The organism is Nocardia goodfellowii (assembly GCF_017875645.1).
Taxonomy (GTDB): Bacteria; Actinomycetota; Actinomycetes; order Mycobacteriales; family Mycobacteriaceae; genus Nocardia; species Nocardia goodfellowii.
Genome location: NZ_JAGGMR010000001.1, coordinates 629,249 through 685,798 on the forward strand (window position 1 = coordinate 629,249; position 56,550 = coordinate 685,798).

General features: G+C 67.6%; 54 protein-coding genes, 4 tRNA genes and 1 pseudogene (2 of these 59 only partly in view). 30 read left to right on the forward strand and 29 right to left on the reverse strand.

Annotated elements, in window-relative coordinates; all coding sequences use genetic code 11:
- The 3 genes from BJ987_RS02335 to BJ987_RS02345 all read left to right on the forward strand — a co-directional run.
- Window positions 1-600, forward strand: partial view of an MFS transporter gene (locus tag BJ987_RS02335; protein ID WP_209884231.1) — the final stretch only. Its footprint begins 684 nt before the window's first position; the window shows 600 of its 1,284 coding nt (coding positions 685-1,284); its start codon lies off the left edge, out of view; the stop codon is at window positions 598-600.
- 156 nt (window positions 601-756) lie between these two features.
- Complete coding sequence (locus tag BJ987_RS02340) at window positions 757-2,061, forward strand: citrate synthase (RefSeq protein WP_209884233.1); 1,305 nt, start codon at window positions 757-759, stop codon at window positions 2,059-2,061.
- 34 nt (window positions 2,062-2,095) lie between these two features.
- Complete coding sequence (locus BJ987_RS02345) at window positions 2,096-2,455, forward strand: FKBP-type peptidyl-prolyl cis-trans isomerase (RefSeq protein WP_209884236.1); 360 nt, start codon at window positions 2,096-2,098, stop codon at window positions 2,453-2,455.
- Between the two features lie 75 nt (window positions 2,456-2,530).
- Here the strand turns inward: BJ987_RS02345 and BJ987_RS02350 are convergent, their stop codons facing one another.
- From BJ987_RS02350 to BJ987_RS02360, 3 genes are all read right to left on the reverse strand, one after another.
- Entirely contained in the window at window positions 2,531-3,112 is a 582-nt protein-coding gene (locus BJ987_RS02350; RefSeq protein WP_209884238.1) for a Uma2 family endonuclease, read from the reverse strand.
- Window positions 3,113-3,203: 91 nt separating this feature from the next.
- Window positions 3,204-4,379, reverse strand: coding sequence for a YhgE/Pip domain-containing protein (locus tag BJ987_RS02355; protein ID WP_209884240.1), 1,176 nt, complete (start codon window positions 4,377-4,379; stop codon window positions 3,204-3,206).
- Window positions 4,380-4,450: 71 nt separating this feature from the next.
- Entirely contained in the window at window positions 4,451-5,104 is a 654-nt protein-coding gene (locus tag BJ987_RS02360; protein WP_209884241.1) for a hypothetical protein, read from the reverse strand.
- Window positions 5,105-5,208: 104 nt separating this feature from the next.
- On the opposite strand from BJ987_RS02360, the gene serC reads away from it, so the two are divergent.
- From serC to BJ987_RS02375, 3 genes are all read left to right on the forward strand, one after another.
- Window positions 5,209-6,330 (forward strand): phosphoserine transaminase, encoded by a 1,122-nt coding sequence (serC, locus tag BJ987_RS02365; protein WP_209884243.1) that lies wholly within the window; start codon window positions 5,209-5,211, stop codon window positions 6,328-6,330.
- A 300-nt stretch (window positions 6,331-6,630) separates the two neighbouring features.
- Window positions 6,631-7,788, forward strand: coding sequence for a septation protein SepH (sepH, locus tag BJ987_RS02370; RefSeq protein ID WP_209884245.1), 1,158 nt, complete (start codon window positions 6,631-6,633; stop codon window positions 7,786-7,788).
- A gap of 352 nt (window positions 7,789-8,140) precedes the next feature.
- Complete coding sequence (locus tag BJ987_RS02375; protein WP_209884246.1) at window positions 8,141-8,887, forward strand: DUF6928 family protein; 747 nt, start codon at window positions 8,141-8,143, stop codon at window positions 8,885-8,887.
- Window positions 8,888-8,889: 2 nt separating this feature from the next.
- Here BJ987_RS02375 and BJ987_RS02380 read toward each other — a convergent pair whose 3' ends face one another.
- Window positions 8,890-9,174 carry a DUF2537 domain-containing protein gene (locus BJ987_RS02380; protein ID WP_209884248.1) on the reverse strand — a complete coding sequence of 95 codons (285 nt, stop codon included), beginning with the start codon at window positions 9,172-9,174 and terminating at the stop codon, window positions 8,890-8,892.
- Window positions 9,171-9,974 (reverse strand): TrmH family RNA methyltransferase, encoded by an 804-nt coding sequence (locus tag BJ987_RS02385; RefSeq protein ID WP_209884250.1) that lies wholly within the window; start codon window positions 9,972-9,974, stop codon window positions 9,171-9,173. The genes BJ987_RS02380 and BJ987_RS02385 overlap by 4 nt, the downstream gene beginning before the upstream one ends.
- A 96-nt stretch (window positions 9,975-10,070) precedes the next feature.
- On the opposite strand from BJ987_RS02385, the gene BJ987_RS02390 reads away from it, so the two are divergent.
- Window positions 10,071-11,279: a GNAT family N-acetyltransferase gene (locus BJ987_RS02390; protein WP_209884252.1), complete on the forward strand. Its 1,209-nt coding sequence runs from the start codon at window positions 10,071-10,073 to the stop codon at window positions 11,277-11,279.
- 47 nt (window positions 11,280-11,326) lie between these two features.
- On the forward strand, window positions 11,327-11,740 hold the full coding sequence (locus BJ987_RS02395) for a YccF domain-containing protein (RefSeq protein ID WP_209884254.1): 414 nt from the start codon (window positions 11,327-11,329) through the stop codon (window positions 11,738-11,740).
- A gap of 6 nt (window positions 11,741-11,746) precedes the next feature.
- On the opposite strand, the gene BJ987_RS02400 is transcribed toward BJ987_RS02395, so the two are convergent.
- Complete coding sequence (locus BJ987_RS02400; RefSeq protein ID WP_209884256.1) at window positions 11,747-12,184, reverse strand: MarR family winged helix-turn-helix transcriptional regulator; 438 nt, start codon at window positions 12,182-12,184, stop codon at window positions 11,747-11,749.
- A 62-nt stretch (window positions 12,185-12,246) separates the two neighbouring features.
- Between BJ987_RS02400 and BJ987_RS02405 the strand changes: the two genes are divergently transcribed.
- Window positions 12,247-12,486, forward strand: coding sequence for a DUF2530 domain-containing protein (locus BJ987_RS02405; protein WP_209884258.1), 240 nt, complete (start codon window positions 12,247-12,249; stop codon window positions 12,484-12,486).
- Here BJ987_RS02405 and BJ987_RS02410 read toward each other — a convergent pair.
- Window positions 12,483-14,531, reverse strand: a complete 2,049-nt coding sequence (locus tag BJ987_RS02410; protein ID WP_209884260.1) for a neutral/alkaline ceramidase — start codon at window positions 14,529-14,531, stop codon at window positions 12,483-12,485. The genes BJ987_RS02405 and BJ987_RS02410 overlap by 4 nt on opposite strands.
- 127 nt (window positions 14,532-14,658) lie before the next feature.
- Between BJ987_RS02410 and BJ987_RS02415 the strand changes: the two genes are divergently transcribed.
- Entirely contained in the window at window positions 14,659-15,285 is a 627-nt protein-coding gene (locus BJ987_RS02415; RefSeq protein ID WP_245365777.1) for a TetR/AcrR family transcriptional regulator, read from the forward strand.
- A 3-nt stretch (window positions 15,286-15,288) separates the two neighbouring features.
- Here the strand turns inward: BJ987_RS02415 and BJ987_RS37115 are convergent, their stop codons facing one another.
- Entirely contained in the window at window positions 15,289-18,816 is a 3,528-nt protein-coding gene (locus tag BJ987_RS37115) for a sacsin N-terminal ATP-binding-like domain-containing protein (protein WP_245365778.1), read from the reverse strand.
- A gap of 808 nt (window positions 18,817-19,624) precedes the next feature.
- Window positions 19,625-20,366, reverse strand: a pseudogene (locus tag BJ987_RS38180) (DUF3027 domain-containing protein); the annotation flags it as partial.
- 44 nt (window positions 20,367-20,410) lie between these two features.
- Between BJ987_RS38180 and BJ987_RS02440 the strand changes: the two are divergent.
- The 3 genes from BJ987_RS02440 to BJ987_RS02450 are packed head-to-tail and all read left to right on the forward strand — an operon-like array spanning window position 20,411 to window position 23,655.
- Complete coding sequence (locus BJ987_RS02440; RefSeq protein WP_209884263.1) at window positions 20,411-21,184, forward strand: glutaminyl-peptide cyclotransferase; 774 nt, start codon at window positions 20,411-20,413, stop codon at window positions 21,182-21,184.
- 58 nt (window positions 21,185-21,242) lie between these two features.
- A complete protein-coding gene (locus tag BJ987_RS02445) occupies window positions 21,243-23,066 on the forward strand; it encodes an MFS transporter (RefSeq protein ID WP_209884264.1) in 1,824 nt (607 codons plus the stop codon).
- A complete protein-coding gene (locus tag BJ987_RS02450) occupies window positions 23,059-23,655 on the forward strand; it encodes a DUF2771 domain-containing protein (RefSeq protein WP_307869428.1) in 597 nt (198 codons plus the stop codon). Before BJ987_RS02445 ends, BJ987_RS02450 begins: the two co-directional genes overlap by 8 nt.
- A gap of 45 nt (window positions 23,656-23,700) precedes the next feature.
- Here the strand turns inward: BJ987_RS02450 and BJ987_RS02455 are convergent, their stop codons facing one another.
- The gene (locus tag BJ987_RS02455; RefSeq protein WP_209897748.1) at window positions 23,701-24,126 is read right to left on the reverse strand and encodes a cold-shock protein; all 426 of its coding nucleotides are present in this window, start codon (window positions 24,124-24,126) and stop codon (window positions 23,701-23,703) included.
- 156 nt (window positions 24,127-24,282) lie between these two features.
- Between BJ987_RS02455 and BJ987_RS02460 the strand changes: the two genes are divergently transcribed.
- Complete coding sequence (locus BJ987_RS02460) at window positions 24,283-24,513, forward strand: hypothetical protein (protein WP_209884266.1); 231 nt, start codon at window positions 24,283-24,285, stop codon at window positions 24,511-24,513.
- A 368-nt stretch (window positions 24,514-24,881) separates the two neighbouring features.
- Window positions 24,882-25,502, forward strand: a complete 621-nt coding sequence (locus tag BJ987_RS02465; RefSeq protein ID WP_209884267.1) for a resuscitation-promoting factor Rpf1 domain-containing protein — start codon at window positions 24,882-24,884, stop codon at window positions 25,500-25,502.
- Between the two features lie 82 nt (window positions 25,503-25,584).
- Here BJ987_RS02465 and BJ987_RS02470 read toward each other — a convergent pair whose 3' ends face one another.
- Window positions 25,585-25,773, reverse strand: coding sequence for a hypothetical protein (locus BJ987_RS02470; RefSeq protein WP_209884268.1), 189 nt, complete (start codon window positions 25,771-25,773; stop codon window positions 25,585-25,587).
- A gap of 97 nt (window positions 25,774-25,870) precedes the next feature.
- On the opposite strand from BJ987_RS02470, the gene BJ987_RS02475 reads away from it, so the two are divergent.
- Window positions 25,871-28,159 (forward strand): helicase-associated domain-containing protein, encoded by a 2,289-nt coding sequence (locus tag BJ987_RS02475; RefSeq protein WP_209884270.1) that lies wholly within the window; start codon window positions 25,871-25,873, stop codon window positions 28,157-28,159.
- On the opposite strand, the gene BJ987_RS02480 is transcribed toward BJ987_RS02475, so the two are convergent.
- Window positions 28,156-28,656 (reverse strand): LppU/SCO3897 family protein, encoded by a 501-nt coding sequence (locus tag BJ987_RS02480; RefSeq protein WP_209884272.1) that lies wholly within the window; start codon window positions 28,654-28,656, stop codon window positions 28,156-28,158. The genes BJ987_RS02475 and BJ987_RS02480 overlap by 4 nt on opposite strands.
- A gap of 284 nt (window positions 28,657-28,940) precedes the next feature.
- On the opposite strand from BJ987_RS02480, the gene BJ987_RS02485 reads away from it, so the two are divergent.
- Window positions 28,941-29,768 (forward strand): hypothetical protein, encoded by an 828-nt coding sequence (locus BJ987_RS02485; RefSeq protein ID WP_209884274.1) that lies wholly within the window; start codon window positions 28,941-28,943, stop codon window positions 29,766-29,768.
- Here BJ987_RS02485 and BJ987_RS02490 read toward each other — a convergent pair.
- The 5 genes from BJ987_RS02490 to BJ987_RS02510 form a co-directional block, all read right to left on the reverse strand.
- Window positions 29,765-31,159: a M1 family metallopeptidase gene (locus tag BJ987_RS02490; protein WP_209884275.1), complete on the reverse strand. Its 1,395-nt coding sequence runs from the start codon at window positions 31,157-31,159 to the stop codon at window positions 29,765-29,767. The two genes, BJ987_RS02485 and BJ987_RS02490, sit on opposite strands and share 4 nt — an antisense overlap.
- A 78-nt stretch (window positions 31,160-31,237) precedes the next feature.
- Window positions 31,238-31,876: a LysE family translocator gene (locus BJ987_RS02495; RefSeq protein ID WP_209884277.1), complete on the reverse strand. Its 639-nt coding sequence runs from the start codon at window positions 31,874-31,876 to the stop codon at window positions 31,238-31,240.
- 43 nt (window positions 31,877-31,919) lie between these two features.
- Entirely contained in the window at window positions 31,920-32,588 is a 669-nt protein-coding gene (locus tag BJ987_RS02500; RefSeq protein ID WP_209884279.1) for a DUF3239 domain-containing protein, read from the reverse strand.
- A 40-nt stretch (window positions 32,589-32,628) separates the two neighbouring features.
- The gene (locus tag BJ987_RS02505) at window positions 32,629-34,287 is read right to left on the reverse strand and encodes a DNA repair helicase XPB (RefSeq protein ID WP_209884281.1); all 1,659 of its coding nucleotides are present in this window, start codon (window positions 34,285-34,287) and stop codon (window positions 32,629-32,631) included.
- A gap of 198 nt (window positions 34,288-34,485) precedes the next feature.
- Window positions 34,486-35,577 carry a 3-deoxy-7-phosphoheptulonate synthase gene (locus BJ987_RS02510; protein WP_209884283.1) on the reverse strand — a complete coding sequence of 364 codons (1,092 nt, stop codon included), beginning with the start codon at window positions 35,575-35,577 and terminating at the stop codon, window positions 34,486-34,488.
- A 339-nt stretch (window positions 35,578-35,916) separates the two neighbouring features.
- On the opposite strand from BJ987_RS02510, the gene BJ987_RS02515 reads away from it, so the two are divergent.
- Together BJ987_RS02515 and BJ987_RS02520 are read left to right on the forward strand one after the other, a co-directional pair.
- Window positions 35,917-36,081: a DUF5993 family protein gene (locus BJ987_RS02515; RefSeq protein ID WP_209884285.1), complete on the forward strand. Its 165-nt coding sequence runs from the start codon at window positions 35,917-35,919 to the stop codon at window positions 36,079-36,081.
- A gap of 4 nt (window positions 36,082-36,085) precedes the next feature.
- Window positions 36,086-36,763: a disulfide bond formation protein B gene (locus BJ987_RS02520; protein ID WP_209884287.1), complete on the forward strand. Its 678-nt coding sequence runs from the start codon at window positions 36,086-36,088 to the stop codon at window positions 36,761-36,763.
- Here the strand turns inward: BJ987_RS02520 and BJ987_RS02525 are convergent.
- From BJ987_RS02525 to BJ987_RS02535, 3 genes are all read right to left on the reverse strand, one after another.
- Window positions 36,742-37,623 carry an oxidoreductase gene (locus BJ987_RS02525; protein WP_209884289.1) on the reverse strand — a complete coding sequence of 294 codons (882 nt, stop codon included), beginning with the start codon at window positions 37,621-37,623 and terminating at the stop codon, window positions 36,742-36,744. The two genes, BJ987_RS02520 and BJ987_RS02525, sit on opposite strands and share 22 nt — an antisense overlap.
- Before the next feature lie 121 nt (window positions 37,624-37,744).
- Entirely contained in the window at window positions 37,745-38,299 is a 555-nt protein-coding gene (locus tag BJ987_RS02530; protein ID WP_245365780.1) for a class I SAM-dependent methyltransferase, read from the reverse strand.
- Complete coding sequence (locus BJ987_RS02535) at window positions 38,287-38,850, reverse strand: GNAT family N-acetyltransferase (protein ID WP_307869429.1); 564 nt, start codon at window positions 38,848-38,850, stop codon at window positions 38,287-38,289. Before BJ987_RS02535 ends, BJ987_RS02530 begins: the two co-directional genes overlap by 13 nt.
- A gap of 66 nt (window positions 38,851-38,916) precedes the next feature.
- Between BJ987_RS02535 and sigJ the strand changes: the two genes are divergently transcribed.
- Both sigJ and BJ987_RS02545 read left to right on the forward strand, forming a co-directional pair.
- Window positions 38,917-39,813 carry an RNA polymerase sigma factor SigJ gene (gene sigJ / locus BJ987_RS02540; RefSeq protein ID WP_209884293.1) on the forward strand — a complete coding sequence of 299 codons (897 nt, stop codon included), beginning with the start codon at window positions 38,917-38,919 and terminating at the stop codon, window positions 39,811-39,813.
- A gap of 88 nt (window positions 39,814-39,901) precedes the next feature.
- Window positions 39,902-41,071, forward strand: coding sequence for a pyridoxal phosphate-dependent aminotransferase (locus tag BJ987_RS02545; protein WP_209897752.1), 1,170 nt, complete (start codon window positions 39,902-39,904; stop codon window positions 41,069-41,071).
- On the opposite strand, the gene BJ987_RS02550 is transcribed toward BJ987_RS02545, so the two are convergent.
- Together BJ987_RS02550 and BJ987_RS02555 are read right to left on the reverse strand one after the other, a co-directional pair.
- Window positions 41,068-41,736 (reverse strand): trimeric intracellular cation channel family protein, encoded by a 669-nt coding sequence (locus BJ987_RS02550; RefSeq protein WP_209884295.1) that lies wholly within the window; start codon window positions 41,734-41,736, stop codon window positions 41,068-41,070. The two genes, BJ987_RS02545 and BJ987_RS02550, sit on opposite strands and share 4 nt — an antisense overlap.
- Before the next feature lie 82 nt (window positions 41,737-41,818).
- Window positions 41,819-42,463, reverse strand: coding sequence for a LysE family translocator (locus BJ987_RS02555; RefSeq protein ID WP_209884297.1), 645 nt, complete (start codon window positions 42,461-42,463; stop codon window positions 41,819-41,821).
- Between the two features lie 154 nt (window positions 42,464-42,617).
- On the opposite strand from BJ987_RS02555, the gene BJ987_RS02560 reads away from it, so the two are divergent.
- The 5 genes from BJ987_RS02560 to BJ987_RS02580 all read left to right on the forward strand — a co-directional run bounded on the left by BJ987_RS02560 (window position 42,618) and on the right by BJ987_RS02580 (window position 47,960).
- Window positions 42,618-43,031, forward strand: a complete 414-nt coding sequence (locus BJ987_RS02560) for an SRPBCC family protein (protein WP_209884298.1) — start codon at window positions 42,618-42,620, stop codon at window positions 43,029-43,031.
- Window positions 43,032-43,078: 47 nt separating this feature from the next.
- Window positions 43,079-43,417: a DUF5713 family protein gene (locus tag BJ987_RS02565; RefSeq protein ID WP_209884300.1), complete on the forward strand. Its 339-nt coding sequence runs from the start codon at window positions 43,079-43,081 to the stop codon at window positions 43,415-43,417.
- A 91-nt stretch (window positions 43,418-43,508) separates the two neighbouring features.
- Window positions 43,509-45,962: a glycerol-3-phosphate 1-O-acyltransferase gene (locus BJ987_RS02570; RefSeq protein WP_209884302.1), complete on the forward strand. Its 2,454-nt coding sequence runs from the start codon at window positions 43,509-43,511 to the stop codon at window positions 45,960-45,962.
- Complete coding sequence (locus tag BJ987_RS02575; protein WP_209884304.1) at window positions 45,959-47,404, forward strand: HAD-IB family hydrolase; 1,446 nt, start codon at window positions 45,959-45,961, stop codon at window positions 47,402-47,404. Before BJ987_RS02570 ends, BJ987_RS02575 begins: the two co-directional genes overlap by 4 nt.
- Before the next feature lie 112 nt (window positions 47,405-47,516).
- Window positions 47,517-47,960: a DUF6069 family protein gene (locus tag BJ987_RS02580; RefSeq protein WP_209897754.1), complete on the forward strand. Its 444-nt coding sequence runs from the start codon at window positions 47,517-47,519 to the stop codon at window positions 47,958-47,960.
- 56 nt (window positions 47,961-48,016) lie between these two features.
- Here BJ987_RS02580 and BJ987_RS02585 read toward each other — a convergent pair whose 3' ends face one another.
- The 6 genes from BJ987_RS02585 to BJ987_RS02610 form a co-directional block, all read right to left on the reverse strand.
- Window positions 48,017-48,736 (reverse strand): polyprenol monophosphomannose synthase, encoded by a 720-nt coding sequence (locus tag BJ987_RS02585; protein WP_245365783.1) that lies wholly within the window; start codon window positions 48,734-48,736, stop codon window positions 48,017-48,019.
- A gap of 117 nt (window positions 48,737-48,853) precedes the next feature.
- On the reverse strand, window positions 48,854-49,030 hold the full coding sequence (locus BJ987_RS02590; protein WP_209884306.1) for a hypothetical protein: 177 nt from the start codon (window positions 49,028-49,030) through the stop codon (window positions 48,854-48,856).
- 65 nt (window positions 49,031-49,095) lie between these two features.
- Window positions 49,096-49,169: transfer RNA gene (locus tag BJ987_RS02595), tRNA-Phe, on the reverse strand.
- A gap of 67 nt (window positions 49,170-49,236) precedes the next feature.
- Window positions 49,237-49,310, reverse strand: a tRNA-Asp gene (locus BJ987_RS02600).
- Window positions 49,311-49,339: 29 nt separating this feature from the next.
- A tRNA-Glu gene (locus tag BJ987_RS02605) sits at window positions 49,340-49,412 on the reverse strand.
- 117 nt (window positions 49,413-49,529) lie between these two features.
- The gene (locus tag BJ987_RS02610; RefSeq protein WP_209884308.1) at window positions 49,530-50,195 is read right to left on the reverse strand and encodes a TetR family transcriptional regulator; all 666 of its coding nucleotides are present in this window, start codon (window positions 50,193-50,195) and stop codon (window positions 49,530-49,532) included.
- Window positions 50,196-51,047: 852 nt separating this feature from the next.
- Between BJ987_RS02610 and BJ987_RS02615 the strand changes: the two genes are divergently transcribed.
- A tRNA-Lys gene (locus tag BJ987_RS02615) sits at window positions 51,048-51,120 on the forward strand.
- Window positions 51,121-51,486: 366 nt separating this feature from the next.
- Entirely contained in the window at window positions 51,487-52,452 is a 966-nt protein-coding gene (locus BJ987_RS02620) for an acyl-ACP desaturase (protein WP_209884310.1), read from the forward strand.
- A 115-nt stretch (window positions 52,453-52,567) separates the two neighbouring features.
- Here the strand turns inward: BJ987_RS02620 and BJ987_RS02625 are convergent, their stop codons facing one another.
- Window positions 52,568-53,209, reverse strand: a complete 642-nt coding sequence (locus BJ987_RS02625; protein ID WP_245365784.1) for a hypothetical protein — start codon at window positions 53,207-53,209, stop codon at window positions 52,568-52,570.
- Between the two features lie 167 nt (window positions 53,210-53,376).
- Here BJ987_RS02625 and dusB point away from each other — a divergent pair, with 167 nt between their 5' ends.
- Window positions 53,377-54,498: a tRNA dihydrouridine synthase DusB gene (gene dusB, locus BJ987_RS02630; RefSeq protein ID WP_209897760.1), complete on the forward strand. Its 1,122-nt coding sequence runs from the start codon at window positions 53,377-53,379 to the stop codon at window positions 54,496-54,498.
- Window positions 54,499-54,811: 313 nt separating this feature from the next.
- A protein-coding gene (locus BJ987_RS02635; protein WP_209884312.1) for an LCP family glycopolymer transferase crosses the window boundary here: on the forward strand, window positions 54,812-56,550 show its 5' portion. The gene runs 526 nt beyond the window's last position; 1,739 of the gene's 2,265 nt are visible here — the first part of the coding sequence; its start codon is at window positions 54,812-54,814; the stop codon falls past the right edge of the window.

The window sequence follows — 56,550 nt, forward strand, 5'->3', positions numbered from 1 at the left end:
GACGTGATCGCGATGGTGTTCGGTATGTCCCGGGCGCTGTACCCGGAGATCGCGCACAAGACCTTCGGCGACCCGGCCAGCGGCGGCGTGGCGCTCGGCCTGCTGTTCGCGTCGATGTCGGTGGGCGCGGTGCTCGGCGGCGTGTTCTCCGGCTGGATCGTCCATGTGCGCCGCCAAGGCCTGACGGTGCTGGTCTGCATCGCGCTGTGGGGACTGTCCATGGTCGGCTTCGGACTCGCCGTGGGATTCACCGGGCACGGCCTCGGGCCGAGCCTGGGACTGTGGATCGCGCTGGCCTGCTCCGCCTTCGGCGGCGCGGTGGACATGGTGTCGGCGGCACTGCGCATCGCCATGCTGCAAACCGTCACCACCGACGAGATGCGCGGCCGGCTACAGGGCGTCTTCATCGTCATCGTCGCTGGTGGACCCCGGATCGGTGATGTTGCACACGGTTTCGCGGCAGCGAGCCTGGGTACCGCTGTGGCCGCGGCGGGCGGCGGTGTCCTCGTGGTGGTCGGCGTGGTGGTCGCGGCCCTGGCATTTCCGGCGTTCGTCCGATATCGAGTGGCCAGGACACACCCGGTGCAGGTGTCGTCGTAGCGGGCAAACCTCACGCCCTCACGCGAGGTTTGTGAGGTTCTCCGGTGGGCACCCTCGTGGTCGGGCCGCGTGGACAGCGACTAGCGTCTAGGTAATCGCACCGCCGTGCCGACCGCACTTCGATGCCGACGGTCCTAGCCTGAGAGGGATCCTTCCGTGCCCGAGAACGACCACATCAACGACGCCAAGCCGGTGCTGAGCTACCCCGGTGGCGAGTACCCCATGACGATCGCCGAAGCCGAAGAAGGCAACGACGGTATCGATCTGGGCAAAATGCTGGCCAGTACCGGCTACGTGACTTACGACCCCGGCTTCATGAACACCGCGTCGACCAAGTCGGCGATCACCTACATCGACGGTGAACAGGGCATTCTGCGCTACCGCGGTTACCCGATCGAGCAGCTGGCCGACTCCTCGACCTTCATCGAGGTCAGCTACCTGCTCATCTACGGTGAGCTGCCGACGCAGGCCCAGCTGGAAGATTTCACCGACCGCATCCGCCGGCACACCCTGCTGCACGAGGATCTGAAGCGATTCTTCGACGGCTTCCCGCGCAACGCGCACCCCATGCCGGTGCTCTCCTCCGCGGTCAACGCCCTGTCGGCCTACTACCAGGATTCGCTGGATCCGCGCGATCCCGAGCAGGTCGAGCTATCCACCATCCGACTACTCGCGAAGCTGCCGACCATCGCGGCCTACTCGTACAAGAAGTCGGTCGGACAGCCCTTCCTCTACCCGGACAACTCGCTGTCGCTGGTGGAGAACTTCCTGCGCATGACCTTCGGCTTCCCGGCCGAACCGTACGAGGTCGACCCCGAGGTCGCCGCCGCGCTCGACATGCTGCTGATCCTGCACGCCGACCACGAGCAGAACTGCTCCACCTCCACCGTGCGCCTGGTCGGGTCCTCCGACGCCAACCTGTTCACCTCGGTGTCCGGCGGCATCAACGCGCTGTGGGGCCCGCTGCACGGCGGCGCCAACCAGGCCGTGCTGGAAATGCTGGACGACATCAAGGCCGCCGGCGGTGACGTCAAGGAATTCATCCGCAAGGTCAAGAACAAGGAAGACGGCGTGAAGCTCATGGGCTTCGGGCACCGCGTCTACCGCAACTACGATCCGCGCGCCGCGATCGCCAAGAAGCACGCCGACGCCATTCTGCAGAAGCTCGGCGGCGACGACGAGCTCTTCGACATCGCCAAGGCGCTCGAAGAAGCGGCGCTGACCGACGAGTACTTCATCTCGCGGAAGCTGTACCCGAACGTCGATTTCTACACCGGCGTCATCTACCGGGCCATGGGCTTCCCGACTCGCATGTTCACCGTGCTGTTCGCGATGGGCCGGCTCCCCGGCTGGATCGCGCACTGGCGCGAAATGCATTCCGAGCCGTTGAAGATCGGCCGCCCGCGCCAGATCTACACCGGCTACGGTGAGCGCGACTACCAAGCCATCAACAACCGCTGAGTAATCAATCACCTATCGAAGGGGATCAGTCCGAATGTCGAAGCCGGAGATCGAATTCCAGGCGGGGCCCGCGCCCACCGAACTCGTCGTCAAGGACATCATCGAGGGCGAGGGCAAGGAAGCCGTGCCCGGCGGCACCGTCGAGGTGCACTACGTGGGCGTCGAATTCGAATCCGGTGAAGAGTTCGACTCGTCGTGGAACCGCGGCGAATCCCTCGCCTTCCCGCTGCGCAATCTGATCCAGGGCTGGCAGGACGGCATCCCCGGCATGAAGGTCGGCGGCCGCCGCCAGCTGACCATCCCGCCGAAACTGGCCTACGGCGAAGCCGGCTCCGGCCACAAGCTGTCGGGCAAGACCCTGGTCTTCGTGATCGACCTGCTCGACGCGAAGTAAGTCGAATCCCGCACCGCGGCCCGTGTTCCCACCGGAACACGGGCCGCGGTCGCTTTATCGGGCCACACCGTCGATTCAGTCGACGAGATCGGTGAAGACAATTTCCCCGATAACCATGTGCTCGAGGCGGATGTGACCCTCACGATGCACTCGGTGCAGAAAATATTCACGTGCGTACGCGTCCAGCCGGAATTCCAGCACCTCGGCTATCCGGAACTCGGCATCCAGCATGGCTACCAGGTAGAGCGGAATGCCGCTTCGCGCGTACTGGACCTTCTTATCGAGCAAGTCCTCCGCCGCCGTGGACGGGGACGAGACCTCGACGGCGATGAGCGTGTCCCCGGCCTCCGGTTTCGCACCTGGCTCATCCAGACACCGGTACACGATGACATCCGGTCGACGGAAGCTGAACTTGGGAACCCGCCACAGAACCACGTCGATACCGGTGTCAACGCGTATACACGGCTCGGTGCTCGGTAGGCGTTCGATCGCATTGGCCAGCCGACGCGCGAGCGAGTTGTGCTCCGGTATGGGGGATTCGCACACGATGACATGACCGTGCACGACCTCGATCTCCCGCGAGATGTCCTCAGGGAGTCGGCGATACTCCTCTTCGGTCATCTCATGCGGCAGCGAATCCACTGGCAGGATCGTCATGAATGCAGGTTACCGAGCCTGTGACCGGCTGCGAGTGCAACTTCCTGGGCAGATAGTCATGGTCGATCGCCCTCGATCGGGCATGTCAGCCTCATTCGCGGACGATCTCGACCGGGTCGGTCAAGGCTAGGGCGAGGGCGGATTGTTGGGCGGTGCCGCGCATCGGCAGGGCTGCCATGGCCTTGCCGGTTTGGGTGTTCAGGTTGTCGACGATGGTTTGTAGCTGGGTTACGCCGGCGGTGAGCTGGGAGATGGCGCCGGTGACCATCGCGCCGCCCTGGTCGGCCAGCTGGGGTAGGCCCTCGGCGAGTTTCGCGCCCTCGTTCAATTGCGCGCTCGCGCTCTGTAGGCGGCCGACGACGGTGCGCAGCAGGGCGCCCAGGTCGGTGTTCGGGTCGACCGCGCCGCCGACCAGGAGGTCCAGGCCGGCGAGTTGGCTGCCCGCCTGACCCGAGACGGCGCGCAGGCCTTCGAGTTTGGTGATGATGTCGGCTACGGCGGGGTCGCCGGCGAAGGGCAGGGCGCGCAGCATGGGCAGGATCTGCTCCAAGCCGGTGCTCACCGCGCTGGCGGACTGTTGCACCTGGCCGATGGTGAGGCCGGTCGAATCCAGGGCTTGGGCGAGCTGATTCGCTTGCAGTGCCGCGCCGTCGACGGTGTCGTTGAGCAGCGCGATCGCCGACGTCAATTGCGCGGAACCAGATTTGGCGTAGTCCAGGAAGCCGAGCATTTCCTGGGCGCCGGAACCGAACTGGCCGGCGCTCGCGGCCGCGGAGTTCACGCCGGCGGCGAGCAGCTGGGCGGTGAACTGCACATTCGACAACTGCGTGCGAGCCTGGGCGACGGCGGCCAGTGCCGCGTCGACACCGCTCGCGCCGATCAGGTGCGTCACCTCGTTCGTCGCCCCGTTGACCAGATTCGGGTCCGCGTCGTCGTGCGTGGCGACGGTGACCTTCGCCCGTTGCGGTTGCGCGCCCGCCAGCGAACCCATGGAGGTGGTCAGGTCGGCGGGCAGGGTGATCACGGCGGCGTAGTCCTCGGTGCTCGCCTCGCCCGGTTTCGCCATGGTCCATTCGTAGCCGCGGCCGTCCTGTTCCAGTGCCTTGACTACGCCGGCGCCGACCGGACCGGTATCGGTGTCGATCACCGCGATTCCGGTCGGCGCGTCGTCGGAAAATACCGCGCATGCGGCGACCGTTCCGCCGAGCGCACCCGCCAGCAGCAGCGAAACAGCGAAAAGTACCGGGCGGGAGCGTTTTCCGATCACCGGGAAACCCTATGGGTGTGAATTAACGCCTTCACCCGCGTTTCCATAAATGTTCGGTAAGGGCGCGACCCCTATTCCTCCCCCAGGGACGCCGCCCAATCCACGGCCACCGTTTCCCCGTGGTCCACGGTGAAGAACGCCACCTCGAGGTGCTGCCCCAGATCGACCAAACCGATCGCGCTCAACGGCACCGGCTGTAGCACGCGGACATGCCACGGCTTCGGTTCGTCCCAGGCCCGCAACTCGAGGTCCAAGCGCAACACCGGGTCCTCGCGCCCGATGTAGTCGGCGGCCACCGGCGCGGCGGCGAGCACCGTGGCGTCGGCCCGGCGGCCGTTGGCGAGGATCTTCGCCACGCTCACGCTGGTGGCGTCACCGGAATCGGGCACGTACAGCACGAGCCGGTCCGGATCGCCCGGATCGACCCGGCAGCACACCACATCGCCGGGCTGCATGCCCTCCAGGTCCGCGACGGGCACCCGCTGGCGCACCCGGGTCTCGTACGGCTGCACCCCGTCCAACCGCACCTGCACGGTGAACACACATTCCGGCTCCGCCCGGCCGGCGGCGTCGCGGCGCACGCCGAGCACCGTCGCGCTGGCGGTCGCGCCGTGTAGCAGTAGTTCCCGTCGCGCCGAGTCGGACAACATGCCACCCCGCCCACCGAAGGTGCGCGATCGTCGTGCGCGCAACAGCCACCCCGAGTTAGCCGACGCCAGGTCCATGGGCGGCCACACTAGCTCCAGGCGGCGGCGGACGACGCGACCGGTGGGTGGATAAGCCCGGCGTGGTCTCCGACACAGCGATACCACCCTCTACTCTGTTCGCCATGACCACTGCGCTTCCGACCATTCCCGCCGACCTCAAGCCTGCCGACGGACGGTTCGGCTGTGGCCCCTCCAAGGTGCGCCCGGAACAGCTGCAGTCTCTAGTCGATACCGGCGCTTCCGTGTTCGGCACCTCGCACCGGCAGAAGCCGGTCAAGGATGTGGTGGCGCGGGTGCGCGGCGGTCTGCGCGAGCTGTTCTCGCTGCCCGAGGGCTACGAGGTGGTGCTGGGCAACGGTGGCACCACGGCGTTCTGGGACGCCGCGGCCTTCGGCCTGATCCGCGAGCGTTCGCTGCACCTGACCAATGGTGAGTTCTCCTCGAAGTTCGCCTCGGTCGCCAAGGGCAACCCGTTCATCGGTGACCCGATCGTGGTGAAGTCGGAGCCGGGTAGCGCCCCGGAGCCGACCTCGGACCCGTCGGTCGACCTGATCGGCTGGGCGCACAACGAAACCTCGACCGGTGTGGCCATTCCGGTGCAGCGTCCCGCGGGTTCCGAGCACGCGCTGATCGCCATCGACGCCACCTCGGGCGCGGGTGGCCTGCCGGTGAACATCGCCGATTCCGATGTCTACTACTTCGCGCCGCAGAAGTGCTTCGCCGCCGACGGTGGGCTGTGGGTCGCGCTGATGAGCCCGGCCGCACTGGCCCGGGTCGAGGAGATCAAGGCCTCGAACCGCTGGACCCCCGACTTCCTTTCGCTGCCGATCGCGATCGACAACTCCACCAAGGACCAGACCTACAACACCCCGGCATTGGCCACGCTGCTGCTGTTCGCCAACCAGATCGAGTGGCTGAACGGCAACGGCGGCCTGGACTGGGCGGTCAAGCGGACCCTGGATTCCTCGTCGCGCCTGTACTCCTGGGCCGAGTCCAGTGCCTACGCCACGCCGTATGTGGTCGATCCGGCGCACCGCTCGCAGGTCGTGGGCACCATCGACTTCGCCGACTCGGTGGACGCGGCGCAGGTCGCGAAGGTGCTGCGCGCCAATGGGATCGTCGACACCGAGCCGTACCGCAAGCTGGGCCGCAACCAGTTGCGCGTCGGCATGTTCCCGGCCATCGATCCCGAGGATGTCTCGCAGCTGACCCGCTGCATCGACTGGGTCGTCGAAAACCTCTGACAGCGATTTTCGGACAGTAGTGCACAGGTGTTTTCCTGCGACACACCGCAATTCGACACGCCGTAGATCGAGTACGTTCGAGTCGAACAGAGCAGATTAGCGGGTGCGGCGCGTTTTGGGCCGACATTCGGCCCGCGTGTCTTGCCTCGAGAACAACAACTGTGCACTACTGTTTCGCAAAGCGGTGCGAGCTCCCGGCCCGCAGGCGGTAGCGCAGCGTGACCACGAAGGCACAGCGAGCGCCGCCGATTCAACACAGCAGTGGGCGGTGTCGCGAGCCGACGCGATAAGGAGGTAACGGTGCGTGAACTTCGAGTGATCGGGGTGACGCCCGACTCCACGCACATCGTGTGCATCGACACCGAGACCGGAAACAAGTATCGGCTGCCCGCCGACGACAAACTTCGAGCCGCAGCCCGCGGAGACCTTGCCCGATTCGGCCAGATTGAGATCGAGATGGAAGCAACTATGCGTCCCCGCGATATTCAAGCTCGTATCCGTGCCGGGGCCTCCGTAGAACAAGTCACCGAAGAGTCCGGCATGCCCGCCAGCCGGGTGGAGCGGTTCGCCTATCCGGTGCTGCTGGAACGCGCCCGGGCCGCCGAGCTCGCGCAGAAGGCGCATCCGGTGCGGCCCGACGGCCCCGCCGTGGAAACCCTGATCGATATCGTCACCGCCGCGTTCACCGAGCGCGGGCACACCCTCGACAATGCCGAGTGGGATGCCTGGAAGGACGAGAAGGGTTACTGGGTCGCCCAGTTGCAGTGGCAGAACGGGCATTCCGAGATCGCCGCGCACTGGCGCTACCAGCCCGACGCGCATGGCGGTTCGGTGTCCCCCCTCGACGATCCCGCCGCCGACCTGGTCGATCCCGATTTCGGCCGCGCACTGCGTGGTCTGGCCACCATCCTGCCCGCCGCGGCCGAAATCGAAGCGGCCGCGCCGGAGCCGGAGCCGGTGGTGGCCGAAACTCCGTCGCCCCGCCCCGCCGAGACTCGCCCGGCCACGCGCGAGGCCCTGGTCCCGCCGCGTCCGGCGGCCCGGCAGGCCCAGCCCGCGATGGACGAGTACTACGAACCGCAGCGCGCCGTCGCCGCGGGCGGGAGCGCTGCCGCGATTCCGGCGGCGAGCACGCCGCCCCCGGCCGCGCCCGCTACACCGGCACCCGCGCCCGCAGCACCGAGCACGCCCGCTGTCGCCGCGGGTACCAGCACCGCTCCGGCCGCGGGCGGCGCCGCGCCCGTGCAGCCCGCCACCGCGCCGCCGAGCACCCCGGCCGCACCGGCACCAGAGCCCGCACCCGCGGCCGCTACCGCTGCTGCCACCGCCAATCCCGCTCCGGCCGAGAAGAAGCCCGCCAAGCCGGCCCCGGCCAAAACCGCGCGCAACAAGCGCGGCAAGGCGCCGATGCCGTCCTGGGAAGACGTGCTGCTCGGCGTCCGCAGCTCCGGCCACTAACTTCCGTACACCCCACGAATTACCCGACGCGCCAACTTATTTCGATAGCACATGGGTAACTCGTCGCGTACCAGCTGAACTTCGCCTCCCAGCAAACCGTCGGCCGCGACGTTAGCTGCTGCGCCTGGCCCGAAGGCGCGGAGCGGCGGATGAGCTATTCGGATTTTGAGTCTCCCTGGCGTGTTCGCACGCCGAACCGGCGGCATCGATCGCCTTGTGCGGGTAGATTTTGATGTGAGTCGTCGACACACAAGTCGGTGGCGGGCAGTTCGCGGTAGCCGGAAGGTGTTCACCGACACCAAGAGTTGCTAAGAATTTGCGACGCGGGTGCAACCATCGGGAGGTGCCGTCAATGCTGTCCAAAGCCTCGACTCTCTGGTACGTCGACGCCCCCGACCCGTTGGCGGTGTTGCGAGATCACCGCGACCCGGACCCCGAAGCCGCACTGGCACTGGCCAAACAGCTGCACTCCGACCGGGACGTGCTGCCGATCATGGTCGGCACGCTCGCCGGATGCGCGGGCCCGGCCGTCAGCGAGGTGTACATCGGCTGCTATCCCGGGCTCACCCTGCTGTGCTCGGCGCAGGCCGCGCTCATCCGCCCCACCTCGCTGCCGGAATTGCTGGTGCGCCCGCTCGCCTCGGAACACACCTACCTGATCGCCTTCGATTCCGCCTACGCCTGGGGCTCTTACGCGCATTGGGAGCGCGGCGAGTTCCGCCGCGCCTTCAGCTCCACCCGGGTGAACATCCTGGAAGACGAAGGCCTGCCGCTGGTGTGGGAACGCCCGTACTGGGCGGGCGAACATCCGGTGCGCTGGCGGGCCGGCGAACTACCCGACCCGCAGATGCTGCCCTTCGATCCGCCCGACTTCGCCGACGCCGCCAACGACGAGTGGCTCGGTTTCCGATACCGCGCCCCCGCTGCCGCGGACGCGCTGACCCCGCGCGATATCGCGGTCTGCGGGTTCACGCTCTACCCGAAGGGGCAGGCGCCGGACCCGGCCACGCTGCTGCCGCCGGAAGAAGCCGAGCTATCCGTGCGGCCACAGCGCCGCAGCATTCTGCACTGGATCCGCGGGCGCGACCGCGTCTCCTGACCTCAGCCGAAAACGAGACCGACGAACAGCGCGAACCAGGCCAGCAGCACCCCGGCCGCGAGGCCCGCGATCACCCATCTGGTCACCGGCACGCCGCGCCAGCGCCATGCGGTCGGCGCGGCCCCACCTGCCGCGACCAGATTCACCACGATCGACAGCAGCGGATGTACCCGCGCCAGCGCGTCGCCGAAGGAAAAGACCGCCGCCGCGGTCAGCAACGCGATCAGCACCGACACGGTGATGCCGGATGCCCACGGTGTCGGATCGCGATAGTCCCCTGGATTCACGATGTCCTCACCCGCTCATAGAACGCCATCGCCGCGGCCGTCGCCACATTGAGCGAATCGGTGCCCGGCGACATCGGGATCCGCGCCCGGACGTCGGTCGCCCGCATGGCTTCTTCGGTCAGTCCCGGGCCCTCGGCCCCCAGCAGCAAGGCGACCCGCTCCCCGGTCATCGCGGTAGCGAGATTCGCCGCGTCCGGATGCGGGGTCAACGCGATGATCTGGAAGCCTTTGCCGCGCAGAATATCCAGGCCCGCGGGCCATTCGGGGACGGACGCGAACGGCACCCGCAGCACATGCCCCATGGATACGCGCACGGCGCGACGATACAGCGGGTCGGCGCAGCGATCCCCGAACAACACCGCCTCGGCGCCCAGGCCGGCCGCATTACGGAACATGGATCCGAGGTTCTCGTGGTCGTTCACGCCCTCCAGCACCGCGACGGTCCGCGCGTCCGCGAGCACCTCGTCCAGGGTCAGTTCCCGGGGGCGGGGCGCGACCGCGAGCACGCCCCGATTGAGATGGAACCCCACCACCTCGGCCATCACCTCGGCACTGGCCCGGTAGTACGGCACCGCCACCCCGGCCAGGTCCGCCGCCAGTTGCTCATACCGCTTGCCCACCCCGAGCAGGGCACTCGGCGTGAACCGCGAATCCAGCATCCGCTGCACCACAACCACCCCCTCCGCGATTACCAGCCCCTTCCGCCCGGGCAGATCCGGTCTGCGGTCGGCGGAGGAGAGATCGCGGAAATCGTCGACCCGCGGATCCGCGGGATCGTCGATATCGATCACTTCAGCCACGGCCCCATCCTGCCTGGTCGGCCGCTCGCGCCCGCACACCGGTGGCCGAGCGTGCGAAATCGGATGCGGACTCGGGGTAAAGCATGGGATGGTCGGATGATGACGATGGGATCCGAGATCACTATCCGTTCGGCCACCGCCGCGGACGCGGAGCAGATCTGGCGGCTGGGGGCGACCTCGTTCACCTGGCGATCCGATCAGGCGTACAAAGACCGGGCCGCCCTCCTGTTCCCGCCGGAGGACGCGATCGTCGCCGTCGACGGCGACCGGGTCGTCGGGCACTCCAAGGCGCGGACGATGACGATGACCGTGCCGGGTGAGCGGACGGTGGAAGCCACCGGCATCGCGGGGGTCGCGGTGGCGCCGAATTATCGACGCCGCGGGATTCTGCGGGCGATGTACACCGAGCAGCACCGCCGCACCGAGGACGCCGGGCTGCCGCTGACCATCTTCACCGCCAGCCAGGGCAGCATCTACGGGCGGTTCGGCTACGGTCCGACGGTCCGGGAGAACCGGGTCACCATCGATCGGCGGTTCGCCGAATTCCTGCCGACCACACCGGATCCGGGCGGTGTCGAACTCGCCGACCTGGCGGACACGCACGAGCAGATCAAAGCCGTCTACGACCGGTGGCGGCGGCTCACCCCGGGCGTGCAGGCCCGCCCCGACGCGTCCTGGGAGATCCGGTTCAGCGATCCGGAGTCGTGGCGTGGCGGCGGCACCGATCTGTTCGTCCTACTGCACCAGGACGGCTTCGCCCTCTACCGCTACCACCACCGTGACACCGGGACGGACGTGGAGATCGTGGAAATGCGCACGGTGACCACCGAGGCGCACGTCGCGATCTGGCGGGCGCTGTTCGGACTCGAGCTCGTCGAGCGGATCGAAACGGTGCTCACCGAGCATGACCCGCTCCCCTATCTGCTGACCGATCTGCGGCTGGTCAAGACCGCCGCCCGTTACGACGCGCTGTGGCTGCGGCTGATGGACGTCCCGGCCGCGCTGACCGCCCGGGCCTATCGCGCGGATCTGGATGTCGTTCTGGCCGTGCATGATCCGTTCCGCGACGCGGGCGGCACGTTCGCGCTCACGGTGCGGGACGGCCATGCCGAATGCGCGCCGACGACCCGGGCCGCGGATTTCGAACTCGGCATCGATGTACTGGGCAGCATGTATCTCGGGGCCTATCCGGCGCGGGTGTTCGCCGCGGCGAACCGCTTGCAGGTCAAGGACTCCGGCAAACTGCACTCCCTGGAACTCGCCTTCTCGGCGGAACGTGACGCGGAGCTCGGCTGGCACTTCTGAGACCTCGGTCCCAGCTTCCTGTCAGAATCCCGTCGTATCCTGGGGCCATGAAGCCGATTCAGCTGATTCTCAACATCCTCTGGCTCATCTTCGCCGGTTTTTGGATGGCGGTCGGCTATGTCATCGCCGGTGTCATCTGCTGCATCCTGATCATCACGATCCCGTGGGGCATCGCGTCGTTCCGGATCGCGGCCTATGCGCTGTGGCCGTTCGGGCGCAGCGCCGTGGAGAAACCGGGCGTGCGGCCCGGTTCGATGGTCGGCAACGTCATCTGGTTCATCTTCGCGGGCTGGTGGCTGGCGCTCGGCCATCTGCTGACCAGCATCCCGCTGTTCGTCTCGATCATCGGCATCCCGTTCGGGTGGGCGAACCTCAAGATGATCCCGCTGTCGCTGTTCCCGCTGGGGCGCGAAATCGTCGAGAGCGACCAGCCCTTCGGCGCCCGGGAGTACGCCCGGTAAACGCCGCTACTCGGAGTCGGTGACGATCTGCTTCATGATGCCGACGGCGCGGGACAGCACGACCAGTTGCTCGTCGGTGAGCTGGGAGAGCTGCTCGGTCATCCAGGCTTCGCGAGCGCTGGCCTCGTCGTCGATCAGGGCGCGGCCCGCGTCGGAGAGCGAGACGATGATCTGCCGGCCGTCGGTGGGGTGTGGTTTGCGCTCCACCAGTTCCAGGTCGGTGAGCGAGGCGATCACCCGGGTCATCGACGGTGGTTGCACCCGCTCCTTGGCGGCCAGCGCCCCCGGGGTCATCGCGCCGTCACGGTGCAAGGTGGCCAGGGCGGACAGCTGAGTCAACGAGATCTGAGCATCGGCACGGCGGCCCCGCAGATGTCGCGTCAGCCGGACCACGGCGAGCGAGAGCTCGCCCGCGAGGGCTCGAACATCCGATGGCGTTGTCACAAGCGCAAACGATACGGGACCTGTGCAAAGCGGGCGGGTGGTTCGGTAGCTAGGCTTGCTGGGTGACCCAGAAAGTTCCGGAGATCCCGCCGCGCTTCACCGATCCGCGCCCGGTTCTGGCGGTCGGTAGTGCGCTGTGGCTCATCGCGACCATCGTGGTGTGGGTCAGCGGGGACCGCTGGGAATCGTTGCGGCCGGTGTGCCTGATGGGAATGGCGGTCGGGCTGCTCGGGCTGACGATCTTCCTGATCCAGCGGCGCGGGGCTCGCCGCGGCGACAAGGGTGCGCAGACCGGGCTCTAACCGACCGCGAAGTCGGCGCTGGTTCCGGTGAACGGGTGCAGGGCTCCATCACCGCCGAGCCGGTCTGCGTAATGCGCGAACCGGTAGGTGCCGGCGTCGGCGTCGGCGGGGATGTCCCAGGTGAACCGCGCCACGGATTCCGCGCTGCCGCGTTTGCTCCAGTGATAGCGCACCGCCCATTCGCCCTCGTTGGCCACCCGCACCCAGTCCCCGGCATCGGTACGACGCTGCACTTCCAAGAAGGTGCCGTTGCGGCGCGGATTGTGTTTCGGGTGGGCGGAGACGAACTCGACGGTCGCCCGGCTGCCGCGCGGATAAGAAGCGGCGGGCTGGATCAGCACATCGCCGAAGGCGCGGCCCGCGGGAGCGGCGTCCGGTCCCGGCGCGGCTACGAAGTTCGGCTGCATATTCGAGACATCCCGCGGCGCGGGACCACGGCCGATCTGCTGACGTGCGGCGAAAGCTTCGGCCAGGCGGGTGAATTCCTGGAGGTAGGCGGGAAGGGTGTAGCGGCCGAACAGAGTCGACCCGCCCTCGTACTGCTGGGCGTCGTATTCCTCAGGGGTGGTGACATATTCGTGGTAGGTGTTCGCGTAACCCTGTAGCAGCACCTGCTCCAGCGGCACCCCCAGTGTGGCGGCCACGGCGCGGCGGACGCGCAACCCGGACACGATGGTGAACTCGCCGCCCGCGGCGGCCAGGTATAGCTCGCCGATGCGCATGATCTGGATGGGCACGACACTGGGCACCCACCCCAGTAGCCCGAGCGGCGCCACAATGGCCTTGGGCGCCTGCGCATCCGCCAGCCATGCCGGTACCGGCCCGCGCGGGTCGCCGACCGCCTCCAGGAACGGGTTGCGCACGCCCTCGGGGATCGGAATGCCGGGCAGACCGGGTCCGTCCTCGATACTGCCCGCGATCAGCGCGACGCCGGCCGCGGCGGGCGAGGTGCGTTTGGGCAGCCCGTCTGTCGTGTAGCGGCCGTCCACCGCGATATCGGCCAGGTCGATGTAGTAGAGCATGGCGTCCACCGGGCCGTCCATCGAGCGGGCTTGGGCCAGTGCGGCTCTGGCGGCACGGTACTGGCGTTCACCGATGATGCGGGTGTTCTCGAACTCGTCGTCCGTCGGGCCCGAGGTGGGGCTGAGGTTCAGGTTCGGCGACATGTCACCGGCATTGGTCTGCGCGAACGCGGACACGAAATCCGGCTTGCCGTCGAGGTACCGGACGCCGTGCTCGGTGTGTTCGTGCGCGAAGGACGCGTAACCCTTGTTGTCACCGCTGATCAAGCGGTTCTTGTTGCTCATCGAGGTGTTGTGCGTGGCGAACCAGGTGATGGCGCCGACAGGTCGGCCGCCCTTGCTGATCGACAGCGTGGTGACCGCCGGATCGATCGCGGCCGGTGGGAAGTAGGCCTTGTCCGAGTCCGGATTTCGATCGAACGCGATGCGAGACCGGTTGACACTCGCGTCGTGCAGTTCACCGCGGCCCAGCGCGAGGGTGCCGGGACCGAGGTCGGCGTGCGCGGCGGCGACCGCCTCCACGATGCCGTTCACCTCGGCGTCGTAAACCTGTTGCTGGAAACCGAGAATGGCGAGGTTGTAGGCGTGGTCGTGGCTGGACCCGCCGCAGGTGGCATGGGAGTGGGTGGAGGTGAGCAGCACGTTCTGCTCGGTGTAGAGATCGCCGAAACGCCGTGCGAGATCCAGCATTACGCCGCGATGCACCGACCCGAAGATCATCCCGTTGTCGGCCACCACGAAGGCGACCCGGCCGGCGCCGGCGGCGATGACGTAGGCGCGTACCCGGGGGCGCAGGTGGATGCCCGCGGTCGTCTGCTCCAGCTGGGAGTAGCCCATCATGCCGCATTCCGCCGCGGGGCCGGTGATATCGGAGATTCCGATACCGATCGAGTAACCGTCGGCGGGCGCGGCCGTCGCGGTGGCGTGCTGGACGCCGGGGATGCCGCCGGTCGCCGCGGCGGTGGCCAAAGTCGCCGACCCCACTACGGTCCCGGCGAGAACAGTCCTGCGCGACAACGACATACGGGCGCTCCTTAGTCTTCCGATGGCACTGAACCACAGAACTGGACGCCCGTCCAGTGTAACTTTTCAAGCCAGCGAATTGACTGCACGCGCCACGAGCGCTTAACTCCCTGGGGTGTCCTCCCGATTGAGCGTCGAAGAACGACGGGCCCACCTTATCGAGGCGGCCATTGGGCTAGCCGAGAAAAAAGGCGTTGCCGGTGTGACCACGCGCGATGTGGCTCAGGCGGCAGGTGTCTCGCTCGGTGTGGTGCATTACTGTTTCGAAAATAAGGACGCGCTGATGACCGAGCTGGTCAAGGCGCTAGCGATGGAATTACGCGATTCTGTCGATGCCAATGAAACGGTATGGCAAGACGTCGGAAGTGGAAAAGAAGCACTTCAAAAATTGGTGCGCGCGGCACTGGAACTCATGTGGCTCAACATTGAAGCCACACCCGAACGCCAACTACTCACCTACGAAACCACGACTTACGCCTTGCGCGAAGGCGAGCAAACTCCCGCGAAACTCGCAATCGCGCGCGAACAGTACGCGTTCAACGACGCCACCGTGGCCGACATCCTCGACCACGCCCGCGATGCCACGTCCAACCAGTGGACGGTCCCGGTGCAGTCGCTGAGCCGATTCGTGCTCGAGGTCATCGACGGCATGGTGCTGCGCTGGCTGGTCGACAACGACAGCGAGGCCGTGCGCGGACAGCTCGACCTGCTCAGCGAAATGCTCACCAACTACGCGGTTCCCACCGGAAACTGAGCTTCAGCGCCCCTCGGGGACGCGGACATGCGTCGTGGTTCCCGCGCGCCACCAGGGCACCTCGACGGTGCCCTGGACGGCGCCGCCCAGGCGTACCCGCAGCTCATCGTGCAGTACCAGATCACCGTCCGGCGTCGGCAGCGTGAGCATCTCGCGCAGGATCACCCCCAGGGGCGCGTCCGCCCAGGCGGTGCGGCGGCCCTCACCGAGCACCTCCGCGGTCACCGCCGCGGAGACCACCGGGAGATCCAGCAGGGTGGCCAAGGCCGAGGCGTGCTCGGTGCCGCCGAAAACCAGGCGCTGCGAAGGCAGAGCCAGAGCGAACTCGGGCTGATCGAGGATCAGCGCGTCGGACGGATCGATGACCGCGCCGGCCAGGGAACGCACCCGATCCGGCAGCGCCAGGTCGGCGACGTCGAGCCGATCAGCCGCGATGGCCGCCGCCAGCTTCCCGTGCGCGCGGGCGATGACTTGCGGACCAGGAGTTTTCGTGGGATCGGCGAGCGCTTCGAGCAGCGCGGCGGCCAGCTCCGGAGAAACGTTGGCCGGGTCGGCGAAGACCGCGCGCAGCGCGTCGAGATCCGTGCGACCGAAACCCTCGAATGCGAATTCGTCCAGCAGACCGGCGAATTCGTTGTCCGCCGGATGCCGCAGCAACCCCAGCGGGGTGCCATCGATGCGGGCATGCCCGCGCAGCCACCACGCGGTGTAGCCGTTCGGATCGGCGAGCAACCGGCGAGTGTCCGGCTCGGACACCAACTGCAGCAACGCATCCGGCCATGCGACCTCGTCCACCAGATCCAGATCGCGCACCGCCGCCAACTCCGGCGGATCTTCCGCCAGTCCGGCCCACCAGCGCGCCTCGTCGTCGAGCTGGTGATCGGGACCGGTCGGATCGACCTCGGTGACCACGCTGAAACCCCAGCCGACACCGATCGCCCGCAACGCCTCCGCGCCATAGGCCTCCACCACCGCCGGATCGACGGTGCCGAGCGGCGCGTCCGCGACCAGCAGCGGATACAGCGGGGCATCCGGCAACAGCAGCTCATCAGCGGGCCGCAATTCCCCTGCGGTATCCGGCAATTCGAGCAGGCCGAGCCAGGACGGCAGCGCCGCCGGATTCGCGTGCACCGCCAGCCGCAGCACCGCGTCGAGCGTGTCCTCGTCGTCGGGGCGATCCGTCAACTCCGCCCGCAACGCCGGATCACCCAGCAGGTCCTCGGCGGTAGCCGACCGCGCCCCCAACCTGGCCAGCAGCGGATGCGCCGCCTCCGGATGCACCAGCCGCGCCCAGTGCACCGGAATGGCCATCTCCAGCTGGTCATCCAAAACGACAGTCCGCGGCCCGGTTACGAGCCGGCCGTCGGCCAGCGGGACCGCCAGCGCCCCGAGCTCCTCGGCAGTCAACGGATCGACCACGAAAGGCTCCAGCGCCGCATACAGTCGCCGCCACCAACCCGGCTCCCGCTCCAGCCCGCTCGACAATTCCGCCAGCCGCGCCAACCCCAGCCGATGCACATCCAGCACACCCAGCGCCTCGGCGTGACTACGCCCGGACAACTCCGGAATCACCAACGGGCCGACCACGTCGTCGAGTAGCTCGGCCAATTCCGCTGTCAGGCCAGCGAATACGCTCGCGCGGGTGGGGACTGCGGTGGCGAGGGCACCCGAACTCGCGGAGCGCGGAGCTGCGAGGGCGCTCGGCTCGAAAAGACCGTTGTGCCAGTCCGATCCGAGATGAGCCGAGTTGCTTGCATCGACGCGTGCCGACGCCGTACCAGATGATTCCAGAACCGAGTCATTCCAGTTCGGGACCGCAATTGGCCCCTGGGCGCGCTCAGCAGCAACTCCGCCCCCGGCAGGCATGTCATCGACTCGCCCTGAGACGGGCTCAGCCTCCATTCCGCCCCGAGCAGGCGTGTCCTCAGCTCGCCCGGGGACGGGCTCAGCCTCAACTCCGCCCGGAACAGGCGTGTCATCAGCTCGCCCGGGGACGGGCTCATCATCAGTTGGGTCGAGTGGGTCGGGCCACCCGTGGACCCCTGACGGGGTGTCGAGAGGCTGGCGGCCGGGGCAAACCGGCAGCCAGGAACTGGTTTGCAGCTCACGAATCAGTACTTCCCGGAGGAGGCCATCGGCCTCGCTTCGCGCGAAACCGGGCGTCGGAACGAGAACGAGCCGGTCGCCCGGCGGCAGAGCGCGCGCGAAATGCGCATACCCGCTGGCTAATTCGGCGATCCGCGCGCCGGGCAGCAACCGTCGGCGATCCGGCTGCATCGGGATATCGGCGATCAGAATCGCAGGTAGCGAAAGCTCCTCGTCGGATCGAGTCGGCGCACGCAACACGTCGTTCCCCGACGGGACCGGCCGACCCGCACGGACCGGCAGCAGCCAACGCGCCCGAGACGTCTTGTACTGCCACCAGATTCGCAGTTCCATGCCCGGACCATCGATCCGCAGCTCTTGCAACCCACCGTCGAGCACCCTGACCGCACTGACGATTTCCTCGTCACCGATCCGGATGCACTGCAAGGCAGGTAGTTCCAGCAACAGATCCGCCGCCTCGGCACGCATCCCGTCGAGCAGCGCCTCGGCATCCGCATCATCGCGCAGGCGCAACACCACTTCGGTGTCCGTACCGACTTCCGGTTCGGTATTGCTCGGCCACACCAGTCGCAGGGTGGGAGGAGCGAATTCCGGTCCGTGAGCAGGTACGCCAACCGCGGCATTCGGCTGGAGGCTAGCCGGGTCCGCTGTTGCACTGTCGTATGACGCTCCGTATGAAGCAGACTCGTGGCTCTGCGGGGAAGTTGCGGCACCCCCAGCACCTGTTTGCGGATCGGCCGGTTCCACTGCCGCAGGATCAGGCGAGCATCGGATGTCCGCTGCGGGACCGCCGCTGGGCTGGCCGGCCCATTCGGATCGCTCGCTTGCGGCCGTTCCGGTTCGGTCGGCGGGGCCGTCACTGGCCTGGTCGGCCCATTCGGATCGCTCGCCTGCGGCCGTTTCCGTTCGATGGGCGGGGCCGCCGCTGGCTCGCTCCCCTGCCGCCGTTTCGGTTCGGTGGTTCGACTCGCCTGGGATCTGGATTTGGTTGTCGCGCAGCGCTTGTGCGGTGCGTGCGCGGGAGAAGTGCAGGGAGCCGGTGGTCGAACGCACCTCGATGTCGTCGCTGACCGACAGCACCGCGGTGAATCCGACGCCGAAGCGGCCGACGTTGGTGTCGGCTTTGCCGGAGGCGCGCAGGGCGGTCAGGGCATGTACGCCGGCGAGGTCCAAGGGCGCGCCGGTGTTCGCGATGTGCAGAGTCCGGCCGTCGAGCCGGACTGTCACCCGGCCCGGGACGCCTGCCTTGGCGGCGGCGTCGGCGGCGTTCTGCGCCAGCTCGGTGAGCAGGCGATCCCGGTAGCCCGCGCGGACCAGGTCGGCCTCGGTGGCGGCGTCCTCGCGCAGCCGCGTCGGCGAATCACGCCAGGCGGCAAGGACTCCCGCGCGTAGCTCCGAGGTGCCGAACGGGTCGGCGGCGCTCAATTGCGCGATGACTCGGACTCCGAGTCCTCGACACCGGCGTCCCCGAGCATCTCGACCTGCTCGGCCACGGCGACCTCGCCCTGACTGTCGGCGACATAGGTCACCGACCCTTCGGCCGCGGACTCGTCCGGCTCCCCGCCCGCGACAACCTCGCCCTTGCTGTCCGCCACATACGTCACGGACTCATCGGGAACGATGTGCGCATCCACCGGCTCGGAACCCGGCACATGCGCACGCACCGCCACCTCCGCCTTCGGCCGAACACTCACCACAGCAGAAGACACTGCGGTATCACCCGTATCGCCTACCGCCTCGCCCACATTCGCGCGCGCCGCCCCGTTCTCCGACGCCCCCTCACCAACCACTCCATTACCGGCCTCGCCAGCCGCAGCCGACTCCACACCGGCCTCGTCAGCGGACGCGGCTGCAATCTCCGCGCCAGACCCGGCCACGCCCTCAGCTGCAAGCCCGACCGACGCCACCGCTTCGACACCCGGCTCAGCAACGCTATTCGATCCGCCACCCTCGGCCCCTGCTGCAGCAACAGCCTCCACGCGCGACGCTGCGGCCGCTTCGGCAGCGGCCGACTCTGCCACCCCAGCGGGCACTCCGGATTCTGGTTCGGTCGTCGTAGTCGCCGACGTCTCGGCGACAGTCTCAGCAGGCGCCGCGGATTCGGACGCCGACGCTTCGGCATCAGGCTCACCGGACTCGGATCCGGTCGCCGCGTGGGCTGTCTGCTCCTCCGCGTCGGCGGAACTGTCGGGGGCTTGCTCCGGCTTCCGCAGCGCCTCGGCCGGGATCACGTCGAAGGCCGCGTCGTCGAAGGCTTCGTATAGGGGGGAGCCGCCGCCGGTGGGGGCTTCGACGTCGGAGTGGGCGCCGCAGCCGTATTCGGCGTGGACGACGCGTCCGTCGGCGCCCATCGCGTTCGCGCAGACGCCGAAGGCGGCGCGGAGGGCGCCGGCCAGGGGCAGATAGAAACCGCACAGGCCGCAGGTCGACGGGGCCGCCTTGGCCATGTCGGTGTCGGGACCGAATTCGGCGTACCAGCGGTCGGCGGCTTCGGCGCGGCCTTCCAGGCTGAGCACCTTGCTGCGGCCGAGGCCGACCTCGTAGGCGACCTCGTCGACCACCGGGTCGCCGGTCGCGACGTAGCCGGGCACCAGCCGTGGATCGTCGGCGGGCGGGGCGAGCAGATCGCCCGGAGCGAGATCGCCGGGGCGGACCCGCTGCTCCCACGGCACGAATTCGGGGGCGACCAGGGCTTCCGGTCCGGGTAGCAGGGCCGACTCGCTGACCGTCACCCGGTCCGCACCCGGTGGCGCCGCCACCACGACAGCCCACTGCCAGCCGCGATAGCCGGGCAGGGTGGCCTCGAAACGGTGTGTCGCCGCACTCTCGTCCTCGGCGGACACGCCGAGGTGGGTGCCGACCGCCGAGGGTTCCAACTCCAGGAGCGCGCGGCGGGCCACGTCCACGGCGTCGGCCAGCAAAGGCCTTACATCGGACGGCGCTGTTCCCACCCCGCCGACTCCGTCGGCTGCCATCCCCCTGGAAACACTAACTGCGCTCACGGCCTACATTTTGCCGTATGGAACGCAATCCGCGTTCGTTGGCCATGGCTGTTCTTTTCTGCCTGCTCACGGCGAGCGGTTGCACCGGTGCCGACGATGCTCCCCCAGAGCTTCGAATCGAGGTCGTCGGCACCCGCCCGCACGACCCGCGAGCCTTCACCCAGGGGCTCGAGATATCCGACGGAGTGCTGTACGAAAGCACCGGGTTGACGGGCGCGTCGTGGGTGCGCGCCAGCGATCTCGCCACCGGCGCTGAATTGGCGCGCGCACAGGTGCCCGGCGACTTCTTCGGCGAGGGCATCACCCGGGCCGGCGCCACGCTGTGGCAGTTGACCTGGAAGGACAACGTGGCCTACGCCCGCGACCCGGCCAGTCTCGCGGTGCGCGGTCAGGCGCGATACGACGGCGAGGGCTGGGGTCTGTGCACCCGTGGCGAGCGGTTGGTGATGAGCGACGGCACCGCGACGCTGACCTTCCGCGATCCGATCAGCTTCGCCGTCACCGGCACCGTCGCCCTCGACGGCTACCGCGGCGCACACCTGAACGAGCTGGACTGCGCGCCCGACGGTTCGGTCTACGCCAACGACTATCCGACCGATCGGATCCTCCGCATCGATCCCGAGTCCGGGCGTGTCCTCGGGGTGATCGACGCGCGCGGGCTGCTCACGCCCGCCGAACGGGCCCGTACCGACGTGCTCAACGGCATCGCTCACCTGCCCGGCACCGATCGGTTCCTGGTCACCGGCAAGTACTGGCCGACGATCTTCGAGGTGCGCTTCGTCCCGGTGTGAGGCATCGAACCGGACGGCCTGGGTACCGCGCGGTTTCCGATCAGTCAGAATTGAACGTGTGACGACTCCTCGTGATCCCACCGGTCCTGACCGTGGTTCCTGGGATGGCGTGGAACAACCACCGGTCCACCGGCATCCCGGGTTCACCAGTTATCCGCCGCCGACCCGCCCGCTGCCACCGCTGGGTTCCGAACACCGCGGCCCGCGCCGAGTCTTCCCGAACCGGCCGAAGCCGCCGCAGCCGGAAACGCGGCCCTACCACCAGGCGCCGCCGCCGCCCGGAGCACCACACCGCGGTAACCAAGCACCACAACCGGATCCGACCCGGCACACCCCGGATCCGACTCGGCACACCCCAGGTCAGACCCGACACACCCCAGATCCGACCCAGCAGATTCCGGATCCGACTCAGCAGATCCCGCACGCCGAACCAGGCCGGCAACGCGTGCCACGCAAACTGACCGTCACCCGGGTAGCCGTCATGCGCGGTCGTGAGCTGACCGAGAAGGGCATAGCCACCTTCCAGCGCGCCGCGAAGGCGGACGGTGCCGACAAGTCCGGTCTCACCGCGCTGACCTACGCGACCATGACGAACTTCGCCTTGGACGCGGCGATCGCGGTGGCGCTGGCCAACACGCTGTTCTTCGCCAGCGCGACAGCGGAGAGCAAATCGAAGGTCGCGCTGTATCTGCTGATCACCATCGCCCCGTTCGCGGTGATCGCTCCGCTGATCGGCCCGCTGCTGGACCGGTTGCAACGTGGCCGGAGATTGGCGCTGGCGACGTCGTTCGGGATCCGTGCGGCGGTCGCGGTGATCCTGATCTTCCAGTTCGACAACATCGCGCTCTATCCGCTCGCGTTGTGCATGATGATCGGCAGTAAATCGTTCTCGGTGCTCAAGAGCGCGGTGACGCCGCGCGTGCTGCCACCGGAGATCGATCTGGTCCGCACGAATTCCCGGCTCACGGTTTTCGGACTGGTCGGCGGCACGATCGGCGCGGGCGCGGTGGCCGCGCTCGCCGCTTATATCGCCGGGTCCAACGGCGCGCTGATCCTGGCCGTGCTGATCGCGCTGGCCGGCGCCTATCTGAGCCTGCGCATTCCGCGCTGGGTCGAGGTCACCGAGGGCGAAGTGCCCGCGACCCTGAGTTATCACGGCGAAGAAGCCCGCACGGAAGTCATCCGTGAGGTGCCGCCCGATATTCCGGCGCGCCGCCGCCGGCAGCCGCTGGGCCGCGCCGTGGTCACCGGATTGTGGGGCAACAGCGCGATCCGCGTGCTGACCGGTTTCCTCACCTTCTATGTGGCCTTCGTCGCCAAGGCCACCGAGCACCGGCCGACGCAGCAGGCGATGATGCTGGTCATCGTCGGCGCGGCCGCGGCGATCGGCAATTTCACCGGCAACGCCACCGGCGCGCGCCTCGAGCTCGGCCGCCCGTCGCTGATCGTGGTGGGCTGCACCGCGGCTTGCACGCTGGTCGCCGTTTTCGCGGTCCTCGCCGACAACCTGCTGGGCGCGGCCGTCGCGACGCTGGTCGCCTCCGGTGCGAGCGCCCTGGCGAAGGTGTCGCTGGACGCGGCGATCCAGGATGACCTGCCACCGGAGTCGATCGCTTCCGGTTTCGGCCGGTCCGAGACCGTGCTGCAGTTGTCCTGGGTGATCGGCGGCTCGGCCGGTGTGCTGATGCCGACCGAGTGGTGGAAGGGTTTCGCCGTCGTTTCGGTGATACTCGTGCTGGGCCTGGCCCAGACCTACCTCAGCTATCGCGGCCATTCGCTGCTGCCTTTCATGACGGGCAACCGGCCGCAGCATGTCGAGCAGAAAGTGCCCGGCACAACGACATTCATCCCCCGACCGACTGGAGAACCCCTCAGTGAGTGAGCGACGCAAGCTCAGCGGCCGCACCATCATCGCCCTGCTCGCGGTGGCCACCCTGGTTGTCGTCGGCGTGGCGGGAGCCGTGGTGTTCAACGCCGTCCGCAACGCGCCGTGGCATGCGCCCGAGCTCACCGCCTACGCGCACGGGCAGACCGTCGATGTCACGCCCTTCGCCTACTGCTCGGTCACCATGCGTGACTGCCGCGTGCTGCCGCAGAACCCGGCCGACGCCGCGGGTTCGGTCTTCGATGGTCTGCCCTGTAAGGAATCCGACTGCCAGCGGGGCCGGACCACTTCGCTCGAAGTGCCGCCCGGCTACCCGTTGCAGGTGTCGTTGCCGAGCCAGATAGTGAACGCGCCGTGGCTGGCGACGCTGGTGTACGTCCGGGAGGACGGGCAGATCGTGATCGAGGAGAAGTGGCGCGACGAATACCCGGAGGGCGCGCGGGCCATCACCATCGATTCGCGGCCGCTTCCGGAGCTGCGGTTGGTCGGCGTGGAAGTCCAGCTGCCGATCCTGGCACGGGACGAGTCCGGTCGCGAAGGCTGGGTACCGCACGCCGCGTGGTCCATCAGTACCGCTCAGGCATAGCAAAAGGAGCCCATCCGCGGATGGGCTCCTTTTCGTTTCGGGGACCTAGTGGTCCAGCTCGCGCGCGACCGCCCGGACGACCTCCGAAATACGCTGCGCCATCTTGCGATCCGGGTACTTCCCCTTACGCAGGTCCGGCTGCACCTTCGTCTCCAGCAGGGTGATCATGTCTTCGACCATCCCGTGCAGTTCGTCGGCCGTGCGGCGCGGCGTGGCGGGATCCTTGTGCGCGCCGCGCTCGCGGTCCTGCCCGCGGCCCACCGACGGCGGTGCCTCCAGCAGCTTCAGGCTCAGCGCCTGCGGCCCGCGGCGACCCGCGGCCATTCCGAATTCGACGCGCTGCCCCGGCTTGAGGGATTCGATGCCCTGCGGCAACGCCGAGCTCCGGACATAGACGTCCTCCCCCTCATCCTGGGAAAGGAAGCCGAAGCCCTTTTCGACGTCGTACCACTTCACCCTGCCGGTCGGCACTGCGCTCACCCGTTCATCATCGACACTCGGAACCCAACGGCCCGAGCAAATTTTCTGCTTGCGAAAAGAACGCGCCCCACAAGCCTGCAGGACGCGATTGCCGTCGAGTCTACCCCGGTGGCATCAGCCCGGGCACACCAGTTTTACGGTCGACCGGTGACGAACCCCTCCGCACCGCACCCGCCGCGCCGGCCCAGCGACTGGTTTCTGCGCCTGGCGCTCGTATTGTTCGCGCTCGGGTTGCTGGCGGTCGTCGCCATCTTCCTGACCCCGATTGTCAGCGACAGCTCGCCCGGACTCTGGCTGTACCTCGCCGCGATGCTCGCTCCGCTCGGCTTCATTCTCGGCCTGGGGTACGCGCTGTGGTCCGGGCGGCGTGCCCGGTGAGTTACCCGGCCCTGTCGTTACCGAATCCAAGATGTGATCCTGATCACATAACGGAGCGGTCACGGGCAGGCATCGGGCCGTTACAAGGCGATCCGAGCGTCTTCTAGCTGCGCAGAAGCACTTTCGCGCCATCGCAAACGGCGATGACATATGCACACACACGCCGGTTATCAAATAGTGATTTTTCGCCGGGATCGTCGTACCGTCTATTTCAGCCGGGACAGCCCGGCACCACCGGCCCGCCGCACCGAGCCTCACCCCGCGGGTACCGGACCCCGACTGGATCAGGGGTGAGGGCGGGACGGACGACCTCTCAGTCCGTTTCCGAGCGATATCTCGCAGGTGCGGACGAGAGGAAGACACCGGATATGAGTGGACGCCATCGCAAGCCGACCTCCACCGGTCGCACCGTAGCCAAGGTCGCCGTCACCGGCGCCATCTTCGGCACCGCCGGTGTGGCCCTGGCCGGAAACGCCAGCGCGGCACCCGACTCCGACTGGGATCGCCTCGCACAGTGCGAAGCCGGCGGCAACTGGGGAATCAACACCGGCAACGGTTTCCACGGCGGACTGCAGTTCTCCCCGAGCACCTGGAATGCCCACGGTGGCAAGGAATACGCGCCCACCGCTTACCAGGCCAGCCGCGAACAGCAGATCGCCGTCGCCGAGAAGGTTCTCGCCTCCCAGGGCTGGGGCGCCTGGCCCTCCTGCTCCTCCTCGCTGGGCCTGCGCAGCGCACCGACGCCGCGCGACGTGCCCTCCGAGCCCTCCACCCCGAAGTGGAACGCGCCCACCCAGGCCCAGGTCGCGGACACCCACCAGGAGATCTACCAGGCTGTCGACCGCGCCGTCGCGCTGGTGCAGCAGCAGGGCGTGCAGATCCCACAGCCCGCGCTGGATTTCTTCAACGCGGCCAAGGGCAACGGGACCAAACTCGATCCGGCCATCGTGAACTTCTACGAGGCGAACAAGGGGCTGCTCCCCTCCTGACCCGAGGTTCGTCATACAACAAGGCCCCCGCATCATTGTCGATGCGGGGGCCTTGTTCGTACTGCGGGCTTTCCGGGGCGGCTCAGCGGTTGATCACCGTGTGCGGGTGCATGTACGGCAGCTGCTCGGCCGGTACCGGAAACTCGGTGTCCTCGCCGAACGGCGAAAGCCCACCGGAACGGGTCGACGACAGTTCGGTGACCGCGTGGTCACCCTCGGCCAGCTTCGGCCAGCCATTGTCGACATACGGTTTCTTCGATTTGTTCACCACGGCCACATGCTAGCGGGAAGCCCCCGCCCAGTGCACGACCAGGAGCACGTTGCTCCCGGACCAGCGGGCAACAAACCAGCACCGTACGCTGGATCGGATGAGCGCGACCTCCTTGGCCGGGTGGCTCGGTGCCCGGACCGACGCCCAGCTCGTGGCATTGCTGCAGTTGCGGCCCGACCTCGCGGTGCCGCTGCCCTCGTCTATGCAGGTGCTCGCGGGGCGGGCCGAACAGCGGGCCTCGGTGCTGCGCGCCACCGACGATCTGAACACGCTCGAGTTCGCGATCGTGGAAACCCTTGCGGTGCACAAGGCCTCGAACAACGCCGCTCCGCTGCCCCGTAAGGCGTTGCAGGCCCAATTGAAGGGCCGGGTCACCAAAGCTGCGCTGGACACGGCTCTGGAGCGTCTGACGGCCCGCGCGCTGGTCTGGCTCGCCGGTGACGATCTGCATCTGGTCCCGGCCGCGGCCGAAGCGTTGCCGTGGCCGATCGGGTCCACCACCGAGATCCCGGACGCCCTCACCGAACCCGAGGTGCTCGAAGCCCTGCGTGATCTGCCGCACGCGGCCCGCGCCCTCCTGGACAAGCTGGCCACCACCAGTCCCCTGGGCCGCACCAAGGACGCCGCGCCCGGCACCCCGGCCGATCGTCCCGTGCAGCAGCTGCTCGGTCGCCGCCTCCTGCACTGGATCGATGACGAGACCGTGGAGTTGCCGGTGACCGTCGGGCAGGTGCTGCGGCGCGAACCCGTCACGCATCCCCATGCGCTCACACCGCCGAAGCCGGAGCTGCGCAAGCACACTCCCGCCGAGGTGAACGCCGTCGCGGCCGGTGAGGTCGGCGAGCTGTTGCGCCATTGCGAAGACATTCTCGCCGCGCTCGGCCAGGGCCCGGCCCCGGCCTTGCGCGCGGGCGGGCTGGGCGTACGGGAGCTGCGGCGCGTCGCCAAGCAGACCGGTGTCGACGAAACCCGGGCCGGACTGCTCGTCGAGCTGCTCGCCGCCGCGAAACTGGTCGGGAAGGGCCTGCCGGAACCCGCGCCCGACTACGACAACGCCGACGACTACTGGGCGCCGACACCGGCCGCCGACGGCTGGCTCGATTCGCCGCCCGCGCGGCGCTGGGCGGCGCTGGCACTGGCCTGGTTGGACCTGGATCGGATGCCATGGATGATCGGCATGCGCGACGCCAACGACAAGCCTTTGGCCGCACTGTCTTTCGAGCTGCGCATGCCGAACGCGCCGCGTGACCGGCGCGCGATCCTGGCGTTGCTCGCCGAGTATCCGACCGGCACCGCGCTCGAGCCCGCCGATATCGGCCGGCTGCTGGCTTGGCGGCAACCGCGCTGGCGCAGGCACTTCCGGTTGGAGGCGGTGGAGCACACGCTGCGCGAAGCCGCCGAGCTGGGCTTGATCGGGCGGGGGGCGCTGGCCTCACCGGCGCGGGCGCTGCTGCACGGCGCGCCGACCAGTGCCGCCGACGCCGAAGCCGAGATGGAAGCGGCGCTGCCGGAACCACTGGATTACGTTCTGGTGCAAGCGGATCTGACGGTCGTCGCGCCGGGTCCGCTCACGCCCGAGCTACAGCAGCGGATCGCACTCGTCGCCGACGTCGAATCCGCGGGCGCGGCAACGGTTTACCGCATCAGCGAGGCCGCCGTGCGGCGCGCGCTGGACGCCGGGATGACCGCCGCGGAACTGCATGCCTTGTTCAGCACGCATTCGCGCACGCCGATCCCGCAGGCGCTGACCTATCTGATCGACGATGTCGCGCGCCGGCACGGTCAGTTGCGGGCCGGAATGGCGCAATCGTTTGTGCGCAGCGATGATCCGGCGCTGCTCGCCCAGGTGCTCGCGGCTCCGGTGGCGACCACGCTGGCGTTGCGGGCCATCGCGCCCACCGTGGCCATCGCCCAGGCGCCGCTGGGCGAACTGCTCGAACAACTCCGGTCCGCCGGGTTCGCGCCCGCGGGCGAGGATTCCTCCGGCGCCATCGTGGATCTGCGTCCGCGAGGCGCGCGAATCACGGTGCGCCCCAATGCCCGTGCGCCGTACCGGCCCACCCCGCCGAGCACCGAGCAGCTCGAACTGCTGGTCGCGGAGCTGCGGGCCGGGGACCGCGCGGCCAGCGCCAAATCCGGTCAGTCGGTGCGCGCCGACGGCACCCGCACCAATACCGCCGCGACCCTGGCGCTGCTACAGCTGGCGGCACGGGTGCGGCGGCCGGTGAACATCGGATACGTCGACGCGCAGGGCGTGGCGTCGCAGCGGGTGGTGGAACCGCTGAAGGTCGGCAACGGTCAACTCGACGCGCTCGACCCGGTGACCGGCGCGGTCCGGCACTTCACGCTGCACCGGATCGCGTCGGTCGCTCTACTGGACGCTTAGACCGGCTTGCCCAGGCAGAACAGGGCTTTGGGGTCCGGCACGGTGATGAAGGTTTCCGTGGTTTCGGGGCACTGCATTTCGTCGGTCGTGCCCTCGACCCGCTCCACCACCTTGATGGTGGCTTCCTTGCTGCCGCACTCGGCCCACTTGTACGGGGAGGTGCCGACGTCGTTGTAGCAGGCGTCCTTCTTCAGGTTCGGCGCGAGGCACATGTAGGTGGCGCCGCCGCTGGGCCGCTGCTCGGAGTAGGTGGTGTAGTCGTTGGTCGGGCATGAGGTCTGCTTGTCGAAGGTCTGGAACACCTTGTAGACGGCCTTGGGCGAAGAGCAGTCGATCGCCTCACCCTTGGTGTCGTTGGATGAGTTGTCGGTGATGTTGATGCAGTCACCGACCTTGGTCTTCGCGACGTCGGACTTGCTCGCGTTGTCGACCGCGGAACAACCGGTCACCGCGACCGCGATTGCGGCCACTGCCAGGAAGGCGCCTGGGAATCTCACGGAAAAAAACCTCTCTCACCGAACATGTTCACGTTGATCGTGAACGCGGTGAGGATACCCGCAGGCAGGCAGTGGCCGCACCTGTTATCGGCGGGTCAGAGCATGCCCAGACCGAGCATGCCCATCAGCGAGAAAGCGAGCAGGCGCGAGGGTAGGGAAATGAGCAGCTGAAGTCCAAAATTGTTCATTAGCAGTGCCTTCCACAATGTCGTCCACTTTGTGGACGATCGTCCAATTCAGGGGGTCTGTCGTTTGGCGGCGCGGGGTCGTTACGCTTGGCGAGTATGACGGTCGACGAGGTTGCCCGCGACTTGTACGGGCTGGATCCCGCGGAATTCATGGCGGCGCGAACGGCGCAGGTCGCGGCGGCCAAGGAGTCCGGAGACAAGGCCCTGGCCACAGCTATCGGCAAGCTACGCAAGCCCACGGTCACCGCGTGGACGGTGAACCTGCTGGCCCGCGCCGCGCCGGAGGACGTGAACGCGCTGCTGCAACTCGGCGCCGCGCTCCGGTCGGCGCAGCGGGAACTGTCCGGCGATCAGTTGCGGGCACTCACCACGCAACGACAGCAGGTCGTCAATACTTTGGCCAAGCGGGCCGGTGCGCTGGCCGCCGAGCGCGGCCATCCGGTCAACGAGACCGTACTGCGAGAAGTCGGCCAGACCTTGAACGCGGCGCTCGCCGACGACGAGGTGGCCGAACAGGTGCACACCGGGACGCTGACCACCGCCGCCACCTATGAGGGGTTCGGCCCGGAAGGCCCGGCGCTGGTCGCGGTCGGCGGAACCGAGCACAAAGGCGCCCGGAAGAAGGCGGCCGAGGAACCCGCTCCCGACACCGCCCAGCAGGAACTCGACGACGCGCTGGCGGCGCTCGAATCCGCCCGTGCGGCACGAGATTCCGCCCAGCAGGAGACCGATCAGGCCGCCGGGCGCCTGGCCGGCACCGAAGCACGGATCGACCAGCTCCGCGCGGATCTGGAGCACGCCGAACAAGAGAAGCAGTTCGCGAAATCCGCCGAACGCAGTGCGCACGAACAACTTCGGTCCGCACAACGCCAACTCGACCGGGTCGAACGCTGGGTCGAGCGGGCCCGCGAACGCGTCGACTAGACCCGCAGCCCGCCCGGGTACAGGTACTCGTCCGCCGGCGGCTCCTCGGTATTGAGCCAGGCGTGGAAGAAACCCGTCAGATCAGGCCCGTACTTCGACTGGATGAACGTGCGGAACTGCGGAATCGAGGCATTGCCGTAGGCGTGGTGGTGCAGGAATTCCTTGACCGCGCCGAAGAAGATCTCGTCACCGATCTGGCGGCGCAGCGCGTGCAGGAACAGCGGTCCACGGTAGTAGACGGAGGTGAATTCCCTTCCCGCGCCGGGATTGTCGAGGGGAATCTGCCAGAATTTCGGGTTCGCCAGATATTTGGCGGTGGTCTCGCGGTATTTGGCGTCGACGTCGAGGCCTTCCTTCTGCTCCGGCCACAGATAGTCGGCGGTGTAGCTGGCGAAGCATTCGTTCAGGCAGATATCGGACCACTGGCGCACCGACACCGCGTCACCCCACCACTGGTGCGCGATCTCGTGCACCACGGTTTGCAGATCGGTCCAGGGCGCGTGGATGGGGCGCGTCTGGGTTTCCAGCGAGAACTCGAGATCGGCGTCCACGTAGATTCCGCCCGCGGCGTCGAAGGGATACGGGCCGTAGAGGTTTTCGGCGAAATCGAGGATTTCGGGCAGCCGCTGCTCGTGCTCCCGGTTGGCTTCCGCCTCGGGCGCGAACGCGCTGAGCAGGGGTGTCCCGTCGGCACGGACCTGCTCCAGGAAGGTGAACTTGTCGATGGCGACAGTAGTCAGATACCCGAGCACGGTGTGCTTCGATTCCCAGCTGACGACGCGCTTGTCGCCGCGCACCTCGTTCTGGGTACGCCGGCCGTTCGACATCACTTCCCATTCGGCGGGCACCGTGGCGTGCAGCGCGAAAGTCGCCTTGTCCAAGGGAGTGTCGTTGAGCGGATACCAGGTGGCGGCCGAATGCGGTTCCCCGGCAACGAAAGCGCCGCCGCTGGGCGCGATGGTCCAGCCCGCTCCCCTCGCGTCCACCGCGGGGCCCGCGTAATCGATGACGGTGACGAACGGCAGGCCGGGCAGCAGCGGCAGCAGCGGGGTGACGGTCAGTTCGTGCTCGCCGTTGCGGTCCCACGCGGCGGGCTGGCCGTTCACCGTCACCATCCGCACGTCGGGACCGCTGAAGTCGAGGTTGAACGCGCGCAGCGCCTGCGTGGCCCGCGCTTGCACGCGCGCGTGTCCGGTCAGGTGCCGGCTCGGCGGGTCGTAATCGATGGCGACGTCGTAATGCGTGACGTCGTAGCCACCGTTACCGTCGAGCGGATAGTAAGGGTCACCCAGACCCGGTGCGCCGAGGAACGGGTCCGCTTGCGCCGCAGCCGGTGTCGCGGTGATCAGGACTCCGGCAACCAGCACGCAACCCAGGCCGGACAACCTCATACGACCAACCGCCTCTCTCGATCACCTCGGCTTCGGGATCGTGCCGGCGAGCATTGGCACAGCGGCGATCGTAGTCGGTTATTTGGCGGCGCCGCTGAGCGCCACCGACGCGCCGAGCCCTACGATCATCGCCCCGCCGGTCGCGCCGACCGCCTCCAGCCGGCGCGGCGAGCGGGCGAACCAGCTGCGCGCGGCCGCCGCGCCCAAGGCCCACGCGGTGTCCGACACCAGCGCGATCGCCAAGAAGACGCCGCCCAGGATCAGCAACTGCGCGACGTACGCTCCGCCCGCCGGGTCGATGAAATGCGGCAGCACCGCCGAGAAGAAGATGACGGCCTTCGGGTTGGTGAGACCGACGACGACGCCCTGGCGAATGACCTTGCTGTCCTGCACCGACGGCGCCGAGACAGTCAGCGCGTCGCGCAAGGACTTGCGATCCCGGATCGCCTGCACACCCAGGTAGATCAGATACAGGGCGCCGGTGAATTTCACGATGGTCAGCGCCAGCGCGGACGCGGTGAGGATGGCGCCGAGGCCGATCGCGACCAGCAGCAGCGAAACCAGCACGCCCACCGCGTGTCCGATGACCGACAGCAATGCGGCCCGCCGCCCGAGCGCGAGCGCGCGCCCGATCGCGAACAGCACGCCTGGACCCGGCACGACAATGATGACGAAGGCGGCGGCGGCGAAGGCCAGCAGATTTGCGACCGGAATCATCATCCGAGTCTATGCACACGCGCCGACGGCGTGCACGACTTTTTCAGGCGCCCAGGTCGTCCGGCAACTGCTGCGGATCCAGCAGCAATCGCTTCGCCGAGGCCCGCCGCACCTTCGCCGCGAGCCCGAGATTATTTGTGAGCAAACGCCATTCCGTTTCGCTGATCGCGGCGCGGGCGCGATCGATGACCGTCCCGTCGGTGGTGCCCCAGGCGATCGGCATCGGATGCACCGTCTGCCACCGCTCGCCCACCTGGCGTGGCGCCCGCTCGCTGCGCACCGCGACCGAGGGCACCCGCTCCCCCGCGCGCTTCTCGTGGCCGGGCAGATCTCGCACCTTGCGGATCACCAGTGCGTAGAGCGGGTCGGTGGCGGTGGGCTTGGCCACGTCGACCAGCGCCAGCAGCACCACGCCGCCCGGGTGCGTCTCCGAGACCACCGCGGGCACGAGATCACCGGTGGCGTAGAGCTTGTCGATGCTGAACCGGCGCGGCGCCCACACCGTCACCCACAGCGCCACCACCGCACCGAGCACGAAGGCGACGGCCAGCAGATAGGACCAGGCGTGGCCCAGCCAGATCAGGTAGGCGGCGATCAGCCCGGCGACGATCGCCCCGGAGATCGCCAAAGCTCGGAGGCGGCGCACATCGGCGAGGACTTCGTTCACCGCATGGGCGTGCCTGTGGTCCACCGGGAATTCGAAGCGTCGCACGTTTTCTTCCTAGCACACGTAGCGGAGAGAACCCCTCCACTTATCCGATGGCCGGCCCCAGCAAGTCGTCGGCATCTGTTATGCGATAGGCATACCCCTGTTCCGCCAGAAAACGCTGCCGGTGCGCGGCATATTCGGCGTCCAGCGTGTCACGCGCGACCACCGAATAGAAGTGGGCTTGGCCACCATCGTGCTTGGGCCGCAGCAGGCGGCCGAGGCGTTGCGCCTCCTCCTGGCGGGAACCGAAGGTTCCCGAAACCTGCACTGCCACAGAGGCTTCGGGCAGATCGATGGAGAAATTCGCGACCTTGCTGACCACCAGAACCGGGATCTCACCCTGCCGGAAAGCCTCGAAAAGTTCTTCGCGCTCTTTGGTTTTCGTCGAACCCTGAATCACCGGCGCGTTCAACGCCACGCCCAATTCGTCCAGCTGATCGAGGTAGGCGCCGATCACCAGCGTCGGCGCGTCCGGGTGTTTGGCCAGGATGGACTGCACCACCGGAATTTTCGTACGTGCCGTAGAACACAATTTGTAGCGTTCCTCGGGCTCGGCGGTGGCATAGGACATCCGCTCGGCATCGGTGAGGGTGACGCGCACCTCCACACAGTCGGCCGGGGCGATCCAGCCCTGCGCCTCGATGTCCTTCCACGGGGCGTCATAGCGTTTCGGGCCGATCAGCGAGAACACATCGCCCTCGCGGCCGTCCTCGCGCACCAGCGTCGCGGTCAGGCCGAGCCGGCGGCGCGATTGCAGATCGGCGGTCATCCGGAAGACGGGTGCGGGCAGCAGATGCACCTCGTCGTAGACGACCAGGCCCCAATCGCGGCTGTCGAACAGCTCGAGGTGCTTGTACTCGCCCTTGGTGCGACGCGTGATCACCTGATAGGTGGCGATGGTGACCGGTCGGATCTCCTTGCGCTCGCCGGAGTATTCGCCGATCTCGTCCTCGGTCAGCGAGGTACGCGCCAGCAACTCACGCCGCCACTGCCGCCCGGCGACCGTATTGGTGACCAGGATCAGCGTGGTGGCCTTGGCCTTGGCCATGGCGGCCGCGCCGACCATCGTCTTGCCGGCGCCACAGGGCAGCACCACGACACCGGACCCACCGGCCCAGAAGGAATCCGCCGCCATCTTCTGGTAATCGCGCAGCTCCCAGTGGCCGCCCTCGTAGTCGAGATCGATCTGATGCGCCTCGCCGTCGACATAACCCGCCAGATCCTCCGCGGGCCAGCCGATCTTCAACAGCATCTGCTTGATCCGGCCACGCTCGGACGGATGCACCACCACGGTGTCGTCATCGATGCGGGCGCCGAGCATCGGCGCGATCTTCTTGTGCCGGAGCACTTCCTCGAGCACCGCGCGATCCAGGCTGTTCAGCACCAGCCCGTGCGCCGGGTGCTTCATCAGCTGCAACCGCCCGTACCGTGCCATGGTGTCGACGATGTCGACCAGCAGCGGCTGCGGCACCGCATACCGGGAGAAATTCACCAGCGCGTCCACGACCTGCTCGGCGTCGTGCCCCGCGGCCCGGGCATTCCACAGCGCCAGCGGCGTCACGCGATAGGTGTGCACGTGCTCGGGCGCGCGCTCCAACTCCGCGAACGGCGCGATCGATTGCCGGGCCACATCGGCCAACTCGTGGTCGACCTCGAGCAGCAGTGTCTTGTCGCTCTGAACGATCAACGGACCATCGGTCACAGATCTCTCCCTTGTTGAGGTCCGCCCCATTCTCCCCGACCCCACCGACAACCCGCGGCTGCGGTCTCGGGGCCCGCTACTTCAGCGTCGGACCACCGCTATTTGTTCCCGGACCTGCGGTATTGCCGCAGGGGCGCGCGGCCCCGCCCGGCTGTCGGCCGGGCGGGCAGCGCTGCTGCGGAGAGCGGTGCGAGCAGGTCAGCGGTCGCGACGCCGCTGGACGGCGTCGGCGAGCCGGTCCAGTTGCGCGGCGGTGGTTTCCCAGTCGATGCAGGCATCGGTGATGGATTGGCCGTAGGTCAGCTCGTCCGAGCGGCCCAGCGTCAAATCCTGCCGGCCCGCCACCAGGAAGCTTTCCAGCATGACGCCGACCACGTTCTTTTCCCCGGTGGCCACGCGGTCCGCGATGTCGGCGATCACGTCGGCCTGGCGGTTGTGATCTTTGTTGCTGTTGCCGTGGCTGGCGTCGACCACGAGGCGCTCGGCCAAACCGGCCTTCTCCAGCCGCAAGCAGGCTTCCGCGCAGGAGGCCGCGTCGTAGTTCGTGCCGTTGCTGCCGCCGCGCAGGATGACGTGGCAGTCCGGGTTGCCGCTCGTGCGGATGAGCGCGGCGCGGCCGTCGAGATCGGTGCCCGGGAAGACGTGGCTGGCCGCGGCCGCGCGGACGCCGTCCACCGCCACCTGCACGTCGCCGTCGGTGCCGTTCTTGATGCCGACCGGCATCGACAGCGCGCTGCTCAGCTGGCGGTGCACCTGGCTGGCGGCGGTCCGGGCGCCGATCGCGCCGTAGGACACGAGATCCGCGATGTACTGCGGCGTGATCGGATCGAGGAACTCACACGCGACCGGCAAGCCCAGGCCGGTGATGTCCACCAGCAGTTTGCGGCCGATGCCGAGGCCGGTGTTCACATCGAAGGACCCGTCCAGGTGCGGGTCGTTGATCAGACCCTTCCAGCCCAGGGTGGTGCGCGGCTTCTCGAAGTACACCCGCATCACGACGTGCAGGCGGTCGTTCAACTCCGCGGCCTTCGCCGCGAGCAGACGCGCGTATTCGATCGCGGCCGCGGGATCGTGTACCGAACACGGGCCGACGATCACCATCAGGCGGTCGTCGTCCGCGTTGAGCACGTCGACGGTGGCTTTCCGGCCCGCACGCACGGTGTCGGCAAGGGCATCGGTGATTTGGTGCACCCGGCGCACCTCGGCCGGCGAGCGCAACGGGCTCACGGACAGGGTGCGCTGGTCATCCAGATCAGAATGCCGCGCATCGACATCAACTGCGGTGGTCATAGTGGGTTCCTTTTCATCAGGCCGACCCACGGAATTCGAGAACCCGTCGAGCCGGTCATCATCCGGCTCGAGGGTGGAGGTTGGTCAGCGCAGCCAGGTGCCGCAGACCGGCCCACCCAGGGCCGGCTTGCTAAACCAGAAATACACACGCTGCACGCCGCTGACTGTAGCAGGGACAAACCCGCCCCGATCCCCGAGGCGCGCAACGTCACATTTCAGGTAGCTCGAGGCTATCGAGCTTCCCGCCCTCCGTGTTGTGCTACGTCCGGCGGTGAGCGCGCCATCACCCGCGCGCGTGTCATTCCCGCAGGTAGAGGTGGACGGAGTAGCGTCCGGGCCATGGACACGCTCATCTTCGGCGGGTTGCTGTTCACGCTTTTCGCGATCTACGCCCAGCGGTCTCGGCGCGTGGTGCTCGCCGCCTGGTGGGTGGTTCTGGTCGCGTGCCTGGTGCTGTTGCGGCATCACATCACCAGCGGGCTCGGTCTCGGATTGACGTGGTGACGCGATGACCGAAGCCGAGGTCACCGGACGGCACCGGGCCGTCGAGATCGTCGAGCCGGAGAGCGCGGGGCGGCGCTTCGTCGGGCAGTCGCAGTATTGGCTGGCCTGCGTCTTCGTGATCGGCTGGACCGGTGTCATCTGCGGCGGGCTCGCGGTGCAGTTCGGGAGCTGGGACTATCCGTGCCCGCTGTGCATGTTGCAGCGCATGTTCATGGCCCTGGCCGCGCTCGGCGCCGCGATCATCGTGCGCAAGGGCATGCTCGGCATCATCACCTCCCGGGACTATATGACCGGGTGGGGTCTGGCCCTGCTGGGTTGTGTCGCAGGCGGTTTCACCGCGTGGCGGCAGACCATGCTGCACATCAACGACTGGCAGCAGCCGAACGGACCGGTGGGCTACGGCAGTGCGGTGCTCGGTCTGCACCTCTACGTCTGGGCCTGGGTGTTGTTCGTGGCCGCGATATTCGCGATCGGCTTGGTGCTGTCCTTCGGTCACGACACCGCCGCGCCGGGTTTCGCCGCCACGGGTGGCCAGCGCGTCATCGGCCGGCTGGCGCTGTGGTTCCTCGGTCTCGTGCTGATCGTCAATCTGATCGCGGTGTTCTGCCTGGAGGGCCTGCACTGGTTCCTGCCCGATGACCCGGACAAGTACCAGCTCTTCTACGACTTGGGCATCCGGTAGGTGACCCCGGTCAGCTTTTCCGACAGCTCCCAGAGTTCACGCGCGACCCGCTCATCCCGCGCGGCCGCGCTCGACCCGCAGCGAACCGGAGCGCCGCGCAGACCGCCGATACCCTCCGGCCCGTAGAAACCACCCGGTTCCGCGTCCGCCGTCGCAGCGAAAAGCTGCGGCAGCGCCCCTTTTTCGGCACTCTGCGCGATCAGCCGATCACCGAGCGAGACGATCGCGCCGAAGAACGACTCGGTGTGCGTCCCCAATTCGGTGGCGGCGTACCCGGGGTGGGCGGCGGTCGCGAGCCGGGGCGAACGGGCCGCCGCGAACCGGCGCTGGAGCTCGGCCTTGAACAGCAGATTCGCGACCTTGGACTGACCGTAGGCGAGCCACCGGTCGTAGCGGCGACGTTCCCAGTTCGGATCGTCCAGGTCGATTCGCCCGAAGCGGTGCGCCCAGCTGGACACCGTCACCACCCGATCGGTGATCTTGTCCAGCAGTAGCCCGGTCAACGCGAAATGCCCGAGATGGTTTGTGCCGAACTGCATTTCGAAGCCGTCGGCGGTGCGTTTCCGCGGCACCGCCATCACCCCGGCGTTGTTCATCAGCACATCGACCCGGTCCACCGACGCCGCGAATTCGCGCACCGACGCCAGATCCGCCAGATCCAGCTTCCGCGCCTGCGCCCGCGCACCGATCTCCGCCGCCACTCGCTCGGCCTTCTCGAGATTCCGGCAGGCCAGGATCACTTCGGCGCCCGCGCCGGCCAGCGCCCGCGCCGACGCGGCCCCCAATCCACTGTTCGCGCCGGTGACGATGAAGCACCGGCCCGTCTGATCGGGGATGTCCGAAGTGTCCCAACCGCTCATACCGGGCGAGTCTAGTTAGATACCGCCACCTCCGCCGATCAGCCGGATCGAAGGACCACACCGATCCGTGCGTGCGTCCGGGAACGGCGCGCGCGCAACGTATTCGACACTGCTCGCGGAATCAGCGGGGTCGGGCGATGATGCCGAGCAGGTCACCCGCGGTGGTCGTGCGCGCGGTGAAATCCGCGGCCGCCAAGTGCTGAACAAGCTTGCCGGGCGGCGGTTTCGGGCTCGATCCCGCCGCATCGGGATTGCCGTAGCCATAGAACAGGTTGAGGGTGCCGCCGGAACCGAGCAGTTGCCGGATCAGCGTCAGTTCGGCGGCGGGCTGCTTGGTCCAGAACAAATTCACGTTGACGGCCACGATCTTGTCGAAACCGGCTGAAGCGAAGTCGATTCCGTCCACGACGCAATCCGGTCGCAGCTGTTCCAGCCCTACTCGGGCCATTCGAACGCGCACCGATTCGAGCAGTGGTGCATGGCGTTCGGCGGCGCGGGCGATCGCGGTGGCCGAGCGGTCGATGCCGATGTAGCAACCGTCGTCCAGCCGTCCGGCGATAGCGGCGATGGAATCACTGGACCCCGGGCCGATTTCGAGGACCCGGTCCGCGGGCCGCACCGCCATGGTGTCGGCGATCCACCGGAATCGCGCGTCCCCCGCCATCAGATCGGCCAATCGCTGACCGGTAGCCCGGGGTCGGTGGCCAGCCGGCCCGCGATCCAGGTGTCGCGCCGCACCCCACGCTGCGAACTGCCCAGGCGCAGCATGCCCTCGTACCGGAACCCGTTGCGCGCCGCCACCGCCGCCGAAGCGTGATTGCCGACGAAGGCGCGCCAGCTGATCCGTTCCAGGCCCAGCGTCGCGGGGTCGAAACCGAAGTCGCACACCATGCGCAGCGCCCGCGTCATCAACCCGCGCGAACGCTGCTCGGGGACAAGCCAGTAGCCGACCTCGGCGGCGGAGGAATCCTCGGCTTCCAACCCGATCATGCCGATGACCGGGCCGTCCTTGTCGAGTCGCAGCGCCCAGGTCGGACTGTGCTTCGACCAGCCGGCCGGAATCAGGTCCTCGACGAAGGCCGCGGCGTGCTCACGCCGGTACGGCACCGGGATCCGCACCCAGTCGGCGATCGACCGGTGCTGGCAGCAGGCGGTGATGGTCTCGATATCCGCCTCCGTGGGCGGCGACAGCCAGACCACCCCGTCGGCGAGTACGCGTTCCTCCACGGTATTCATAGTGGCACGCGCATCCGGTGGGCCGGGCGTATCCGTGCGCACCGTAGAATCCACCCGGTGGTAGCCGCTTTTCTCGCTGATCTGTTCGAGTCGCATCGGGCGCATCTACTTTCTGTCGCCTACCGGTTGACCGGCAGCGTCAGCGACGCGGAGGACGCGGTCCAGGAGAGCTGGCTGCGGCTGGCCGGCGTGCACCAATCCGAGATCGACGATCTGCGCGCCTGGCTGACCACCGTCGTCACCAGAATCTGTTTGGATCGCCTGCGCAGTGCCGCCGCGCGGCGGGAAGCGTATGTGGGGCAATGGCTTCCGGAGCCTATCGTTACCGGGATCACCTCCGCGCGCAGCTCCGATCCGCTGGATCAGGTAGTGCGCAAACAGGAATGCCGGTTGGCGGCCATGGTCGTGCTGGACACGCTGACGCCGCCACAGCGGGTGGCGTTCGTCCTGCACGACGGGCTTTCGGTGCCGTTCGACGAAATCGCGGAGATTCTCGGGATTTCCGCGGACGCCGCGCGTCAGCTGGCGGTGCGGGCGCGCAAAGCGGTCGCGGAGGTTCCGGAGCCGGTGCCGGACACCGAGCACGAGGCCGCGGTACGCCGCCTGCTCGCCGCGCTCGCCGCCGGTGACGTAGCGGCGGTAACGGCTGCGCTGCATCCGGATTCGCGCATGGTCGGCGACGCCAACGGCACCACCTCCACGGCGGTCAATGTGATCGGCGGCGCGGACCGGATCGCCAGGTTCCTGCTCGGTCTGACCGGCAAGTACGGCATCGGCGCCGCGGAAGAGGCGGGCATGCGCTACGAATTCGCCTCGGTGAACGGCCAGTTGGGTCTGATCCTGCAGCGCGGCGACCGCCCGGCGCGCGTCGTCGGGTTCACGGTGTGCGACGGAACCGTCTGGGGCACATACGATCACGCCAATCCCGCCAAGTTGTCCGGCGTCCGCCTGTAGGTCACCGGCCGCACTTCAACAGGCAACATAGCCTTTCGCTATCGGTTGGCAACGATAGCGATCGCTGGGCTACCCTTCGAGGGTGTCCATGAGCTCCGCGACCGTCGCCCGCCTGCGCCCCTTCGCCTCGACGATCTTCGCCGAGATGACCGAACTCGCCGTCCGCCACCGGGCGGTGAATCTCGGCCAGGGCTTCCCGGACACCGACGGGCCCGCGAGCATGCTCGAAGTCGCCCGCCAGGCCATCGCCGACGGGCTCAACCAGTACCCGCCGGGCCGCGGCATGCCCGTATTGCGCCGCGCCATCGCCGCCGACCGGGCCCGCCGCTACGGGATGCACTACGACCCCGACACCGAGGTGCTCGTCACCGTCGGCGCCACCGAGGCGATCAGCGCGGCGCTGCTGGGCCTGGTCGAGCCCGGTCACGAAGTGGTGCTGATCGAGCCGTACTACGACTCCTACGCCGCCTCGGTCGCTCTGGCCGGCGCGACCCGGCGCACCGCCCGGCTGGTCGCCGACGGCGACCGTTTCGTCCTCGACCTGGACAGTCTGCGCGCCGCCGTCACCCCGGCGACCCGGATGATCGTGGTGAACTCGCCACACAACCCCACCGGCGCCATCCTGGACCGCGCCGATCTCACCGCGATCGCCGAGATCGCCTGCGAGCACGACCTGCTGGTACTCACCGACGAGGTCTACGAACACCTGGTCTTCGACGGCCGTGCCCACGTGAGTATCGCCACCCTGCCCGGCATGGCCGAGCGCACCGTCGTGGTGTCCAGTGCCGCCAAGACTTTCAGCGTGACCGGATGGAAGACCGGCTGGGCCTGTGGACCCGCGCGGCTGATCGACGGCGTCATCGCCGCCAAGCAGTACATGTCCTTCGTCGCGGGCGGCCCGTTCCAGCCCGCCGTCGCGCATGCGCTCGAGCATGAACTCGACTGGGTCGCCGCCCTGCGAGACACCCTGTCGGACAAGCGCCTCCGCCTCGCGGCCGCGCTCGCCGCGACCGGCTTCGACGTGAAGTCCAGTGCGGGCGGCTATTTCGTCTGCGCCGACATCACTCCGCTGGGCAGCACCGACGGACTCCAGTTCTGCCGCGAACTGCCCGAACGACTCGGCGTCGCCGCCGTGCCGGTCAGCGTCTTCGCCGACGACAAGAAATCGTGGGATGCGCTGGTGCGCTTCACCTTCTGCAAGAAAAACGAGACCATGGACGAAGGCGTGCGCCGATTGCGCGCGGGCGCACCGGGCTAACCGGTCGGATAGCGCGCTTGCGGTGCGCGCCACTGGAATCGGCGTGCGAGCAACCTGAACGCGATCGCCAGCGAAGCCGCCAGAAATCCGGTCCACGCCTGATACACGCCGAAATGCAGCAGGACGGCCGTGGTCGCCGCGCCGAAGAGGGCGGGTACCGCGTACAGATCCTGGTCAGGACGCAGCACGCTCGGCACCTGTCCGCCGAGCAGGTCACGGATGACGCCGCCGCCGATGGCGGTGACCATGCCCAGCAGGGCGGCCGACGGCGCGCCGACGCCGTGCGTGTAGGCGACGACCGTGCCGGTCACGCAGAACAGGCCGAGGCCGATCGCGTCGGCGATTTCCAGCGGGCCGCGGGTCAACCGGGCGGAGGGGTGCCGGAAGAAGATGACCAGCGTGACGAGCAACGCCGCGGTCAGATAGGTCAGATCCGTGAACGCGGCGGGCGGCGTGCGCCCGACCAGCAGATCGCGGATCACCCCGCCGCCGAGCGCGGTGGAGCAGGCCAGCACCGCCATGCCGAAGATGTCGAGGTTCTTGCGAACCGCCAGCAACGCTCCCGAGGTCGCGAAGGCGATGACCCCGAGCAGCTCACCGCTCCGCTGCGCGGCCTGCACAGCGGAATGCAGCTGCCCGATCATGAGGTCGGCCACCGCGCTCATCCTTCGCTCCCTTCGTACGCACCTGCCTTGCAGGTTTGCACGTCGAGCAGGGCGTGAGCTCCGCGACACCCGTTTTTCCGGCTCAGGCCGGAACGGGCCGCGCCTTGTCGGTTGCCAGTTTGATCGCGATCGCGCCCAGCATCGATCCCATCACCCACCGCTGGGTGCGCAACCACAGCGGCCGCCCGGTGAGGAAGCCGGAGATACCGCCGGCGCCTAGAACGATCAGCCCGTTAACAGTCAGCGCCACCGCGATCTGTACCGCGCCCAGCGACAGGCTCTGCAACCACACCGGTCCGCGCCCGGGTGCCACGAACTGCGGAATCAGCGCCATGTACATGATCGCGATCTTCGGATTCAGCAGGTTGGTGACCAGTCCCATGGTGAACAGCCGCCGGACCGGGTCCCTGGGCAACTCACCGGGCGTGAACACCGAGGTCCCACCGGGCCGGACCGCCTGCCAGGCCAGCCACAGCAGATACCCCGCGCCGAGCAGCTTCACCGCCAGGTACAGCCCCGGCACCATCGCGAACACCGCGGTGATCCCGATCGTCGCCGCCGCGAGATACACACCGAACCCGGCCGCCACCCCGGCCAGCGACACCAGGCCCGCCCGTCGTCCCTGCGACACCGTCCGCGAGACCAGATACATCATGTTCGGACCGGGTGTCAGCACCAACCCCAAAGCCGCAGCCGCTACACCGAGAATCGCCGCCGTCTCCACCATGCTTCGATCCTGGCGTGCCGGGCCGCCGTCGTCTCGGTCCACTTCCAGGTCCGTGGCCTTGTGATGCACGCCACTCGACCGCGCGATAAGTTCGCCGGGGCGCCGCCGTCCTAACAGCGAACCCACACACCGCAATTCGAAAGAGATGATGACAATGAGCGACTTCTCCTACCGCCTGACCCGCACCATCGACGTTCCCGTCGACGCGGTGTGGCAAGCCTGGACCATTGCCGACCAGTACGAGCAGTGGTCCTACGCCGCGCCCGGCTCGGTCAGCCTGGACGTGCGCCCGGGCGGCGCATGGTCTGCCACGATGGTGGACCCGGAGGGCAACCGCGTGGAACTCGGCGGCAGCTACCTCGAAGTCGAGCAGAACCGGCGTCTGGTGCTCAGCATGAAGACCCCGATGGGTGAGACCGAGATGGAGCTCGACCTCACGGACAAGGGCCAGAGCACCGAGGTCGTGCTCAGCCAGAACTGCGGGTCCGCCGAAGAGCGCGACATGGCCGAGCAGGGTTCCACCATGCTGCTGGACTCGCTGACCGCGTTTCTCGCGGGCCGGGCCTGAATCCCGGCGAACCTCCGGGTGTCGGTGGGTTCGTGGATGATCCCGTCATGGTCCACAATCCCCAAGTCGCCGCCCGTCCGTTCCTGCGTGCGTTGTACGACGACGACTACTACCCGAATCATGTGCTGGACAAGGGCCGCGCCGTCTTGCTGCGACTGTGCGAGCGCATCGAGACGAACCGGCCCGCCGATCTCGCGGCACTGTACGAGCTGACCCAGGCCGCAACCGGCGAATTCAATGAGCTGCAAGCCGAGTTCGAGGCCGCGGGCAGCGAGATCGAGACCGTGGCGCGGGAGGAGATCGCCGAAGAGTTCGGCTTCGTCGCCGACTCCTACGGTTTCGCGGACGCGGACATCGAGGAGCTCATCGCCACCCGCGACTGGTAGCCGGTCCCGTCGAACTCGCACGCTGGAGTTCCTGCGCGATTCGTCCGGTGACGCTTGAATGGTGGGATCACCAGTTCCGGAGGGACACGTCATGATCGATCACGGCCGAGGTGCATCCACACCGGCTCAGCGCACGACGCCGCCCGAGTCGGTGGTGGCCCTGATCGAAGCGTCCACCCCCGTCGAGCGGCAGATCATCGGGGATTGGCTGAACAGCGGCGGTATCGCGCAGGAACTCGGCGCCGATGCGCCGGTGACCCAACTGGATATGGACGCGGGTGCGATCGCCACCCGGCTGGTCGGCCGGCACGACGATCCGCTCGTGGTTCCGGTCCGGGTGCTGTGGCTGCCGCCGGAGCGAGACGGCGTGCGGCGCATCACCTTCACCGATCTCGCGACGATGACCAACCCGCGCAAGCCGAATCGCCTGGCGCAGCGGCGGCTGGCGCGCAAGGAACCGGACCGGCACGTGGTGCTCACCGGTCAACCCGCGCAACTCAGCGAACTTCGGGCGAATAATCCCGAGGCGGCCGCCATGCTGTCGGCCGGATCCGGGGAGCCGCTCGCCCGCGCCATCGTGCGCGCCGGTGTGGTCGCGCTGGAACGGGCCGAGCGCACCATCATCGGCGACCGGTACAAGGTGCCGCGCCTGGTGACCGAGGAAATCCTCGACTCCCCCGAATTCCTGCGCAGGCTGGAGCTGATCGCCGACCAGATCGATATGCCCACCCAGGAGGTGTATCGCCGCGCCGAGAAAGCGCTCAACGAACTCGTCGCCGCGCAATCCCGGCTGGTATCCGACCTGTTCACTCAGGCCATGCGCCCGGTGCACGCCTCCACCTGGAAGGTCGAGACCGACGAGTCCGGTCTCAGCACGCTGAAAACGCTCAATCGCCGCTACCCGCTGGTGTTCCTGCCCTCGCACCGTTCCTACGTGGACGCGTTCGTGCTCGGTGACGTGCTGGCCCGCAACGATTTTCCGCCGAATCATGTCATCGGCGGCGCGAACCTGAGCTTCTGGCCGATGGGGCCGATCGCGCGGCGCACCGGCACCGTCTTCATCCGCCGCAGCTTCGGCGACGACGAGGTGTACAAGGCGGTGGTCGAGGAGTATTTCGCCTATCTGCTCACCAAACGGTTCAACCTGGAGTGGTACTTCGAGGGCGGCCGCACCCGCACCGGCAAGCTCCGCCCGCCACGCTATGGATTGCTGAACTACCTGGCCGCCGCGGTGCGCCGGAACCGGGTCGACGACGTCATGCTGGTACCGGTGTCGATCACCTATGAACGGCTCAACGAGCTCGGCGCGATCGCCCACGAACAGGTCGGCGGCAAGAAAAAGCCGGAGGGGCTGGCCTGGCTGGCCCGATACGTGCGCAGCCAGCAGCACTCCGCCGGACACGTGTATGTGCGCTTCGGCGAACCGCTTTCGGCCCGCGACCGGCTGGCGGCACACGGTGATCCGCTGACCGATCCACCCGCCTCCATCCCGCTGCACGGCACCGACGACCGCGGCGTGGACAGTGTTTCGGAGCCGGACGCCGAGACCGCCGAACTGGAGCGCAAAGCCGTCCAGCGCTTGGCCTTCGAGATCGCCGTCGGCATCAACACGGTCACCCCGATCACCGTCAACGCGCTGGCCACCCTGGCGCTGCTCGGTGTGCACGACCGCGCGCTCACTCTGGGCGAGGTGCGGGCGGTCCTCGATCCGGTGCTGCGCTACATCGACAAGCGCGGCCTGCCCAGCGGCGAACTCGCGGCACTGCGCGACGAACAGAGTCTCGCCGTTGTGCTGGAACAGCTTTCGCTGGCCAAGGTGGTCACCATCTACCGCGGCGGGCTGGAACCGGTGTACTCCATCGAGCCGGGCGCGCACCTGGAAGCCGCGTTCTACCGCAACAGCGGCGTGCACTGGTTCGTCAACCGGGCCATCCTCGAACTGTCCATCCTGGCCGCGATGGCCTCCGACGATCCCGATCAACTGCGGGCAGGCTGGGACGAGGCGTTCCGGCTGCGCGATCTGCTCAAGTTCGAGTTCTTCTTCCCGGACCGCACCGAGTTCGCCGCCCAGATGACCGAGGAGATGCTGCTCGTCGACCCCGACTGGCGCAGCCACACCCGCGCGGACACCTTCGGCACCGACATTCTGGGCAAACTCACCGATTCCGGATTCATGATGGCGCACCGCGTCTTGCGTTCGTTCTTCGAAGCACAGCTGGTGGTGGCCGAACGGCTGGAAGCCCGCGATCCCGCACAGGAGCTGGACCGCAAGCAGTTCATCGACGAATGCGTGAAGGTGGGCAAGCAGATGCTGTTGCAGCAGCGGCTGCACAGCCCCGAGTCGGTCTCCACCGAATTGTTCACCAGCGCATTGAAACTCGCCGCCAACCACGGCCTGCTGGCGCCCGTCGGCCCCGAATCGGCGCAGGACCGCGCCGAATTGTCCGAGCGCCGAGGTGAATTCGCCCGGCAGCTGCGCACCATCACCGCGCGCATCTCCCGCGCCGTCGCACTGGACCCGTCCAACCGGGAGCCCGCGCAGTGAACCTGGAGCAGACCCTGGCCGCGATTCGCACCGGGCCGCAGGGTCCCCGGATCGCGGCGGTGTTCGACTTCGGCGCCGTAGTCGACGGTTTCGAGCGACCGCGGCTGTATCGGCGGATGTTCCAGCGCGGAGCTACCGCCACAGCCACGCTGCTCGGCGGTATCCGCAACGGGCTCACCGACGGCGAGTACAGCCGGTTTCTGCAACAGGCGTCCTTCGCGCTGGCCGGTCAACGTGAGCAAGACCTCGACGAGCTCGGCGGGAAACTCTTCAAGAGCACCATCTACGGCCACCTGTATCCGGAAGCGTGGCAGCTGATCCGGACGCACGAGGCCGCGGGCCACACCGTGCTGCTGACCAGCGCGCTGACCCGCTTCCAAGTGACGCCCGCCGCCGCCGCGCTCGGCATCCGGCACGTGCTGTACACGCCGATGGCCACCGTCGACGGCATGCTCACCGGTTACGCGGAGGGGAAAACCCTGTGGCGCAATGGCAAAGCCGATGCCGTGCGCGCCTTCGCCACCGCTCATGACATCGACCTGACCCAGAGCTACGCCTACACCGACGGCGTCTCCGATCTGCCGCTGCTCTCGCTGACCGGGCACCCGACGGCGGTGAACCCGGACCGCAAACTCACTGTCGCCGCCACCGAACGCCGGTGGCCGACACTGACCTTCCGGCCCCGCCGCGCACCGAGCCCGGCCGACTACGTCCGCACCATCGCCGCGTTCGTCGCGCTGCTCGGCGGCGCGTTCACGGGCGTACTCAGCAAGTCGTATACGCGCCAGCGGCGCAAGATGGCCGACGCGCTGATGGAGTACGGCACCGGCGCCACGCTGAAGGTGCTCGGCGTGCGTCTGCGCGTGACCTCGGGCGCCGAATTCGCGCACAGCCCACGGCCGGCGGTGTTCCTGTTCAATCATCAGAGCCAGTTCGACGTGATCATCGTGCCCAAGGTGCTCGACGGCGGTGTCACCGGCATCGGCAAGAAGGAGCTGACCAAGAATCCGATCTTCGGCCCGCTCATGCGGTTCGTCGGCGTCACCTTCATCGATCGCAGCAGCAGCACCAAGGCGCGCGCCTCGCTGGAACCGGTGGTGCGGACCCTGCGGGACGGCTTGTCGATCGCGGTGTCTCCGGAAGGAACCCGTTCCTACACACCGGAAGTGGGCCCGTTCAAGAAGGGCGCGTTCCATATCGCGCACCAGGCCGGCGTCCCGGTGATCCCGGTGGTGATCCGCAACGCGGGCGAAATCTCCTGGCGCAACTCGATGATCGCGCGCAAAGGCACGGTCGACGTCGCCCTGCTGCCACCGATCGATGTCAGCGGATGGGATCCCGCCGATATGGGGGCCGAGGTGGAGAAGGTACGGCAGTTGTATCTCGAAACCTTGCTCAACTGGCCCGATACCGTATCCGAGCGTGGCGGGGTCGCCCGCTGAGGCGCCAAGGCGGTGTCGTGCGACACACCGCGGCCGCACGGGATTGACCTCAACAATTGTTCAGGTCTCAGGATAGGTCTCACAAGAACTTCACAGCTTCACCCAGGAGATCATCATGAGCACCGCCACCGCCATCGCCCCGACCACCTCCCGCATCCCCGCCCTCAACCGCCCCGCCGCAATCCTCGGCGCGACCGGCGCCGCACTGCTGGCCAACCTCGTCGTCTGGCTGATCGGCGCGGCCGCCGGGGGCACCTTCGAAATGACCGACGCGGGCCAGGTGCAGAGCGTGGCACCCGGCGGGATCATCACGCTGACCGTGGTCCCGTTGCTCGTCGGCCTCACCGCGGCCGCCCTGCTGTCCTACAAGTGGGTCGGGGTACTGCGGGTCGCCGCGGTGGTCGGCTCGGTGCTCGCGGTCGCCACCATCGGACTGACCGTCGGCGCGGACTTCGACACCGCGTCCACGATCGCCCTGTCGGTCACGCACCTGACCCTGGTCCCGGCCATCGTCGTCGCCACCGAGGGATTGCGGCGCAAGCTGATCGAAGCGTGAACAAGCGAAAAGCCCCGCATCCTCGAGCAGGATGCGGGGCTACGCGCGTCGCACAGCTAGACGGAACGTCCGAACAGCAGCTTCCACGGCATCAGCGCCGACTCCAGCTGCACCTTCAAACTCATCTTGGACGCGCCGAGAGTGCGCTCCTCGAACCGGATCGGCACCTCCGCGATGGGGAAGCCCTTCTTCACGGTCCGGTAGTTCATCTCCACCTGGAACGAGTAGCCGTTGCTCTTGATACCGGCCACGTCGATGGCGCGCAACGTATCCGCCTTCCACGCCTTGAACCCGGCGGTGGCATCTTTCACGCCGAGCCGCAGCAGCACATTCACATAGAAGTTGGCCCACGCCGAGAGCGCCTTGCGGTACCACTTCCATTCCGAAGCGGTCGAGCCGCCGGCGACATACCGCGAGCCGAGCACCACGCCCGCGTCGGTGGTCTCCAGCTTCTCCAGCATGGCCGGAATGACCTCGGCCGGATGCGACAGGTCGGCGTCCATCTGGATCACCACGTCGGCGCCCTCGTCGAGCGCGCGCGTGATGCCCGCGACGTAAGCACGCCCGAGCCCGTCCTTCTCGGTTCGGTGCAGCACCCCGACCACGTTCGGCAGCTCGGCCGCCAGCTTGTCGGCCACCTCACCGGTGCCGTCCGGGGAATTATCGTCAACGACGAGCACGTGCAGGTCGGGCACCGGAAGCGCCGTCAGCCGCTCCACCGCCACCGGCAGATTCTCCCGCTCGTTGTAGGTCGGCACAACAACGGTAACCCTCAAGGGTCGCCCTCCCTGCTCACCAGCATTCGTCGGATTTCTACGAAACTTACCGAGAAACCGTACTTGATGGATCTGACCGTGCCCTGAGCAGTTCCACCTAGACCCTCGGAAACCCCCTCAGTTCCCCCAGGAGTCCTTCGCGTCCTCGCGCTCATTGCGCGCCTTCGCGATCTCCAACGCCCGCTCAGCGGTGGCCTGGTCCGGGTACGGCCCCATCCGATCCGCGAACCAGCATTTCTTCCCCTGCTCAGCCCGATGATGCTTCAGGCAGTAGTACCACTGTTCATCAGCCATACCTCCAGCATCCCACCGAACATCAAAAAATCCCCCCGACTAGGTCGAGGGGATTCCGTTTTGAGTGGCCAGAGCCGGGATCGAACCGGCGACCTACCGCTTTTCAGGCGGTCGCTCGTACCAACTGAGCTACCTGGCCGCAGGCACCCGGAACGAATGCCATGCTTAATGCGAAACGCCGGATTACTCCGGCGTTTACACACTTGCGACCCTGACGGGACTCGAACCCGCGACCTCCGCCGTGACAGGGCGGCGCGCTAACCAACTGCGCCACAGGGCCTTGCTGTGCTACCAACAGTCCGAAGACCGTACCCCCTACGGGATTCGAACCCGCGCTACCGCCTTGAAAGGGCGGCGTCCTAGGCCGCTAGACGAAGGGGGCTCGTCCCAGAGTTCTGAATGTACCCAGTTCTCCGGACCGGCTTTCAACGGTGTGTTGCGTTCCGTTGGGAGCTCGCATAGCTTATGACAGGCCGAGCGAGAGTTCCAAATCGGCTGGTCAGAGCCCCAATCCGAGCTCTTCCAGCCGCGCGGAAGCACGCCAGCCGTCGGCCCGGAACTTCTCGGCCCACTCCGGAGTGGCCATCGACTCGACGATAACCTCCAGCGCTTCGGCGAACCGGGTGCGCAGGTCTACGCCGCCGCCGAGGGTGTCGACCAGGTAGCGCTGACCGGCCAGGGCGGCGGTGAGGGTGCGGGTGAACCGGTCCGGATCGGCGTCGGCGCGCAGCTGCCCGTGCTCGATGGCGCGCACCGCGAGCGTCCGGGTTGCCCGGGCCAGGATGCGGCCGCCACCGGACTGCACGTCCCGGTAGAAGTCGGGTTCGATGATGAGCCGGTTCTCGGCCTGCACGATGATGTCGTGCTCGAGGCGCAGCGCCATCTCGTCGATCATCCCGTGCAGGGTGTCGAGCGGGCCGAGATCCGTTCGTGCGAGCCACCGTTCGGCGGAGGCGCGGTAGCGCTCCACCGCCGTCTCCAGGACCGCACGCGCCAGGTCTTCCTTGGAATCGAAATGGAAGTACATGGCGCCTTTGGTCGCGCGGGAACCTTCCAATATGCGGTTGAGCGATGCAGCGGCATAGCCGCTCTTCCCGAACTCAACGGCGGCGGACCTGATTATCGCCGCACGTGTTCGGCGGGCCCGCTCTTGCTGCCGTGCCATGCTCGAAACGCCTCCGAAGCCTTATCGCCGCCAATCGAACCCCCCGAAATGGAACGGACCCCTTGGCGCGAAGTTATGGGATTTTTCAATACTTCAAACCGGTTTATGCCCCAGGTTTCAGACTTTTGGTACGAAAACTTGGTGAAAACCCGAAACACACCAGCTGGTATAGTTTTCCTGCCCGGGTGCGCTGCAGGGGGTGCGCACCCGGGTTCGCCTTGTTCTCGGATCAGCCTCCTGCGGCGTCGCTTGCGACTGCTTGTCAGGTCGCTCGAAACGGTCGGATTCCTGGGAAGCCGCGATCGGCCGTACCGGTCGCGACACGTTGGGGCACAACAACGATAAGCCGAATTCCGGACCACCGGCCGGGCCGACGATTCGTCCGCAATTCACCAATGCGTCACGGTACCCGGAATCGACATCCGACATGCGGCAAACTGAAGAGTCAGATAGCCAGGATGTCGAACTAAGCGTTACAGCAAATAGCCCGCAACTTTCAGGGCCGGTGCGCCCAGTTGCCGAATTCGCCAGCGCCGCAGCGGTCTTCACCCGAGCCGGCCGGCACGGCCGGCCCTGGTCCGACCCGGTCGCGGACCTGCCGCGCGTTCCAGCCATCCGCCCCCGGACTTCGTCTTCACACCCCCAGCAGCTTCAAAGCCTTTGGTGCACAACATTTTTCGATGATATCCCGGCAACGCTCGAATGAACAAAGCTGGGGGCCAACCAGTTACCGCCAAGATCGCTGCGGGCGGCGCACGCGTTACCCGATCCCGCCCCCATCCGCCTCGGGACCGAACCCGACCACTCCCCCGGTTATGGGTTCCGCCGCACGCCTATTACACTGCCCCTCGCGCCCCTATAGCTCAGTTGGTAGAGCTACGGACTTTTAATCCGCAGGTCGTAGGTTCGAGCCCTACTGGGGGCACCCCGCAGGCGCCCGGTTCCCACCGGGCGCCTGACTCGTTTCCGGGTCGGATGCCCGATCACAGACCTGCGGTCGGACGCCCACACCAGCCCCTACGCCCGATTCGCTAACAACTTCGGCCGCCCGCCGATAGACCACCGACGCTTGCCGGACACGGTCTCGCGCTACCGGCGCATTCCCCGTGGAGGCTTAGACTCGGGCTCAGGTGGTACGCCGATGATGTCGTATGAGGTGCATCACCGGGCCCGATTTGTCGGGTGTATGCGTTTCGCATCACACCTACGGTGCCGTAAGGTATGGCCGCATCGGCACGGTCTACTCGGGGGAAGACCTGCAAGCGTGGACGCACTCATGAAGGGCTAGTACATGGCAAGGGATCTGACTCAACTCGAGCTGCTCACGGAGTTGGAGCCGGTTGCCGAAGAAAACGTCAACCGGCACCTCTCCCTGGCAAAGGAATGGCATCCGCACGACTATGTCCCGTGGGATGAAGGCCGCAACTTCGCGGCACTCGGCGGGGTCGATTGGGACCCGGAGCAGTCCCAGCTGAGCGAGGTCGCGAAGGCGGCCATGATCACGAATCTGCTGACCGAGGACAATCTCCCGTCCTATCACCGCGAGATCGCCGAGAACTTCTCCATGGACGGCGCCTGGGGCACCTGGGTCGGCCGCTGGACCGCCGAGGAGAACCGGCACGGCATCGTGATGCGCGACTACCTCGTAGTCACCCGCGGCGTCGACCCCGTCGCGCTGGAACAGGCGCGGATGATCCACATGACCAACGGATTCGCCTCACCCACCGAGGCCGACGCCGGCTTCCTGCACTCCGTCGCTTACGTGACCTTCCAGGAACTCGCCACCCGGGTCAGCCACCGCAACACCGGCAAGGTCTGTGACGACCCGATCGCCGACCGCATGCTGCAGCGCGTCGCCGCCGACGAGAACCTGCACATGATCTTCTACCGCAACATGTGCGGTGCCGCCCTCGATCTGAGCCCCGATCAAGCTCTCGAGGCGATCACGCTGATTCTGGAGAACTTCCAGATGCCCGGCGCCGGTATGCCCAACTTCCGCCGCAACGGCGTCCTGATGGCCAAGCACGGCATCTACGACCTGCGCCAGCACCTCGAGGAAGTGGTGCAGCCGGTGCTCAAGAAGTGGAACATCTTCGAGCGCACCGACTTCACCGCACGCGGCGAGGAAGTGCGCGAACGCCTGGGCCTGTTCCTGGAGAAGCTGGCCGGCGACGTGATCAAGTTCGAGGAGCAGCGCGACCGCATGCTGGCTCGCGAGGCCAAGAAGCGCGAGCTCGTGGAGTCCGGCGCGCGCTGATCACTCCGCCTCAGCAACACAACCGAATACGAAACGAGCCGCCCCGGATTGTCCGGGGCGGCTCGTTCGTTGATCCATTGTCCGAGCGGCGAGGTTATTGCTTCAACCTCGAAGATCATTTCAACGGCAACGCGCCGTCCACACCACCCACATCGGTGATCTTCCAATCCGACTTCTGATCCAGCGTGACGTTGTAGGTGACCGTCGTTTGCGCGCCCTCCGGACTCTGCGCATTAGTAGAGGACACGTTGACGAATACATTCACCTTGTAGACGCCATTGTCGTCGGAGATCACCTTGGCGGTGATCGGCGTAGCGGTCGAGGTCCACTTCAACGGGACCAGAATCTGCTCGAGTTTCGGCGCGGTCGCATCGAATTTGTTCGCCAGCTGCGGGGTGGTATCGGCTTTCAGCTTGGCCACCCAGGCATTGATGTCCTGATAGTTGACGGTGGCGGCGCCGACCGCGTAATCGGTGGCGATCTGTTCGGCATGGCGATCATCGGCGGCTTGCGCGTTCTTATCGTCCAGATCGCTCTTCGCCGAGAGCCACAGGAATCCGAACACAGCGGCCAGCACGAGAAACAGCGTGGCCACGGCGCCCAGCAATACAGAGGACAGCGGCAGCGACACCGTTGCGCCGGCGGACCGCGCCGGAGCCAGGTACTGCGCGGCTTCGGGTGCGTCGTGCTGGGCCGGTCCGGCGCTGGGCTGCTTGTCCAGCCCCACCGTCTGTTCGCCGTCTTCTTTCTCTGCCATTGGGTCCTCTCCGATGGGTGTTCGTGCGCAATGTCCCAGCAACAGGCTACTGAGCCCACCTGAGCGCATACCGCGCCCCTCTGAACCACACCGGTGGCATTCGACCAGGCAGATCACCGTTTGAGACACTGGACGGTGTGACTGTGACTGCTGAGCCGAAGAGCGCCCTGGCGATCGGGCCCTACCCGGTCGATCCGCCGGTGGTGCTCGCGCCGATGGCGGGCATCACCAATCGCGCGTTCCGCAGGCTGTGCCGCGAATTCGGCAGCTCCACCTCTATCTATGTGTGCGAGATGATCACCGCCCGCGCGGTGGTGGAGCGCAACGAGAAGACGCTGCACATGATGTCCTTCGACGACGACGAGCATCCGCGTTCGATGCAGCTCTACGGCGTCGATCCGGCCACCCTGGGCGAGGCGGTGCGGATCATCGTCGGCGAGGGCTGGGCCGACCACATCGACCTGAATCTGGGTTGCCCGGTCAAGAAGGTGACCAGGCTCGGCGGCGGTTCCGCGCTGCCCTACAAGCGCCGGTTGTTCGCCAATATCGTGCGGGAGATGGTCAGAGCGGCCGAACCGGCCGGTGTCCCCGTGACGTTCAAGTTCCGCATCGGCATCGACGATGAGCACCACACCTACCTCGACACCGGCCGGATCGCGGAGGCCGAGGGCGCCGCGGCGGTCGCGCTGCACGCCCGCACGGCGTCCCAGTTGTATTCGGGCACCGCGGACTGGTCGGCGATCGCCCGCCTCAAGGAAGCCGTCACCACCATTCCGGTGCTCGGCAACGGCGATATCTTCACCGCCGCGGATGCGTTGCTCATGCGGGACCAGACCGGCTGCGACGGTGTGGTCGTCGGCCGCGGCTGCCTGGGCCGGCCCTGGCTGTTCGCCGAGCTGAGCGCCGCCCTGCGCGGCGAACCGGTTCCGGCCGGTCCGACGTTGGGCAAGGTCGGCGAGGTGCTGTACCGGCACACCAGGCTGCTCGTCGAGCACGACGGCGCGGACAAGGCGATGCGCGATATCCGCAAGCACATGGCCTGGTACCTGATGGGCTTCCCGGTCGGGTCCCAACTGCGCCGCGAGTTCGCCACCGTCTCCAGCCTCACTCAGCTGGAGGACCTGATCGCGCAATTGCCCACCGATATCCCGTTCCCGGCCGACGCCACCGGCCCGCGCGGCCGACAGGGGTCGCCGCAGACCAGGGTCGCGCTGCCCGAAGGCTGGCTCGACGACCCGGAAGACGACACCGTGCCGGCCGCCGCGGACGTCATGCACAGCGGCGGCTAGCCGGGACCCGCGGTGTCGGGCAGATCACACCGCGCGCCGGGTGACCGGTCGGCCCGGTCCGATAGCGCCCTCGTCAGGGTCAGCCGGACCAGCAAACTCGAGCCTGCGGCAACGCCTCAGCATCGGAGATATCGCCCGGCCAATCGCTAATATTCAGCAAACGATCAGCGGCGAACCGGCAAACAGCGTTGCGGTGTCCTCGATTTCGTACTCGGCTGGCTCGCCGTGGCGGAATCGTTATCATTGGCGAAATCGGTCATGCCGGGTCGAGCTCGGCCCGGACGACGGCTAAGACGAAAAGCGAGGTTCGTTGGTGGGTGACGATCGGCACGGGCAAGCGCCACGGCCCGGAGATCGCGCCCCGTGGGAGCGCTATCCCACGGCGGAGTACACCGAACGAGACGGCTCCAACACGTCCCGTCGCGCCCGGCACACCGACACCACGGCCGAATCCGGCTCCACGCCACTGACGGTCCAGGATCTCGTCCAGAAGGTCGACAAGGAACGCGGCGGCCGCCGGCGCCGCGCCGAAGGCGGCGCGCGGCCCGCCCGCCGCGCGGAGACCGCGCCCGCGCATCCCGCCGAGCGCGCGCAACGCGCACCGGAGTCCGCGCCCCGCCCCGCCGGGCCGGCGGCACGCCCGGCCGAATCCTCGGCCCGCGCCGCCGACCCCCCGCCGCGCCCGGGTGAGCGCACCGCTCGTCCAGCTTCCCCCTCGCAACGTCCCGAGCAGGCCACAAAAGCCATGCCGCAGACCCCGGGCCGGAAGCCGGGCAACCCGCCCGCCACCACCGCGGGCGACACCGCGCGTCCGCCGACTGCCCGCCAGCGCACCGCGACGCGTTCCGCTGTCGTCGACGACATCGCGGGCACCCCCGCGACCGGTCTACCCACGCCGAAGAAGAAACCCCGGCGGCCGGAGAAGCCGGAAGAGGTCACCGACGTGATGGCCCCGCTCGACACGGCCGGGGAGTCGAAGCGCCCCGGCAAGAGCTGGCCGACCACCGGAAAGTCGAAGGCCGCCCCGAAAGCGGTCGGTAGCCCTTCGCTCTCCCGCCTCGCCGCCAGCAAGCAGCGGCGCACCCGACGGCTGCGCACCTCCGGCCGCATCGGCGCTTCGGCGCTCGCCGTGCTGATCCTGCTGATCACGGGCGGCGGCTGGAGCTATCTGCGTTCCACGAACAACAGCCTCACCCAGGTCTCCGCCCTGGACGACAAATCATCGGACATCGTCGACTCCGCCGCCCAACTCGGCGACGAGAACTACCTGCTCGTCGGCACCGATACTCGCGCGGGCGCCAACAGCCAACTCGGCGCGGGCACGCTGGCCGACGCCGAGGGTTCGCGCGCGGACACCACCATGCTCGTCCACATCCCGAAGGCCCGGAACCGGGTCGTGATCGTGTCCTTCCCCCGCGACCTGGACGTAACCAGGCCGCAGTGCGCCGGATGGGACAACAACAACAAAGACCCGCAGTACACCAAGGAACTCTTCCCGTCCGCCATCGGCGAGAAGCTCAACGCCGTCTACAACCTCGGTGGCCCGAAGTGCCTGGTGTCGACCATCCAGCGGCTGACCGGCGTCTCGATCAACCACTTCATCGCCGTCGACTTCGCCGGCTTCGAGGCCATGGTGGACCAGCTCGACGGCGTCGAAGTATGCGCGACCAAGCCGATCGTCGACGGCGTGCTCGGCACCGTTCTGGAAAAAGGCGGCAAACAGCGCATCGACGGCGCGACCGCGTTGAACTATGTGCGTGCCAGGCACGTCTACGGCGAGGAGCGCAGCGACTACGACCGCATCAACCGCCAGCAGCGCTTCATGGCCTCGCTGCTGCGTGGCGCGCTGTCGAGCAAGGTGCTCTTCGATCCGGGCAAGCTGAACGGTTTCGTCGACGCGTTCGCCAAGCACACCATGGTCGCCAACGTCGCTCCGAACGACCTGCTGACACTGGGCCGTTCGCTGCAGAAGCTCGATGCGGGCACCGTCACCTTCATCACCATTCCCACCGCGGGCACCACCTCCTACGGCAACGAGATCCCCCGCGAAAC

Excerpts from the sequence above, each read along its gene's own strand:
- BJ987_RS02345 (WP_209884236.1), top strand. The coding sequence starts at position 2,096 with ATGTCGAAGCCGGAGATCGAATTCCAGGCGGGGCCCGCGCCCACCGAA.
- BJ987_RS02350 (WP_209884238.1), bottom strand. The coding sequence starts at position 3,112 with ATGACGATCCTGCCAGTGGATTCGCTGCCGCATGAGATGACCGAAGAG.
- BJ987_RS02360 (WP_209884241.1), bottom strand. The coding sequence starts at position 5,104 with ATGGACCTGGCGTCGGCTAACTCGGGGTGGCTGTTGCGCGCACGACGA.
- serC (WP_209884243.1), top strand. The coding sequence starts at position 5,209 with ATGACCACTGCGCTTCCGACCATTCCCGCCGACCTCAAGCCTGCCGAC.
- BJ987_RS02375 (WP_209884246.1), top strand. The coding sequence starts at position 8,141 with ATGCTGTCCAAAGCCTCGACTCTCTGGTACGTCGACGCCCCCGACCCG.
- BJ987_RS02390 (WP_209884252.1), top strand. The coding sequence starts at position 10,071 with ATGATGACGATGGGATCCGAGATCACTATCCGTTCGGCCACCGCCGCG.
- BJ987_RS02395 (WP_209884254.1), top strand. The coding sequence starts at position 11,327 with ATGAAGCCGATTCAGCTGATTCTCAACATCCTCTGGCTCATCTTCGCC.
- BJ987_RS02410 (WP_209884260.1), bottom strand. The coding sequence starts at position 14,531 with ATGTCGTTGTCGCGCAGGACTGTTCTCGCCGGGACCGTAGTGGGGTCG.
- BJ987_RS02440 (WP_209884263.1), top strand. The coding sequence starts at position 20,411 with ATGGAACGCAATCCGCGTTCGTTGGCCATGGCTGTTCTTTTCTGCCTG.
- BJ987_RS02465 (WP_209884267.1), top strand. The coding sequence starts at position 24,882 with ATGAGTGGACGCCATCGCAAGCCGACCTCCACCGGTCGCACCGTAGCC.
- BJ987_RS02475 (WP_209884270.1), top strand. The coding sequence starts at position 25,871 with ATGAGCGCGACCTCCTTGGCCGGGTGGCTCGGTGCCCGGACCGACGCC.
- BJ987_RS02485 (WP_209884274.1), top strand. The coding sequence starts at position 28,941 with ATGACGGTCGACGAGGTTGCCCGCGACTTGTACGGGCTGGATCCCGCG.
- BJ987_RS02490 (WP_209884275.1), bottom strand. The coding sequence starts at position 31,159 with ATGAGGTTGTCCGGCCTGGGTTGCGTGCTGGTTGCCGGAGTCCTGATC.
- BJ987_RS02495 (WP_209884277.1), bottom strand. The coding sequence starts at position 31,876 with ATGATTCCGGTCGCAAATCTGCTGGCCTTCGCCGCCGCCGCCTTCGTC.
- BJ987_RS02510 (WP_209884283.1), bottom strand. The coding sequence starts at position 35,577 with ATGACCACCGCAGTTGATGTCGATGCGCGGCATTCTGATCTGGATGAC.
- BJ987_RS02515 (WP_209884285.1), top strand. The coding sequence starts at position 35,917 with ATGGACACGCTCATCTTCGGCGGGTTGCTGTTCACGCTTTTCGCGATC.
- BJ987_RS02520 (WP_209884287.1), top strand. The coding sequence starts at position 36,086 with ATGACCGAAGCCGAGGTCACCGGACGGCACCGGGCCGTCGAGATCGTC.
- BJ987_RS02525 (WP_209884289.1), bottom strand. The coding sequence starts at position 37,623 with ATGAGCGGTTGGGACACTTCGGACATCCCCGATCAGACGGGCCGGTGC.
- BJ987_RS02545 (WP_209897752.1), top strand. The coding sequence starts at position 39,902 with ATGAGCTCCGCGACCGTCGCCCGCCTGCGCCCCTTCGCCTCGACGATC.
- BJ987_RS02550 (WP_209884295.1), bottom strand. The coding sequence starts at position 41,736 with ATGAGCGCGGTGGCCGACCTCATGATCGGGCAGCTGCATTCCGCTGTG.
- BJ987_RS02555 (WP_209884297.1), bottom strand. The coding sequence starts at position 42,463 with ATGGTGGAGACGGCGGCGATTCTCGGTGTAGCGGCTGCGGCTTTGGGG.
- BJ987_RS02560 (WP_209884298.1), top strand. The coding sequence starts at position 42,618 with ATGAGCGACTTCTCCTACCGCCTGACCCGCACCATCGACGTTCCCGTC.
- BJ987_RS02565 (WP_209884300.1), top strand. The coding sequence starts at position 43,079 with ATGGTCCACAATCCCCAAGTCGCCGCCCGTCCGTTCCTGCGTGCGTTG.
- BJ987_RS02570 (WP_209884302.1), top strand. The coding sequence starts at position 43,509 with ATGATCGATCACGGCCGAGGTGCATCCACACCGGCTCAGCGCACGACG.
- BJ987_RS02590 (WP_209884306.1), bottom strand. The coding sequence starts at position 49,030 with ATGGCTGATGAACAGTGGTACTACTGCCTGAAGCATCATCGGGCTGAG.
- BJ987_RS02610 (WP_209884308.1), bottom strand. The coding sequence starts at position 50,195 with ATGGCACGGCAGCAAGAGCGGGCCCGCCGAACACGTGCGGCGATAATC.
- BJ987_RS02620 (WP_209884310.1), top strand. The coding sequence starts at position 51,487 with ATGGCAAGGGATCTGACTCAACTCGAGCTGCTCACGGAGTTGGAGCCG.
- BJ987_RS02625 (WP_245365784.1), bottom strand. The coding sequence starts at position 53,209 with ATGGCAGAGAAAGAAGACGGCGAACAGACGGTGGGGCTGGACAAGCAG.